The sequence below is a fragment of the Catellatospora paridis genome (genome assembly GCF_009720365.1).
In the GTDB taxonomy this organism is placed as follows: Bacteria; Actinomycetota; Actinomycetes; order Mycobacteriales; family Micromonosporaceae; genus Catellatospora; species Catellatospora paridis.
Map to the genome: position 1 here is coordinate 1 of NZ_ML769327.1, position 51,196 is coordinate 51,196.

46 protein-coding genes and 2 pseudogenes are annotated in these 51,196 nt (G+C 71.9%); 31 read left to right on the forward strand and 17 right to left on the reverse strand.

The window, feature by feature from the left end; all coding sequences use genetic code 11:
- The coding region (locus F9C41_RS41555; RefSeq protein ID WP_230690096.1) for a helix-turn-helix transcriptional regulator at positions 1-995 on the forward strand (995 nt) is incomplete at its 5' end.
- A 375-nt stretch (positions 996-1,370) separates the two neighbouring features.
- On the opposite strand, the gene F9C41_RS28735 is transcribed toward F9C41_RS41555, so the two are convergent.
- Positions 1,371-2,117 carry a phosphoglyceromutase gene (locus tag F9C41_RS28735; protein WP_191842436.1) on the reverse strand — a complete coding sequence of 249 codons (747 nt, stop codon included), beginning with the start codon at positions 2,115-2,117 and terminating at the stop codon, positions 1,371-1,373.
- Positions 2,118-2,315: 198 nt separating this feature from the next.
- On the opposite strand from F9C41_RS28735, the gene F9C41_RS28740 reads away from it, so the two are divergent.
- From F9C41_RS28740 to F9C41_RS28770, 7 genes are all read left to right on the forward strand, one after another.
- Positions 2,316-3,608 (forward strand): MFS transporter, encoded by a 1,293-nt coding sequence (locus F9C41_RS28740; RefSeq protein ID WP_407924745.1) that lies wholly within the window; start codon positions 2,316-2,318, stop codon positions 3,606-3,608.
- 106 nt (positions 3,609-3,714) lie between these two features.
- Entirely contained in the window at positions 3,715-4,929 is a 1,215-nt protein-coding gene (locus tag F9C41_RS28745; RefSeq protein ID WP_155390015.1) for an MDR family MFS transporter, read from the forward strand.
- A gap of 8 nt (positions 4,930-4,937) precedes the next feature.
- Positions 4,938-6,185 carry an MFS transporter gene (locus F9C41_RS28750; RefSeq protein WP_230690097.1) on the forward strand — a complete coding sequence of 416 codons (1,248 nt, stop codon included), beginning with the start codon at positions 4,938-4,940 and terminating at the stop codon, positions 6,183-6,185.
- Between the two features lie 220 nt (positions 6,186-6,405).
- A complete protein-coding gene (locus F9C41_RS28755; RefSeq protein ID WP_155389956.1) occupies positions 6,406-7,308 on the forward strand; it encodes a MurR/RpiR family transcriptional regulator in 903 nt (300 codons plus the stop codon).
- 236 nt (positions 7,309-7,544) lie between these two features.
- The gene (ngcE, locus tag F9C41_RS28760) at positions 7,545-8,966 is read left to right on the forward strand and encodes an N-acetylglucosamine/diacetylchitobiose ABC transporter substrate-binding protein (protein WP_196280002.1); all 1,422 of its coding nucleotides are present in this window, start codon (positions 7,545-7,547) and stop codon (positions 8,964-8,966) included.
- A gap of 71 nt (positions 8,967-9,037) precedes the next feature.
- Positions 9,038-10,027, forward strand: a complete 990-nt coding sequence (locus F9C41_RS28765; RefSeq protein ID WP_155389958.1) for a carbohydrate ABC transporter permease — start codon at positions 9,038-9,040, stop codon at positions 10,025-10,027.
- Between the two features lie 11 nt (positions 10,028-10,038).
- Positions 10,039-10,983 (forward strand): carbohydrate ABC transporter permease, encoded by a 945-nt coding sequence (locus tag F9C41_RS28770; protein WP_155389959.1) that lies wholly within the window; start codon positions 10,039-10,041, stop codon positions 10,981-10,983.
- Positions 10,984-11,145: 162 nt separating this feature from the next.
- On the opposite strand, the gene phoU is transcribed toward F9C41_RS28770, so the two are convergent.
- A complete protein-coding gene (gene phoU / locus F9C41_RS28775; protein WP_155389960.1) occupies positions 11,146-11,784 on the reverse strand; it encodes a phosphate signaling complex protein PhoU in 639 nt (212 codons plus the stop codon).
- 227 nt (positions 11,785-12,011) lie between these two features.
- On the opposite strand from phoU, the pseudogene F9C41_RS28780 reads away from it, so the two are divergent.
- From F9C41_RS28780 to F9C41_RS28795, 4 genes and pseudogenes are all read left to right on the forward strand, one after another.
- Positions 12,012-13,271 (forward strand): annotated as a pseudogene (locus F9C41_RS28780) (sensor histidine kinase); the annotation flags it as partial.
- A 184-nt stretch (positions 13,272-13,455) separates the two neighbouring features.
- Positions 13,456-14,139, forward strand: coding sequence for a response regulator transcription factor (locus F9C41_RS28785; RefSeq protein ID WP_120317276.1), 684 nt, complete (start codon positions 13,456-13,458; stop codon positions 14,137-14,139).
- Positions 14,140-14,256: 117 nt separating this feature from the next.
- Positions 14,257-14,781: a SigE family RNA polymerase sigma factor gene (locus F9C41_RS28790; RefSeq protein ID WP_230690098.1), complete on the forward strand. Its 525-nt coding sequence runs from the start codon at positions 14,257-14,259 to the stop codon at positions 14,779-14,781.
- Positions 14,778-15,635, forward strand: a complete 858-nt coding sequence (locus tag F9C41_RS28795) for a hypothetical protein (RefSeq protein WP_155389961.1) — start codon at positions 14,778-14,780, stop codon at positions 15,633-15,635. The genes F9C41_RS28790 and F9C41_RS28795 overlap by 4 nt, the downstream gene beginning before the upstream one ends.
- 3 nt (positions 15,636-15,638) lie before the next feature.
- Here the strand turns inward: F9C41_RS28795 and F9C41_RS41560 are convergent, their stop codons facing one another.
- From F9C41_RS41560 to F9C41_RS28810, 3 genes are all read right to left on the reverse strand, one after another.
- Positions 15,639-16,022 (reverse strand): type II toxin-antitoxin system death-on-curing family toxin, encoded by a 384-nt coding sequence (locus F9C41_RS41560; protein ID WP_155389962.1) that lies wholly within the window; start codon positions 16,020-16,022, stop codon positions 15,639-15,641.
- Positions 16,019-16,198: a hypothetical protein gene (locus F9C41_RS41565; protein ID WP_155389963.1), complete on the reverse strand. Its 180-nt coding sequence runs from the start codon at positions 16,196-16,198 to the stop codon at positions 16,019-16,021. The genes F9C41_RS41560 and F9C41_RS41565 overlap by 4 nt, the downstream gene beginning before the upstream one ends.
- 108 nt (positions 16,199-16,306) lie before the next feature.
- Entirely contained in the window at positions 16,307-17,137 is an 831-nt protein-coding gene (locus F9C41_RS28810; RefSeq protein WP_230690099.1) for a hypothetical protein, read from the reverse strand.
- A 43-nt stretch (positions 17,138-17,180) separates the two neighbouring features.
- On the opposite strand from F9C41_RS28810, the gene F9C41_RS28815 reads away from it, so the two are divergent.
- Both F9C41_RS28815 and F9C41_RS28820 read left to right on the forward strand, forming a co-directional pair.
- Complete coding sequence (locus F9C41_RS28815; RefSeq protein WP_155389965.1) at positions 17,181-18,107, forward strand: Ppx/GppA phosphatase family protein; 927 nt, start codon at positions 17,181-17,183, stop codon at positions 18,105-18,107.
- 20 nt (positions 18,108-18,127) lie between these two features.
- Positions 18,128-18,931, forward strand: coding sequence for a sugar phosphate isomerase/epimerase family protein (locus F9C41_RS28820; protein WP_230690100.1), 804 nt, complete (start codon positions 18,128-18,130; stop codon positions 18,929-18,931).
- A gap of 52 nt (positions 18,932-18,983) precedes the next feature.
- On the opposite strand, the gene F9C41_RS28825 is transcribed toward F9C41_RS28820, so the two are convergent.
- Genes F9C41_RS28825 through F9C41_RS28835 form a run of 3 tightly spaced genes read right to left on the reverse strand, consistent with a single transcriptional unit; the run spans position 18,984 to position 21,008 of the window.
- Positions 18,984-19,577 carry a CGNR zinc finger domain-containing protein gene (locus F9C41_RS28825; protein ID WP_155389967.1) on the reverse strand — a complete coding sequence of 198 codons (594 nt, stop codon included), beginning with the start codon at positions 19,575-19,577 and terminating at the stop codon, positions 18,984-18,986.
- A gap of 18 nt (positions 19,578-19,595) precedes the next feature.
- Entirely contained in the window at positions 19,596-20,762 is a 1,167-nt protein-coding gene (locus tag F9C41_RS28830; protein ID WP_155389968.1) for a glutathionylspermidine synthase family protein, read from the reverse strand.
- Between the two features lie 6 nt (positions 20,763-20,768).
- Positions 20,769-21,008: a hypothetical protein gene (locus F9C41_RS28835; RefSeq protein ID WP_230690101.1), complete on the reverse strand. Its 240-nt coding sequence runs from the start codon at positions 21,006-21,008 to the stop codon at positions 20,769-20,771.
- A 120-nt stretch (positions 21,009-21,128) separates the two neighbouring features.
- On the opposite strand from F9C41_RS28835, the gene F9C41_RS28840 reads away from it, so the two are divergent.
- From F9C41_RS28840 to F9C41_RS28870, 7 genes are all read left to right on the forward strand, one after another.
- Positions 21,129-22,085: a proline dehydrogenase family protein gene (locus F9C41_RS28840; protein WP_155389969.1), complete on the forward strand. Its 957-nt coding sequence runs from the start codon at positions 21,129-21,131 to the stop codon at positions 22,083-22,085.
- 48 nt (positions 22,086-22,133) lie between these two features.
- A complete protein-coding gene (locus F9C41_RS28845; RefSeq protein WP_155389970.1) occupies positions 22,134-23,594 on the forward strand; it encodes a hypothetical protein in 1,461 nt (486 codons plus the stop codon).
- 130 nt (positions 23,595-23,724) lie between these two features.
- Positions 23,725-25,566 (forward strand): hypothetical protein, encoded by a 1,842-nt coding sequence (locus tag F9C41_RS28850; protein WP_155389971.1) that lies wholly within the window; start codon positions 23,725-23,727, stop codon positions 25,564-25,566.
- Between the two features lie 156 nt (positions 25,567-25,722).
- Positions 25,723-25,932 (forward strand): helix-turn-helix domain-containing protein, encoded by a 210-nt coding sequence (locus tag F9C41_RS28855; protein WP_120321539.1) that lies wholly within the window; start codon positions 25,723-25,725, stop codon positions 25,930-25,932.
- A 100-nt stretch (positions 25,933-26,032) separates the two neighbouring features.
- Positions 26,033-26,134: a 30S ribosomal protein bS22 gene (locus tag F9C41_RS28860; protein ID WP_007465623.1), complete on the forward strand. Its 102-nt coding sequence runs from the start codon at positions 26,033-26,035 to the stop codon at positions 26,132-26,134.
- Between the two features lie 177 nt (positions 26,135-26,311).
- Positions 26,312-27,400: an NAD-dependent epimerase/dehydratase family protein gene (locus tag F9C41_RS28865; RefSeq protein ID WP_155389972.1), complete on the forward strand. Its 1,089-nt coding sequence runs from the start codon at positions 26,312-26,314 to the stop codon at positions 27,398-27,400.
- Positions 27,397-28,257, forward strand: a complete 861-nt coding sequence (locus tag F9C41_RS28870) for a lysophospholipid acyltransferase family protein (protein WP_155389973.1) — start codon at positions 27,397-27,399, stop codon at positions 28,255-28,257. The genes F9C41_RS28865 and F9C41_RS28870 overlap by 4 nt, the downstream gene beginning before the upstream one ends.
- Positions 28,258-28,266: 9 nt before the next feature.
- Here F9C41_RS28870 and F9C41_RS28875 read toward each other — a convergent pair whose 3' ends face one another.
- The 4 genes and pseudogenes from F9C41_RS28875 to F9C41_RS28890 all read right to left on the reverse strand — a co-directional run bounded on the left by F9C41_RS28875 (position 28,267) and on the right by F9C41_RS28890 (position 32,476).
- The gene (locus F9C41_RS28875) at positions 28,267-29,418 is read right to left on the reverse strand and encodes a TolB-like translocation protein (RefSeq protein WP_155389974.1); all 1,152 of its coding nucleotides are present in this window, start codon (positions 29,416-29,418) and stop codon (positions 28,267-28,269) included.
- Complete coding sequence (locus F9C41_RS28880) at positions 29,415-30,224, reverse strand: HAD family hydrolase (protein WP_230690105.1); 810 nt, start codon at positions 30,222-30,224, stop codon at positions 29,415-29,417. The genes F9C41_RS28875 and F9C41_RS28880 overlap by 4 nt, the downstream gene beginning before the upstream one ends.
- A 460-nt stretch (positions 30,225-30,684) precedes the next feature.
- A pseudogene (locus tag F9C41_RS28885) lies at positions 30,685-31,524 on the reverse strand (DUF5667 domain-containing protein); the annotation flags it as partial.
- 142 nt (positions 31,525-31,666) lie between these two features.
- Positions 31,667-32,476 (reverse strand): ECF subfamily RNA polymerase sigma factor, BldN family, encoded by an 810-nt coding sequence (locus F9C41_RS28890; RefSeq protein ID WP_407924746.1) that lies wholly within the window; start codon positions 32,474-32,476, stop codon positions 31,667-31,669.
- A gap of 556 nt (positions 32,477-33,032) precedes the next feature.
- On the opposite strand from F9C41_RS28890, the gene F9C41_RS28895 reads away from it, so the two are divergent.
- The 8 genes from F9C41_RS28895 to hemB all read left to right on the forward strand — a co-directional run bounded on the left by F9C41_RS28895 (position 33,033) and on the right by hemB (position 41,619).
- The gene (locus tag F9C41_RS28895; RefSeq protein WP_155389977.1) at positions 33,033-34,541 is read left to right on the forward strand and encodes a class I adenylate-forming enzyme family protein; all 1,509 of its coding nucleotides are present in this window, start codon (positions 33,033-33,035) and stop codon (positions 34,539-34,541) included.
- Positions 34,542-34,590: 49 nt separating this feature from the next.
- Positions 34,591-34,827, forward strand: a complete 237-nt coding sequence (locus F9C41_RS28900; protein WP_155389978.1) for a glutaredoxin family protein — start codon at positions 34,591-34,593, stop codon at positions 34,825-34,827.
- Between the two features lie 51 nt (positions 34,828-34,878).
- Positions 34,879-35,535 (forward strand): HAD family hydrolase, encoded by a 657-nt coding sequence (locus F9C41_RS28905; RefSeq protein WP_155389979.1) that lies wholly within the window; start codon positions 34,879-34,881, stop codon positions 35,533-35,535.
- Between the two features lie 395 nt (positions 35,536-35,930).
- Positions 35,931-36,728: a redox-sensing transcriptional repressor Rex gene (locus F9C41_RS28910; protein ID WP_155389980.1), complete on the forward strand. Its 798-nt coding sequence runs from the start codon at positions 35,931-35,933 to the stop codon at positions 36,726-36,728.
- Complete coding sequence (locus F9C41_RS28915; protein ID WP_155389981.1) at positions 36,725-38,059, forward strand: glutamyl-tRNA reductase; 1,335 nt, start codon at positions 36,725-36,727, stop codon at positions 38,057-38,059. The genes F9C41_RS28910 and F9C41_RS28915 overlap by 4 nt, the downstream gene beginning before the upstream one ends.
- Complete coding sequence (hemC, locus tag F9C41_RS28920; RefSeq protein WP_155389982.1) at positions 38,059-38,979, forward strand: hydroxymethylbilane synthase; 921 nt, start codon at positions 38,059-38,061, stop codon at positions 38,977-38,979. The genes F9C41_RS28915 and hemC overlap by 1 nt, the downstream gene beginning before the upstream one ends.
- A complete protein-coding gene (locus F9C41_RS28925) occupies positions 38,976-40,556 on the forward strand; it encodes a bifunctional uroporphyrinogen-III C-methyltransferase/uroporphyrinogen-III synthase (protein WP_155389983.1) in 1,581 nt (526 codons plus the stop codon). The genes hemC and F9C41_RS28925 overlap by 4 nt, the downstream gene beginning before the upstream one ends.
- A 79-nt stretch (positions 40,557-40,635) precedes the next feature.
- Positions 40,636-41,619, forward strand: a complete 984-nt coding sequence (hemB, locus tag F9C41_RS28930; RefSeq protein ID WP_155389984.1) for a porphobilinogen synthase — start codon at positions 40,636-40,638, stop codon at positions 41,617-41,619.
- Between the two features lie 15 nt (positions 41,620-41,634).
- Here the strand turns inward: hemB and F9C41_RS28935 are convergent, their stop codons facing one another.
- The 3 genes from F9C41_RS28935 to F9C41_RS28945 all read right to left on the reverse strand — a co-directional run bounded on the left by F9C41_RS28935 (position 41,635) and on the right by F9C41_RS28945 (position 44,103).
- Positions 41,635-41,850: an FmdB family zinc ribbon protein gene (locus tag F9C41_RS28935; protein ID WP_155389985.1), complete on the reverse strand. Its 216-nt coding sequence runs from the start codon at positions 41,848-41,850 to the stop codon at positions 41,635-41,637.
- Positions 41,851-41,854: 4 nt separating this feature from the next.
- Positions 41,855-42,931: a GNAT family N-acetyltransferase gene (locus F9C41_RS28940; protein WP_155389986.1), complete on the reverse strand. Its 1,077-nt coding sequence runs from the start codon at positions 42,929-42,931 to the stop codon at positions 41,855-41,857.
- Positions 42,932-43,032: 101 nt separating this feature from the next.
- Positions 43,033-44,103, reverse strand: coding sequence for a lytic murein transglycosylase (locus F9C41_RS28945; protein ID WP_155389987.1), 1,071 nt, complete (start codon positions 44,101-44,103; stop codon positions 43,033-43,035).
- Positions 44,104-44,375: 272 nt separating this feature from the next.
- On the opposite strand from F9C41_RS28945, the gene F9C41_RS28950 reads away from it, so the two are divergent.
- Complete coding sequence (locus F9C41_RS28950) at positions 44,376-47,069, forward strand: ATP-binding protein (RefSeq protein ID WP_155389988.1); 2,694 nt, start codon at positions 44,376-44,378, stop codon at positions 47,067-47,069.
- Between the two features lie 85 nt (positions 47,070-47,154).
- Here the strand turns inward: F9C41_RS28950 and F9C41_RS28955 are convergent, their stop codons facing one another.
- Positions 47,155-47,688: a phospholipase gene (locus tag F9C41_RS28955; RefSeq protein WP_155389989.1), complete on the reverse strand. Its 534-nt coding sequence runs from the start codon at positions 47,686-47,688 to the stop codon at positions 47,155-47,157.
- Positions 47,689-47,951: 263 nt separating this feature from the next.
- Positions 47,952-49,595: a glycoside hydrolase family 10-like protein gene (locus tag F9C41_RS28960; RefSeq protein ID WP_196280004.1), complete on the reverse strand. Its 1,644-nt coding sequence runs from the start codon at positions 49,593-49,595 to the stop codon at positions 47,952-47,954.
- 159 nt (positions 49,596-49,754) lie between these two features.
- Here F9C41_RS28960 and F9C41_RS28965 point away from each other — a divergent pair, with 159 nt between their 5' ends.
- Entirely contained in the window at positions 49,755-51,113 is a 1,359-nt protein-coding gene (locus F9C41_RS28965; protein ID WP_155389991.1) for a hypothetical protein, read from the forward strand.
- Positions 51,114-51,196 lie beyond the last annotated feature (83 nt).

The window sequence follows — 51,196 nt, forward strand, 5'->3', positions numbered from 1 at the left end:
CGGCCCGGCTGCGCGGCGCGGGCAGCGCGGCGGCCCGCGAGGCCGGCCGGGCGTCGCTGACCGGCGCGCTGCGGCTGGGCCTGCGTGCCGGGGACCTCGGCTTGATCGCCGCGGCAGCGCTGGGGCTGGGTCCGCGTCCGAGCGCGGGTTCGCTGGCGAACGCCGCAGCGCACGGACCGGGCCAGGGTTCGCGTTCAGGCGCGTCGGGAACAGGGCCGCACGCGAGTGCCGGCATGCACACCATGCTGGTGCCGGTCGATCCGGTGCGGGTGGCCGCGCTGCGGGACGCCTGCGCGGCGCTGCCCCCCGCCGGATTGCCGCCGGAGCAGCACTCGGTCGCGGCGCGGCTCATGGCGCGCCTGGCCGACGAGCTGGGGCAGGCGGAACTGGCCGAGCGGGCGCTGGACCTGGCCCGCGCCGGTGGCGACCCGCGGGCCGTGGCGGAGGCGCTGCTGGCTGCGGGCGGTCGGCTGGACCAGGTGGTACGCGAGGCCGCCGCGCTGGGCGACGCCGAGCTGCAGGCGCGGGCGTACGACCTGGCGGCGGCCGACGCGGTGTGGCGGGGCGAGAAGAGCCGTGCCATGGCGCTGCTCGCCCAGACGGCGGCGCTGGGGGAGGGGCGTCCCACGGCACTGGTGCGCTGGTACGCGCTGCGGGCCGCAGCCGAGCTGGCCGCCCTGCGCGGCCGCCCCGATCCGGCGGCGGCCGACCGGGCGCTGGCCGCCGGGCAGCTCGTCGATCCGGCCGCGGCGGAGGCCGCCGATCGGGCGCTGCGGGGCTGGTCGGGCCCGGACGCCGGGTCGGGCGGGCTGACCACGCGGGAGCGGGAGGTGCTGGCGTGGGCACTGCGCGGAGCGCCTGCGAAGGAGATCGCGAGCGCGTTGGTCCTCGGGGAGCGGACCGTGGAGACCCACCTGGCGAGCATCTACCGCAAGCTCGGCGTGCGGACCCGGCTGGAGCTGATCAGAAAGCTGGGAGACGGTAGCTCACCGTAGAGGTTGCCGTTACGAAGTGTTACGAATGAGATTCGCAAATGACTGGACGGCCACTTGACCAGCGGCGTAGCGTCTCTTTCAAGCGCATCGCTCGATGAAACCCGGGGGATGGCCCAGCCGATCATTTATCGGTTGTGGCGCCGAGCGGATGCGCCGGGGGATGGGTGGCACCACGCCGTTGGGGGACGGCCGCCACCTGAGACCGGTCGGCCGGCCGGCGACGCTAACGGGGGTGAGCGTCGCCGCCGGCCACCGGCATGTCCAGCCCACCACCGGCCCCCGCACCCACCTGGCGCAACTCTTAAAGACTCGCGCCTTCAGGTGTGTCCCGAAAGCGCGAGTCTTTAAGAGTTGCCGCAGGGTGGGTGGGGCAGGTCAGCGGCCCTGGTTGGCGACGGCGGCGGCGGCTTCGGCGGCCGCGGCGGGGTCGAGGTAGGTGCCGCCCTTGACGGTGGGGCGCAGGTTCTCGTCCAGGTCGTAGCGCAGGGGGATGCCGGTCGGGATGTTGAGGGCGGCGATCGCCTCGTCGGAGATGCCGTCCAGGTGCTTGACCAGGGCGCGCAGCGAGTTGCCGTGGGCGACCACGAGCACCGTGCGGCCCGCGCGCAGGTCCGGGATGATCGCGTCGTACCAGTACGGCAGCATCCGGCCCACGACGTCCTTGAGGCACTCCGTACGCGGCTTCAGCTCGTCCGGCAGCAGCGCGTAGCGGGCGTCGCCCACCTGCGAGAACTCGTCGTCGTCGGCGATCGGCGGGGGCGGGGTGTCGTACGAGCGGCGCCAGAGCATGAACTGCTCCTCGCCGTACGTGTCGAGGGTCTGCTTCTTGTCCTTGCCCTGCAGCGCGCCGTAGTGGCGCTCGTTGAGCCGCCAGCTGCGCGACACCGGGATCCAGGACCGGTCCGCCGTGTTGAGCGCGATCTCGCTGGTGCGGATGGCGCGCCGCAGCACGCTGGTGTGCACCACGTCGGGCAGCAGTCCGTGTTCCTTGAGCAGCTCGCCGCCGCGGCGCGCCTCGGCCTCGCCCTGGGCGTTCAGGTCCACGTCGACCCAGCCGGTGAAGAGGTTCTTGGCGTTCCATTCGCTGTAGCCGTGCCGCAGCAGCACCAGTGTTCCAACCATGACTGACATCCTCTCTGATCGCCGTCAAGGGCCTGTGAGCAGCCCCTGACGGCGAACGGCTGCGCAGCGAAGCGGAGCGGCCGCCGAGGCGTATGTGCAGCACAGTGACGACCACCACGTGAAATCCCGGGTGACTTTCGTCGTATCCGCGGCCTAGGTTGTAAGGCACCAGATGGATTGCGAGCATTACAGGGGTGCGTGTTGCGGGGCTGGTTGGCGCAGACGGCGGGCGGACTGCCGAAGATCTTCTGGTACCTGTGGACCGGCACCTTGATCAACCGGACCGGCGCGTTCGTGATGCTGTACCTCGAGATCCACATGGTGGTCGAGTACGGCTTCTCGCCGACCTTCGCCGGTCTCGTGCTCGGGTTGTTCGGCGGCGGCATGGCGCTGGGCTCGCTGGCCGGCGGGGTGCTGGCCGACCGCTGGGGCCGCCGGTCCTCGCTGCTGCTGTCCAACGTCGCGCTCGCGGCGACGGCCGTGGTGCTCGGCTTCGTGTTCCAGCCGGTCGCGGTCGCGCTGCTGGCCGCGGTGTACGGCTTCTGGAACGGACTGGGCCGCCCCGCCTTCTCCGCGACCATGGTCGACGTGCTCGGCCCGAGCATGCGCATGCGCGGCATGAACCTCAACTACTGGGCCATCAACCTGGGCTTCTCGTGCGCCGCGGTGCTGGCCGGCGTGCTGGCGCGCACCCCGCACCTGACCGTGTTCCTGCTCAACGCGGCAGCGCAGCTGACCATGGCGGCGATCGTGTTCTGGCGGGTTCCGGAGACCCAGCCGATCAGGGGCGTCCTACCCGGCACGGCGGGCTCCGCCGCTCCGGCGCGGTCCGCGACCGTCCGCGTGCCGGTCGAGGGCAGCATCGCCACGGTGCTGCGCGACCGGGTCTTCATGACCTTCGTGCTGCTCAACCTCGGTCTGTGGATCATCATCGAGTCCTGCAAGCTGATCCCGATCGCGATGCACCAGCGGGGCATGGACGCGGCCGACTACGGCACGGTCATCGCCGTCAACGGCATCATGATCGTCGCCTTCCAGCTGTTCGTGCCCAAGCTGCTGGCGGGCCGCAACCGCAGCCGGGTGCTGGCGCTGGCGGCGCTGCTCGTCGGCTTCGGCATGGGCGCGACCGCGATCGCCGGCACGGTGCCCATGCTGATGCTGACCGTCGTGGTGTGGACCGCGGGCGAGATGCTGAACGCGCCGGTCAACGGCACGCTGATCGCCGACCTGTCCCAGCCCGCGATGCGGGGGCGCTACCAGGGTGTCGCCTCGATGGGGTTCACCGCCGCCAACTTCGTCGCCCCGGTGGCCGGCGGCGCGATGCTCCAGTACGCCCCGCCCGCCACGTTGTGGCTGGTGCTGGCCGCGCTCGGCGTCGTCGTCGCGGTCGGCCAGCTGCTCAGCGGCCCGGTCCGCGAGCGCCGTGCCCGCGCCATGGCCGAGCCCAAGCCGGTCGTGGAAGGAGCGGACCTTGCCCCCGTCGCGGCTTGAGACATCCCGCCCGGCCACCGATTCGGCCGGCGCGGTCCTGGTGGCGGCCGGCTCAGCCGGGCCTGCGGCGGACGGCCCCGGCTCGGCCGGACCCGGGCCGGGCGGCGTGCGGCGCTGGTTCGCGGAGACGACCGGCGGGCTGCCCGCGACGTACTGGTACCTGTGGACCGGTTCGCTGATCAACCGGGCCGGCGGCTTCGTCATCGTCTACCTGACCATCTACCTGACCACGGTGCAGGGCTTCTCGCCGTCCCGGTCCGGGCTGGTGCTCGGCCTGTGGGCGGCGGGCGGCGCGATCGGCACCCTGGCCGGCGGCGTGGCCGCGGACCGGATCGGGCGCCGGATCACCCTGCTCGTCGCGCACCTGGGCGGCGTGCTGCTGCTGGTGGCGTTGGCCTTCGCCCAGGGCTTCTGGGTGATCGCGCCGCTGACCTTCCTATTCGGCCTGGTCGGCGAGGCGTCGCGCCCCGCGTTCCAGGCGCTGATGGTCGACGTGGTGCCCGCGAAGGACCGGCTGCGCGCGTTCACGCTCAACTACTGGGCCGTCAACGTGGGCTTCGCCGTGGCCGCCACGCTGGCCGGGCTGGCCGCCGCGGCCGACCCGAAGCTGATCTTCCTGGTGAACGCGGGGACGGCGCTCGCGCCGTTCCTGTTCATCCTGCTCAAGGTGCGCGAGCCGCACCGGGAGCGGCCCGCCGTCGCGCCGCATGCGCCGGTCGAGCGGGCGGGCATCGGCACGGTGCTGCGCGACCGGGTCTTCCTCGGCTTCGTCGCGGTGAACCTGCTGATCTCGTTCGTCTTCATGCAGCACCTGTCCACGCTGCCCATCGCGATGACCGGCGACGGCATCCCGGCGCAGCAGTACGGCCTGGTCATCGCGCTCAACGGGGTGCTCATCGTGGCCGGGCAGCTGTTCATCCCCAAACTGATCAAGTCGTACGACCGCTCGCGCGTGCTCGCGGTGGCGGCAGTGATCATCGGGCTCGGCTTCGGGTTGACCGCGTTCGCCGACTCGGTCGCGTTCTACGCGCTGACCGTGCTGGTCTGGACGGTCGGCGAGATGCTGAACTCGCCGTCCAACTCGACGCTGACCGCGGCGCTGTCCCCGGCCGCCCTGCGCGGTCGTTACCAGGGGGTGATGTCGCTGTCTTGGTCGGTGGCCGGGTTCGCCGCGCCGGTGCTGGGCGGATACGTGCAGCAGCACCTCGGGGACGAGGCGCTGTGGCTGGGCTGCGGCGTGATCGCTATCGTCGCCGCGGCCGGTCAGCTCTGGTCGGGCCCGGCCCGCGAGCGCCGGGCCGAAGCACTACAGGCGGTGTGAGGACAGGTATGCGGTTCGTTCGGGAGTCGGTGGCCGGGCTGCCGCGTACCTTCTGGATGCTCTTCTCGGCGATGCTGGTGAACCGGGTGGGCGCGTTCGGCATGCTGCTGCTGCCGATCTACCTGACCACGGCGCGCGGCGCTTCGGTCGCCGTCGCCGGCCTCGTGGTCGGCGCGTACGGGGCCGGTGGCGCGGGCGGCACGCTGCTCGGCGGGGTGCTGGCCGACCGCTGGGGGCGTAAGGCGACCTACCTCGCGGGCACCTCCACGGCGGCGGTGCTGATGGTCGGGCTCGGCCTGGCCCGGCCGATCTGGCTCATCGCGGTGCTGGCCGCCGCCGTCGGGCTGGCGCACTCGCTGCCCGGCCCGGCCACCGTCGCCGCGATCGTCGACGTGCTGCCCGAGGCCGACCGCTCCCGCGCCTTCAACCTGCAGTTCTGGGCGTTCAACATGGGCGGCGCGATCGCCGCCGCGCTGGCGGGCGTGATCGCCGAGTTCAGCTTCCTCGCCCTGTTCCTCATCGACGCGGGTATGACGGCGGTGACCGCGGTGCTGGTCTGGCGGCTCGTGCCGGAGACCCTGCAGCGCCGCCGACCCGCGGCGGCGGCGGTGCCCGGTGAGCGGGGCGGGCTGCCCGTCGTGCTGCGGGACCGGGTGTTCCTGACCTTCGTCGGGCTTACCTTCGTGCTGGCCCTGCTCACCGTGCAGGGGCAGTCGATCCTGCAGTTGGCGATGGAGGGAGACGGGCTGCGCCCGTCGGCGTACGGCCTGGTCGTCTCGCTGGGCGGGGCGATGATCGTGGTGGGGCAGCTGTTCGTGCCCCGGCTGATCGGCGCGCGCCGCCACGCGGTCGTGCTGGCGGCGGCGTTCACGCTGCTCGCGCTCGGCTACAGCACGGTGTTCCTGGCCGACCGGCTCTGGGTGTACGTGGCCGCCGCGTCGGTGTGGACGGTGGGCCAGATGCTGGCCGCGCCGCCGAACGCCTCGATCATCGCCGAGCTCGCCCCGACCGCGCTGCGCGGCCGCTACCAGGGTGTCTTCTTCCTGGTGTTCCCGGCGGCCGGTTTCGTCGCACCGTCGGTGGGCGGCTGGAGCCTGCAGCACCTCGGCCCGTGGCACTGGATCGCGTGCGGCGCGCTGGGCCTGCTGGGCGCGGCGGGTCACCTGTGGACGGCCCGCCGGCGCGAGGCGCGCGCGGCATCGATCCGCGACGCGGAAATCACCCCACAAGCGACGGTCGAGCCCGCTTTCGCCTGATCCGCAAGGGATCGCGGCGCATCACTGGAGTGAGCCGCTGCGCTGTGATAACCGGGTGACATCGACTCCACCGAATGGCCGATGAGTGGCTCATCCCATCGAAGGATGTCGCAAAGTAACGGTTTGAAAACGGCCGACGTGACTGTTGACACAGCGCCAAATTAAGTAAGAATTCTTTCCACATACAGTTAACACTCCTTCCTAAAAGAGGTTGACGAACGTGGAACGAGGCGCGTACTCGACGGCAGGCACGGACAGCGTGCTCGCCCGTTTGCGTGCCAAGCTCCCGGAGTTCACGGGCGCCCTGCGGCGCGTCGCGGAGCAGGTGCTGACCGACCCGGCCGGTGCCGCGCGGGCGACCATCGTGGAGCTCGCCGAGCGTTCGCACACCTCGCCCGCCACCATCACCCGGTTCTGCCGGGCGGTCGGCTTCGAGGGATACGCCGACCTCCGGCTCGCCATCGCCGGCGAGACCGGTCGCGCCGCCCGCTCCGCGGGCTGGCTAGTCGACATCGGCCGCGAGATCGAGCCCGGCGACCCGCTGGAGCGCGTGCTCGGCCAGATCATGGCCGCCGACACCCGGGCCATGCAGGACACCGCCGCGATGACCGACCTGGTCGAGGTCGAGCGAGCAGCCGAGGCCATCGCCGCGGCCGAGCGCGTCGACATCTACGGGGCCTCCGGCTCGGCGCTGGTCGGTGCGGAGATGCAGTTCTCGCTGCACCGCATCGGCATCGCCGCCTGGTCCTGGCCCGACGTGCACAACGGACTGGCCAGCGCCGCGCTGCTCAGCGCCGGCGACGTCGCGCTGGGCATCTCGCACTCCGGCCAGACCCGGGAGACCATCGAGATGGTCGCCGAGGCCGGCAGCCGCGGCGCGATCACGGTCGCGCTCACCAGCTTCCCGCGCTCGCCGCTGGCCGACGTCGCCGACGTCGTGCTGACCACGGCGACGCAGGCCACCACGTTCCGGCCGGACTCGCTCTCGGCCCGCCACCCGCAGCTGGTCGTGCTCGACCTGCTGTACATCGCCGTCGCGCAGCGCACCCACGAGCGTGCGCACGCGGCGTTCCAGCGCACCGCCCAGGCGGTCGCCGGTCACCGCCTCCGGGAGGTGGTGTGAGCGATGTCCACCCTCACGGCGGTTTTCACCCGCACGGCTTCGGGCCGTGCCACAGACTCCGGCGCATCTGTGCCGGTAGACGCGGCGACGTCAAGCGACGCACCGCTGCGGCATCTGGTCACGCCCCGCGGCGTGACGTTTCCCGGCACCCCCGGGGAAGCGCAACACCAGATCGAAGTGCAGCGACGCGCCGGATGGGCCCGACGCGCCGCGATATCTCGTACGAGGAGATTGTCATGACCGTAACCCCCGACAGCCCGTCGGAGCTGAACCGCCGCACCGTGTTGCGCCGGGCCGCTGCCGTCGGTCTGCTCGCCGCCCCCGCCATCAGCGCCCTGGCCGCGTGCGCCAGCGAGGACGGCGAGGGTGGCACCACCGGCGAGAAGACCGAGGCCAACCCGTTCGGCGTCGGTGACAAGCAGCCGCTGGAGGTCGCGTTCTTCAACGGCGGCTTCGGCGAGGACTACGCCAAGTTCGACGTGGCCGCCTACGAGGCCAAGTGGGCGGGCAGCAAGGTCGAGCTGAAGTTCTCGAAGACCATCCTGACCGACTACCAGCCGCGCTTCTACGGCGGCAACCCGCCGGACGTGCTGAACAACTCGTCGCCGGAGACCATCCCGGTGGGTCCGGTCGTGCAGGGCGGCCAGCTGGTCGACCTGACCGCGCTGCTGGACGCGCCGAGCTACGACGACCCGAAGGTCAAGGTGCGCGACACCCTGGTCGCCGGCGTCGTGGAGGAGGGCACGTTCAACGGCAAGATGTACACGCTGAACTACGCCTACTCGATCTACGGCCACTGGTACGACGAGGCGCTGTTCCAGAAGGAGGGGTGGACCGTCCCGAAGACCTGGGAGGAGTTCTCCACCCTGGCCGAGGCTGCCAAGAAGAAGGGCATCGCCGCCTACACCTTCCAGGGCATCCACCCCTGGTACATCCACAACGTGATCACGGAGTGGATCTACAAGGTCGGCGGCAAGGAGGCGATCCTCAAGATCGACAACCTCGAGCCCGACGCGTGGAAGCAGGACGCGGTCAAGGTCGCCGCCGAGCGCATCGCCGAGATGGCCAGCAAGGGCTGGATCCAGGCGGGCGCGTCCGGCCTGGACCACACCACCACCCAGCAGGCCGTCATCGACGGCAAGGCGCTGTTCATCTGGTGCGGTTCCTGGCTCGAGGGCGAGATGGCCAAGACCCTGCCGGCAACGGTCAAGCTGGCCGTCGCGCCGCCGTGGGACCTGTCGTCGGCGGACAAGGCCAAGTACGGCACCGTGCACGCGGCCCCCGGTGAGGGCTTCATCGTCCCCACCAAGGCCAAGAACCCGGCCGGTGGCCAGGAGTTCCTGCGCATGATGCTGGGCAAGGAGCAGGCTCGCAAGTTCGCCGAGCTCACCAAGTCGCTGCCCGTGGTGAAGGGTGCGGCCGACGGCCTCACCATCTCCAGCGCCCTGTCGTCGGCCTCCAAGGTCGCCGCCGCGGCGCCGGAGGTCATCAACTGGCGCTACGCCGGCTGGTACGTCCCGCTGCAGAACGCGGTCTTCGCGGCCGCGACCGAGCTGGCCGCCGGCAAGAGCACCCCGGCCGCGTTCCAGGCCGCCGTGCAGAAGGCCGCCGACGAGGTGGCGAAGGACGACAAGATCGTGAAGCAGAAGGCTTCCTGATCGCAACGGGCGGGGCCGGACCTCCGGCCCCGCCCCATCCCTCCGTTGTGGCCAGCAAAGGACTTCCGACCATGTCGTTCGGCAGAGCCCGTTTCATCACAGGGTTCCTCTTCGCCCCGATCCTGCTGTACGCGGTGTACGTCCTCTACCCGTACGCGCAGACGGCGTACTACTCCGTCACCGACTTCTCCGGCTTCAGCCCGGACTACGCGTACGTCGGATTCGGCAACTACGTGGAGCTGTTCGCCGATGACGTCTTCCTGCGGGCGCTCGGCCACAACGTCGTGGTGCTGACGGTCTACCCGGTCGTCACCATCCTGCTCGCGCTGTTCTTCGCGTTCATGCTCAACGTGGGCGGGCGCGGTGACAAGGCCGGCGTGCGCGGCGTGCGCGGCTCGTCGGTGTACAAATTCATCTTCTTCTTCCCGCAGGTGCTCTCCATCGCCATCGTCGCCGTCATCTGGCGCCGGGTGTTCCAGAGCAACGACGGCGGCATGATCAACTCGCTGCTGATGAAGCTCGGCCTCGTCGAAAAAGACAAGCCGCTGCTGTTCCTCGCCGAGTCCGACTCCGTCTTCCCGCCGATCCACCTCGGCGACTTCACCTTCGAGGCGCCCGTCGTCCTGGTCTGCCTGATCCTCATCGCGATCTGGGGCGGCGTCGGCTTCTACCTCATCCTCTTCTCGGCCGCGATGCAGTCCATCCCCAAGGACATCTTCGAGGCGGCGACGCTGGACGGCGCCACCCGCGTGCAGACGTTCTTCCGGGTCACCCTGCCGCTGCTGCGCGAGCACGTCTCCGTCGCCTGGGTCTACCTCGGCATCGCCGCGCTCGACTTCTACGCCCTGGTCGTCGGCATGACGCCCGGCCCCGGCGGCGGCGGACCGAACGACGCCAGCCAGGTGATGAGCTCCTACATGATGTCGAACGCGTTCCGGCCCTCCCGGTTCGACTCCTTCGCGTTCGCCTGCGCCATGGGCGTCTCCATCGCCATCCTGACGCTGCTCTTCGCCGCCGCGCAGATGCGGCTCACCCGCAGCCGCGACAAGCTCGAGTTCTGAGGGGCAACACCATGTCTCACCTCGCGACCACCGACGCGCCCGCGACGCCCGAGCCCGCACCGGCCCCGGCGCCTGCCAAGTCCGCACCGAAGATGACCGCCGACACCGGCCGCGTCTTCAACGTCTTCTCGCACGGCTTCCTGTTCATCTGGGGCGCCCTGGTCACCATCCCGCTGATCTGGGCCGTCATCCAGTCGTTCAAGACCGACACCGAGATCATCAACGACCCGCTGGGGCTGCCCGACCAGTGGCTCTGGGGAGCCTTCGGCCGCGCCTGGACCAAGGGGCACATCGGCGAGTTCTTCTTCAACACCGTGCTCGTGCTCATCGGCGGCGTCGGGCTGACCATGCTGCTCGGGTCGATGGCGGCGTACGTGCTCGCCCGGTATCCGTTCCGGGGCAACCGGGCCGTGTACTGGATGTTCGTCGCCGGGCTGACGATGCCGATCTACCTGGGCATCCTGCCGCTGTACCTGACCGTCGACAACGTGGCGAACGCGCTGGGCCTCGGCGAGGTCATCGGGTTGAGCACCCACCTGGGGCTGATCCTGGTGTACGTCGCGTACTCGCTGCCGTTCACGGTGTTCTTCCTGCACGCGTTCTTCCGTACGCTGCCGTCGAGCATCGCGGAGGCGGCGTCGGTGGACGGAGCGGGGCACGTGCGGTTGTTCTTCCAGGTGATGATGCCGATGGCGAAGCCCGGGTTGATCGGGATCGGGATCTTCAACGTGATCGGCCAGTGGAACCAGTTCATCCTGCCCACAGTGATCATGAAGGACGAGGACAAGCGGCTGCTCACGCAGGGGCTGCTGGAACTGGCCACGAACGCGAGGTACGAGACGGACTTCGCGCGGCTGTTCGCCGGCATGACGCTGGCCATGCTGCCCATCCTCGCCGTGTACCTCATCTTCCACCGCCAGGTCCAAAGCGGCCTGACCGGCGCCACCCTCAAGTAACCGCCTCGCCCCGCCCCGCCCCGCGGGGCGGCGCACGCCGTCCCACGCCCCGCCTTGCATAAACGTTGGCCTATCCAGATGACTTCGATCGCGAAAATGTCATCTAGATAGGCCACCGTCTATGAAAACGGGGTTCGGGTGGTCGCGTGGCACCCGGGTGGGTCAGGATTCGCCGGTTACCAGGTAGATGACGTGGCGGCCGGCGTTGACGGCGTGGTCGGCGTAGCGCTCGTAGAAGCGGGCCAGCAGCGCCGCGTCGACGGCGGCTTCGACGCCGTGGGTCCACTCGGTGTTGAGCAGCTTCTCGAACAGGGCCTTCTCCAGCTCGTCCATGGCGTCGTCGTCGCGCTCCAGCTCGGCGGCGCGTTCGATGTCGCGGGACGCGAGCACCAGCGTGATCTTGCCGGCGATGCGGTCCGCGACGTTGGCCATCTGGCCGAAGACCCCGGTGAGTTCGGCGGGCACGCAGACCGCCGGGTGGCGGCGCAGCGCCGACTTGGCGACGTGCTCGGCCAGGTCGCCCATGCGCTCCAGGTCGGTGCCGATGTGCAGCGACGTGATCACCATGCGCAGGTCGGAGGCGACGGGAGCCTGCTGCGCGAGCAACCGGAGCACCTTCTCCTCGACCGCGCGGAACAGGGCGTTGATCTCCTCGTCACGGGCGATGACGCGCTCGGCGCCCTCCTTGTCGGCGCTGAGCAGGGCGGTGGTTGCCGCGCTCATCGCGGTGCGGACCGCCTCGGCCATGGAGACCAGCAGGCGGCCGACCTCGAGCAGGTCGGCACGGAACTCCTCGCGCATTGATCACTTCCAGTAACGATGGGGGTCGGGTCTGCCTCACGGTAGGGGGCCTGCGAGGCCGGAAGGTGAACGCCGGTGAACGGGAATGGGCGCGACGGTGAACACTGTGCAACCAATGCCGTATTTAGCCAGTTTACAGATGATTTGTACAGGAACGTTGGTCGAATGATCTGACCTACGATCGCAACGTGAAGGTACTGGCAGCGCCCCTCGACGGCGGCACGCTCATGCTGGCCATCGCCGTCGGCATCGTGCTGGGCCTGACGGCGGGGCTGCTGCTGGCGCGCTACCTGGCGCACCGGCGCGCGGCGACCGCCGTGAACACGCTGGGTCCCTCGGGGCTGGGCGCGCCGCCGGTCGGCGACCCGCTGGCGGGCCTGGGCCGCAAGAGCCTGGATGCGCTGCGGGTGGGGGTGGTGCTGCTCGACGGCACCGACCAGGTCGTGCTGGCCAACCGGGCGGCCCGGGCCATGGGCATGCTGCGGGCCAGCGCCGTGCCGGGCACGATCGCGGCCCACCCGATCCTGCGTACGCTCGCCGGGCAGGTGCGCCACACCGGCGTGCCGCGCGAGGTCGAGCTGGACCTGCCGCGCGGCCGCGAGCTGGGTGAGTCGCAGCCGCTCGGCGTGCACCTGCGCGCGGTGGCCGTGGGCGGCGGCCTGGTGTGCGTGGAGGCGGCCGACGTCACCGACGCGCACCGGGTGGAGCGGGTGCGCCGCGACTTCGTGGCGAACGTGAGCCACGAGCTGAAGACCCCGATCGGCGCGCTGCAACTGCTGGCCGAGGCGCTGCTGGACGCCACCGAGCCGCCGGTCGAGCAACCGGCCGACCCGGAGGCCGCGGCGGCCCAGGCGGCCGAGGACGTGGCGGCGAGCCGCCGCTTCGCCGAGCGCATCCAGCGGGAGAGCACGCGGCTCGGCCGGCTGGTGTCGGAGCTGCTGGAGCTGTCCCGGCTGCAGGGCGCCGAGCGGCTGCCCGACCCGGAGCCGGTCATGGTGGACGGGGTGGTGGCCGAGGCGCTGGACCGCGCCCGCACCAACGCCGCCGCCAAGCACATCGAGCTGGTGGTCGTCGGCACCCGCGGGCTGACCGTGTACGGCAACGACAACCAGTTCGCCACGGCGCTGGGCAACCTGGTCGAGAACGCGGTGGCGTACTCGCACGAGCACTCGGCGGTCGTGGTCAGCGCGCTGGCCGAGGGCGACCGGGTCGACATCAGCGTGTCGGACCAGGGCATCGGCATCGGTCCGGGTGATCTGGACCGGGTGTTCGAGCGTTTCTACCGGGCCGACCAGGCGCGTTCGCGCGCGACCGGCGGCACGGGACTGGGCCTGGCCATCGTCAAGCACATCGCGACCAACCACGGGGGCCGGGTCGACGTGCGCAGCCGCCTGGGTGGAGGCTCGACGTTCACCCTCCGGTTACCTGCCCGACCCCCGGAGGCGATGCTTCCGCTACCCGCCTCCTTTGAGATCGATGCGGCACCGGTGCTCGGCGCCGAGACGCCCGCACCCCAGCGCCCTACCCCGGCCGACGGCTCCGCCCCGGCAGACTTGAACCACGCGGCCGACGCCGTGAACCTCGCAGCCGAGGACGCGACCCCCGCGGCGGCTGCGAACCCCGCACGACCGGCACAGACCGGCTGACTGGCAACTGCGAAAGGTGGGCGTGATGTCCCGCGTACTGGTCGTCGAGGACGAGGAGTCGTTCTCGGACGCGCTGTCGTACATGCTGCGCAAGGAAGGTTTCGAGGTGTCCGTCGCGGCCACCGGCACCGCCGCGCTCACCGAGTTCGACCGCACCGGCGCGGACATCGTGCTGCTGGACCTCATGCTGCCGGAGATGTCCGGCACCGAGGTGTGCCGCCAGCTGCGCCAGCGCTCGCACGTGCCGATCATCATGGTCACCGCACGGGACAGTGAGATCGACAAGGTGGTCGGCCTGGAGATCGGGGCCGACGATTACGTGACCAAGCCGTACTCCCCGCGCGAGCTGGTCGCCCGCATCCGGGCGGTGCTGCGCCGGCAGACCACCGACGTGGTCGAGGTGGCGGGCGGCACGCTGGCCGCCGGTCCGGTGCGCATGGACGTGGAGCGGCACGTGGTCACCGTCGACGGCGCGCCGGTGCAGCTGCCGCTCAAGGAGTTCGAGCTGCTGGAGCTGCTGCTGCGCAACGCGGGCCGGGTGCTGACCCGCGGCCAGCTGATCGACCGGGTATGGGGCGCCGACTACGTCGGCGACACGAAGACCCTGGACGTGCACGTGAAGCGGCTGCGCTCGAAGATCGAGCCGGAGCCGTCCACGCCCCGTTACCTCGTCACCGTCCGCGGCCTGGGTTACAAGTTCGAGCCGTGACCCGGCAACCGCCGATCTGAGCAGCTCCGCCCGGTGCCACGGGCGGAGCTTTTCTGTGTGGTGAGTCAACCTTCAGGCGTACCGGGTCGTCCTTGGTGGGCGACGAAAGGAGAGCCTGTGCGGTCACGAGACGCGTACGCCGGACTGGCGGACCTGGTCGCCTCGCGCGGCCCGGCCCTGCTGGCCACGGCGACCCTGCTCAGCGGCGGGCGCACCGCCGGCGAGGACCTGCTCCAGGCAGCCCTGGAACGGATGATGCGGGCCTGGCGCCGCATCGACGGCGACCCCGAGGGCTACCTGCGCCGGACCATGTACCACCTGGCCGTGGACAGCTGGCGGTTGCGGCTGCGCCGGCGGGAGGTCGTCGCGACGGTCGAGCCGCCCCCGCATGCCGACGGCACGGAACGGCTCGCCCTGCGCCACGCGCTGGTGCAGGCGCTGGCGCAGCTGCCGCCGAGGCAGCGGGCGGTGCTGGTGCTGCGCTACTGGGAGCAGTTGAGCGAGGCCGAGGCCGCGGCGGCACTCGGCTGCTCGGTCGGCACGGTCAAATCGAGCGCCTCGCGCGGCCTGGCCCGGCTGCGCGAGATCACGGCGGCCTGGGCTCTCGACGAATCCCCACTGCGGATCGGAGCACCTTCATGAACAGCCCACTGGAAGAGGAACTGGCGGCGGGGATGCGGGAGCACACCGCCGACCTGCGGCCGAGCCCGGACCTGCTGGACCGGGCGGCGCGCCGCAACCGCCGCCGTACCGCCGGCCGGGCGGTCGGCACCGGCGTGTTCGGCCTGGCGGCCGTGGTGGCGGTCGCGCTGACGGCGCTGGGCGGCACGCCCGCCGCCCCGACCGCGGACCCGGGTCCGCGGCCCGCGCCGGAGCTGCTGACCGTCGGCATGGTGTCGGAGCGGGCCGTGGCTGCGCTGGCCGGCGACGACGTGCAGCACGTCGTCCAGACCGTCACCTACCGCGGCACGACCGAGCACGGCGAGTGGTGGTTCGACCAGGAGACCGGCGACTCGTACATCACCGACCTGTCGGCACCCGGCGGCGCGGCGACGACGGACCTGTGGCAGGTGGTACGCGACGACACGCTCACCATGACGCAGGTCTTCCACCACGACCGGACCTTCGTGCGCCACGACCGGGCGCTGCAGGGCCAGCGCATTCCGGGCCCGGCGGGCGGCACCCCCGAGGAGCTGCGTGCGGCCCTGCAACGGGGCGACGGCTACACCCTGGTCGGCCCCGTCGACCTGGACGGCCAGGCGGTGCTGCACCTGCGCCTGGAGTTCGAGGACGGCGTGGACGAGCTGTGGGTGGATGCGCAGACCTACCGGGCGGTCCGCCGCGTGACGGTCAAGCACACGCCCGAAGGCGACTCCCGCAACCTGATGGACTTCGAGTGGCGGGCCCGCACCGCCGAGTCCCTGGCTCCACTGGCGGCCAAGATCCCGACCGGCTACACCGAGCGCAAGCTCCCCCCGATCGACGGCCCGGTGTAGGCGTCAGTAGAGGGCGCGCAGCGCCTGGGCGATCTCCTCGATGTCGCGGAGTTCGCCCGTGCAGACCGCGATGACCAGGTCGTACGCGGCGTCCTGGTCGAGGGCGGCGAGGCGGCGGCGGGTGACCGCGCCGTTGACGGTGAGGAAGGCGGTGGCCGTGATCCAGCCGATGCGCTTGTTGCCGTCCACGAACGGATGGTTGCGCGACAGCGACTGGAGCAGGGCCGCCGCCTTCGTCCACAGGTCGGGGTAGGCGTCCGCGCCGAACACGGTGCTGCGCGGGCGGGCCACGGCCGACTCGACGAGCCCCGGGTCGCGCACCGGCACGCCGAGCCGGTCGGCGATCGCCAGCACGTCGGCGTACGTCGGGACGTAGACCTCGCTCACTGGGCGAGCCGGGCGAGCAGCTCGGTGTGCGCGCCCATGATCTCGTCCACGGCGGCGGCGAATCCGTCCGGACCGGGCTCGATCTCGGCGACGTCGTCGAGCGCGGCCAGGCGCTCCTCGTCGTCGACCGCGGGCGGGGCGGGGGCCTGCCGCCCGCGGAGCTGCTCCTCGCTCATGCCTTCTCCTCGCTTCGCTCGTCGGCGGCATCGCGGATGCTCATGATTCGCTCACTGCGTTCGCTCATGCCTTCTCCTCGCTTCGCTCGTCGGCGGCATCGCGGATGCTCATGAATCGAGGTTAGCCGGGCGGGCAATGAGTTTGAGCGGTGTGCGGCGGCGCGCCTCGACCGTGGCGGGGTGCTCGGCGACCAGGCCGCGCTTGTCGCGCTCGGCGCACATCTCGGCCAGCCGGGCGTATGCCTGCTCGCCGACCAGCGCGGTGAGCTCGGGACCGTAGCTGACGTACATCGGTTCGGCGCCGACGTGCGCGTCCGGCGACGAGGTGCACCACCAGTGCAGCTCGTGCCCGCCCGCGCCCCAGCCGCGCCGGTCGAACTCGCCGATGACCGATACCAGGATCTTGGTGTCGTCGGGGCGCTTGACCCACTGCTGGTCCCGGCGGATCGGCAGCTGCCAGCACACGTCGGGCTTGTAGGTCAGCGGGTGCACCCCGTCGCGCAGCGCCTGGGCGTGCAGCGCGCAGCCGCCCCCGCCAGGGAAGTCCGCGTCGTTGAGGAAGACGCAGGGGCCCTCCTCGCCGTCGGGGCCGTGCTGGATCGCGGTGCGCCGGGCCGGCTTCTCGTCGTGCAGCTCGTCCAGCTCGGTCCACTTCTCGAAGCCGCGTACGTGGTGCTGCCAGGTGGTCTTGTCCAGGCGTTTGACCGCGGCCTTGACCCGTTTGACGTCGTCGGCGTCGGTGAAGAAGGCGCCGTGCGAACAGCAGCCCTCATCCTCCCGGCCCGCGATGATGCCCCGGCAGGCGCTGCCGAACACACAGGTCCAGCGCGACAGCAGCCAGGTCAGGTCGGCGCGGATCAGGTGGGCCGGGTCCGCCGGGTCGGCGAACTCGATCCACTCCCGCGGGAAGTCCAGCGAAGTCTCGCCCTCATGCTCCACGATCCCAGCCTACGGCGGCGGCGGGCACCGATAACGTAGGCGCATGCGGCTAGGTGTCCTCGATGTCGGATCCAATACAGTTCATCTGCTGGTGGTCGATGCGCACCGCGGTGCCCATCCGTGGCCCGCGCACTCCCAGAAGGAGCGGTTGCGCCTGGCCGAGCAGCTCGGCGAGGCCGGTGAGCTGACCATCGCCGGGGCGGACGCGCTGGTGAAGGCGTGCGAGCAGGCCAAGACCGCGGCCGAGCAGCAGGGCGCGGAGGAGCTGATGGCGTTCGCGACCTCGGCGGTCCGCGACGCGACCAACTCGGCCCAGGTCCTGCGCCGGGTGCACGAGGAGACCGGGGTCGAGCTGCGGGTGCTCTCCGGCGAGGACGAGGCCCGGATGACCTTCCTCGCGGTACGCCGCTGGTTCGGCTGGTCGGCGGGCCGGCTGCTGGTGCTCGACATCGGCGGCGGCTCCCTGGAGATCGCGGCGGGCATCGACGAGGAGCCCACGGTGGCGGTGTCGCTGCCGCTGGGCGCGGGCCGACTGAGCCGGCGCTGGCTCAAGGCCGACCCGCCGGGGGCGGCCGAGCTGATTCCGCTGCAGTCCTACGTGGACGAGCAGCTCATGCATCGGGAGCTGGACGGGCTGCGGGGCTGGGAGATCGCCGCGGCGACCTCGAAGACGTTCCGGTCGCTGGCCCGGCTGGCCGGTGCCGCGCCCAGCGGGGACGGGCTGTGGGCCCCCCGGGTGCTCACCCTGCAGGGCCTGCACCAGGTACGCAACTTCATCCAGCGGATCCCGTCGGCGGGTCTGGCCGAACTGGACGGAGTGAGCGCGAGCCGTGCCCACCAGCTGCTTGCCGGGGCGGTTGTGGCGGAGGCCGCAATGCGCCGGCTGGGCGTCGATGAGCTGCGCATCTGCCCGTGGGCGCTGCGCGAGGGCGTCATCCTGACGCGCCTGGATCAGCTCTCGGCGGGGTGACCGGGGCTACTCTGGACAACGTGTCCGTTCCCGTGCTCCTGTCCAGCTCGTCCGTCTTTCCCGAGCCCACCGCCGCCGCATTCGAGCTGGCGGCGTCCCTGGGCTACGACGGGGTCGAGGTCATGGTGTGGACCGACGCGGTGAGCCAGGACGCCGGCGCGCTGCGCGGGCTGTCCCAGCACTACGGCGTGCCGGTGCTGTCGATCCACGCGCCCTGCCTGCTGGTCACCCAGCGGGTCTGGAGCAGCGACCCGAAGGAGCGGCTGCGCCGCGCGGTGATCCTGGCCGACACCCTGAGCGCGCCCACGGTCGTGGTGCATCCGCCGTTCACCTGGCAGCGCGACTACGCGCGCGGGTTCGCCGACACGGTGGGCAAGCTGGCGCACCGGCACACCGGGGTGCGCATCGCGGTGGAGAACATGTACCCGGTGCGCATGGGCCGCCGCCAGGTCGTGCCGTACCACCCGGGCTGGGACCCGACGGAAGCCGGCTACGACTCCTACACGCTGGACCTGTCGCACTGCGCGGCGTCGCGGTCCGACGCCCTGGAGATGGCCGACACGATGGGTGCCGGGCTGGCCCACGTCCACCTGGGCGACGGCACCGGCGAGGGCCGGGACGAGCATCTGGTGCCCGGCCGCGGCACCCAGCCGTGTGCCCGCCTGCTGGCGGGGCTGGAGCAGCGCGGGTTCACCGGCTCGGTGGCGATGGAGGTGGCCACCCGCAAGGCCGGCAGCCGCGCCGCGCGGGAGGCCGACCTGGCCGAGGCGCTGGCGTTCGCGCGTACGCACCTGGGCGCGGGCGTCGCCCCGACCCGCTCCTGAGCAAGAGGGCCGCTCACCCGGAGGGGGAGCGGCCCTTGGCGGAGGAGGCCGGTCAGCCGACGGAGGTCAGGGTGGCCTGCTGGGGGACGGCGGGCTTGAGCTGGGCCTTGGTGTGGGCCAGTTCGGTGACCGCGGCCTTCTTGCGGGCGCGGTGGGCCGCCACGTGCGAGCGGGTGGCGCAGCGCTCGGAGCAGAAGCGGCGGCAGTTGTTGGACGAGGTGTCGAGGTAGACGTTGCCGCACCGGTCGTCGGCGCAGACACCGAAGCGGGCGCTGCCGTACTCGCAGAGCCACACGGACAGGCCCCAGACGGCGCCGGCGAGGTACTCGGCGCTGACCGCGGAGCCGCGGCTGGTGACGTGGATGTGCCAGTTCCCCGACTCGTGGCCGGAGATGCGGGGATGCACCGGATGGGCTTCGAGCAGCGAGTTGAGCTCTTCGACGGCCTCGCGTTCGCGGCCGTGGGCACCGTGCTCGAAGACCTCGCGCAGGCGGCGTTGTGCCTTGCGGAACGCCTGCAGGTCGCGTTCGGTGGCGTCCTCGCACATCCAGTCCGGCCCCGGCAGGACAGCGCGGAGCTGGCTCAGGTCGTCCAGCGGCGCGTTGACAAGATCAACAGCCGTTCGGGCGTACGCATCGAAGTTCACCCGACAAAGGTAGTGCACCTACGGCGTGCGTGGGGTGTCAACATAGTGGGGGATGAACCGGGCGTGACCGTCGGTGATCAGGCTAGTGCTCTCGCGTAGCCCCAGTCCCGCGGCCTCGCCGTCGATGATCCACGAACCCAGCACCACGTGGTTGCCCGCAAACGACGGCAGCGCACGGAACTCCTGGAAGCAGTGCCCGCCGGTGTCGTAGATACCGTCCGTGACCTGCTCACCTGCCGCAGTGACGATCCGCACATTGGCCCCCTCGCGGCCGAGCAGCGGCTTGGCCACGTACTCGGCCATGTCCCGTGGCCCGTCCAGGTATGCGGGCAGCAGCAGTTCGTGCTCGGGGTAGAGCTCCCAGAGGACGGCCAGCAGCGCCTTGTTCGACAGCAGCAGCTTCCAGGCCGGCTCGAGCCAGGTGGTCGGGGTGCCCGGGTCCAACGCGAGCCGACCGTACGGCTCGGCGACCATCCACTCCCACGGGTACAGCTTGAAGATCGTGCTGATCGGGTCGCCGCCGCTGTCGCGGAAGCGCCGCCCGTCCCAGGCGATGTCGAGCATCGGGGTCACCCGCACGTCCAGGCCCGCCTGGTGCGCGGTGTCGGCCAGGTAGCCGACGGTCATCAGGTCCTCGAACGTCTCCTCGAGGTTCGACCACGCGAAGTGCACCGGGCCCGGGGCGAAGTCGGGGCCGAGCCTGCGCCAGGCGGCGATGAGGCGTTCGTGCAGGCTGTTCCACTGGTCCAGGTCCGGCCGGGTGTCGGTGAGCCAGAACCACTGGATGATCGACGCCTCCAGCAGCGAGGTGGGCGTGTCCGCGTTGTACTCCAGCATCTTCGGCGGGCCGCTGCCGTCGTACCACAGGTCGAACCGGCCGTAGAGGGTCGGCGGCTGCTCCCGCCACACCCGGCGCACCTCGGGCACGGCCCAGGCCGGGATGCCGAAGTCGGCCCACCGCTCCTGCTCGACCACGTGCCTGGCGGCCACCAGCGACATCCGGTGCAGCTCCTCGGTCGCCTCCTCCAGCCGCAGCACCTCGTCCAGGGTGAACGAGTAGCAGGCCGACTCGTCCCAGTACGGGGTGGTCGCGCCGTCGTCGAGCTTGGTGTCGGCGTAGAGCATGCCCTGCGCCCGGACCGTCTCGCGCCAGTCCGGGCGGGGTTCGACCTGATGCCGCTGCACGTGCGATCAGCCGCCGCAGGAGGCGAGGTGGGTGCCGAAGCCGCCCGAATCGGGCAGGGCCTCGACCGGGGCCGGGGGTTCGGCCAGCCGGATGCCGGAGCTGCCGGCGGCGAAGACGGTCTGCTGGGGTGAGGGCATACCCGAGCAGTCGTCGTCATCGTCGTCCAGCGCACAGGCCAGGCCGGCGACGAGCAGTACGACCCCACCGATGATCACGGCGGGGGAGCGGAGCGGGTTGGAGTTCACAGCTGAAGTTTGTAGCCGACGCATACAACCCCTCCTTCACCGAGATATCGAGGCGTGTTCTTGTATACATGGGGCAGGAGTCCCGTGAGTCGCCCGGCACAGGCGGGTTACGCTGCCCTCATGCTTCGCTCCGTGATCCTCGCCGCCGCCCGATCCCAGAAGGTGGAACGGCTCGTAGAGACCGCCCCGATCAGCCGCGACGTCGTCAGGCGCTTCGTCGCCGGCTCCGGAACCGGCGAGGCGCTCGCCACCACCAGGCAGCTCGCGGACGCCGGACTCTGCATCACCCTGGACAACCTGGGCGAGGACACCCTCACCGCCGACCAGGCCAACGCCACCAAGGAGGCGTACCTGGAGCTGCTGGCCGGGCTCGGCCAGGCCGGGCTGACCGCGCCGAAGGTCGGCGGGGGCGAGGCCGTCACGGTGGCCACCGCCGAGGTCAGCCTGAAGCTGTCCGCCCTCGGCCAGGCCTTCGACGAGCAGCTCGCGGAGAAGAACGCCCGCGAGATCTGCGAGGCCGCCGCGGCGCTGGGCACCACGGTCACCCTGGACATGGAGGACCACACCACCACCGACTCGACTTTGGACATCCTGTCCCGGCTGCGCCGCGACCACCCGGGCACGGGCGCGGTGCTGCAGGCGTACCTGCGCCGGACCGAGGGCGACTGCCGGGAGCTGGCCACCGCCGGGTCGCGGGTGCGGCTGTGCAAGGGCGCGTACAAGGAGCCCGAGCACGTGGCCTACCAGGCCCCGCTGGAGGTGGACAAGTCGTACGTGCGGTGCATGAACATCCTGATGGCGGGCGAGGGCTACCCGATGCTGGCCACCCACGACCCGCGCCTGATCGCCATCGCGCAGGACCGGGCCCGCTGGTTCGACCGCTCGCCGGACGAGTTCGAGTTCCAGATGCTCTACGGCATCCGCCCCGAGGAGCAGACCCGTCTGGCCCGGGCCGGGCACACGGTGCGGGTCTATGTGCCCTACGGCACCGAGTGGTACGGCTACCTGATGCGCCGCCTCGCCGAGCGCCCCGCCAACCTGGCCTTCTTCGGCCGGGCCCTGATCTCGAAGAAGTGACCGTCCGGCTGATCAACAGGACCGCGCAGGTGGGTAGCGTCCTCGTCCGTGAACGCCGAGGACCCCGCCCCCAGCGCTGACGGGTCCCCGCTCCCGCCCGCTCCCGCCCCAGCCGTGCCCGTCGCGCAGCCCCAGGCTGTCCCGGGGCCGCCGCCCGTACCTGCGGGCTGGGGCGGGCAGCCGGTTCCGGGCGTGCCCTACCCGTACCCCACGCTGTGGCCGGACCCGGCGCTGCTGCACCGGCCGCGCCGCCGCTGGGGACGGGTGATCGCGCTGGTCGCCACCGGCCTGACGCTGGCCTGCGCCGCCGCGGGCGGGCTCGCGGTGGTGCTGGTCCCGCCGGTGCTGGAGCAGCTCGCCGCGGCAGGCGGCGGCACGTCCGGCACGGGTGCCCCCAGCCCGCGGCCCGGTGACCCGCTGAGCGTGCGCCAGGCCTGGGCCAAGGAGCGCATCGACGCGGCGCTCGCCGTGCAGCACAAGGCCCTGCTCGGCGGTGACGAGCGCGGCTACCTGTCGGTGGTCGAGCCGACCGCGACCGGCGCCCTGGACGGGTTGCGGATCCAGTTCCGCTCGCTGCGCGCGATGCAGGTCGCGGCGTGGAGCGACCGCGGATACCAGCCGAGCCCCACCGGCGACGAGTGGACGGTCCGGTTGAGCAGCACCCCGTGCTTCGTCGTCCCCACGTGCCCCGAGTCGCGGACGCCCGCGGTCATGCGCTGGCGCATCGAGGACGACCGGGCGGTGATGGTCCACTGGGAACCGGGCGAGAAGGACGGCGGCCCGCCCTGGCAGACCGACGAACTCGTCGCGCTGGCCGGCGCGCGCACCGTGGTCGCGACCACCCCCGTCTACGCCCGGCAACTGCCCACCCTGCTCCGGGAGGCGGAGAACGCCGCGAAGGTCGCCGACCGGTACGCCGTCGGCACCGCACCCGTCCGCTACCCGGTGTACTACGCCGACAGCCGCGAGTGGGAGCGCTGGTACGGCGGCAAGCTGCCGGACTGGGTCGGCGGTTACGCCCTACAGGTGACCGCGGACCGCTACGAACTCGTCCTCAACGGCGACTACCTCCTGCAGGCGGGCCTGGGCGAGCTGATGCGGCACGAGCTGACGCACGCCTCGTCGCTGGCCGGTTCGTCCGGTGGCTACGGCGCCTGGTGGCTGGTGGAGGGCTTGGCCGAGGAGGCCGCGATGAACGGGGCGCAGCCGGCGAGGTACCCGGCGCTGGACGAGGTGCGCAAGTTCGTGAAGACGTGGCAACGCGACCTCGCGCTCATCGCGCCGGAAGACGACACCCCGGACGGGGAGGTCGCCGCGCGCTACGGCGTCGCCTACCTCGCGGTGCACCGGCTGGTCGCCCGGTTCGGGTTCGCCAAGGCGATGGCGTTCTTCAAGAACGTGCTGCACCAGCGCCGGGAGCCGGCGCTGGCCGCGCCGGAGTCGCTCGGCGTGAGCTGGGCGGTGGCGCAGAAGGACCTGGCCGACTACGTGCGCCGTACCGCCCGCTGACCGGCGGCACGAGGGCGGGCTGAAGACGGGCGAATCGGGCGTACGGTCTGGATCGCCCATGCCGCTCATACCGGATTCGACGGCCGTGAGCCCTACCCGTGGCAGCAACCCGTTGGTAGCCTCCACGTCCGTGCCCCCCGAGGACGAGACCCACTCCGCCGGTTGGCCCCCGCCCGCCGATCGACGCTCGCCCGACGAGACCGGCACGGGGGCCGTGGACCCCTGGGCGCGCAGCGCCCCCGAACTCCTGCCGCTCGACGAGGAGGATCCCACTCCTGCCGCGGTGATCGCGGCGGCCCACTCCGCCGCGCCACCCGACGACGAGCAGCCCACCGCGCCGCTGGCCGGGTACGCGCCGTCCCAGGTCGAGCCGCCGACCCTCCCGCTGGCCGGGTACCTCCCGCAGGCGGAGGCCACCTTCGTGCCGCCGCCCACGCCGATGCCGCCGGTCTCCGCGGCACCCGCCGGTTACCCGTCACCGCCGGTTTCGTCGGCACCTGCCGGTTACCCGGCATCGCCGGTATCGGTTTACCCGGCATCGCCGGTATCGGCGGTCCCGGGCGGGTACCCGGCCTCGGCGACGCCGGGCGGTTATCCGGTGTCCGGGACGCCCGCGGGGTATCCGCAGTTTCCCGCGTCCGGTGCGCCGGGCGGCCATCCGGCGAGCTGGCCGCAGGTCGGACCGCCGGCGCGGCCGCGGCGGCGCTGGGGTCGGCTGCTCGCGATCGTCGCCTTCGTGCTGGTGGTGGTCTGCCTCATCGCGGGCGGGCTCGCCGTGCTGGCGTTCCCGTGGCTGAAGAACCGGGTCGGCGGCGCCGGACCGACCGGCGCGCCGAGCCCCGGCGCGAACGCCCCGTTCGCCACCCGGCAGGCGTGGATCAAGGACCGGATCGGGACGGCCCTGACCGTGCAGGGCCGGGCGCTGCTGGCCGGTGACGAGGCGGGTTACCTGTCCGTGGTCGACACGGCCGCGCCGCAGGTGCTGGACGGGATGCGCACGCAGTTCCGGTCGCTGCGCGCGATGCGGGTGGCGGGGTGGACGGAGGAGCCGAGCAATCCGACCCCCGTGTCGGCCGACGGCGGCGAGCAGTGGTCGACCGAGCTGCGCGGCACGCCCTGTTTCGTGACACCGACCTGCGCGAAGGCCGGTGCGCGGGCGCAGGCCCGGTGGCGCATCCGCGACGGGCGGGCCTGGCTGACCGAGTGGAAGCCGGTCGCCGAACAGCCGTCGCCGCACCCGTGGCAGATCGCGGAACTGGTCGCCGACGCCGGTGAGCGCACCGTGGTGGCGACCACGCCCGAGTACGCGGGCGAGCTGCCGACACTGGTGGCCGAGGCGGAGAAGGCGGCCAAGGTCGCCGACCGGTTCGCCCGCGCGGACGCGGTCCCGTCGCGGTACGTCGTCTACTACGCCGGCTCGGGCGAGTGGCGGCGCTGGTTCACCTGGAACCCCGGGGACACCGTCTCCGGCGTCGCGCTGCGGGTGAGCGTGGAGCGCTGGGAGCTGATGCTCTACGACGACAACATCACGCCGGAGGTGCTGGGCGGGGTGCTGCGCCACGAGCTGACCCACGCGGCCTCGCTGGCCGGGCCGTTCAAGGACGGCGACACCATGTGGTGGCTACACGAGGGCCTGGCCGAGTACGCCCTGATGGACGGCGCCCGGGTGCGCGACTACCTGCGGTTGCCCGCCATCCGGCAGCTGGTCGAGGACGGCTGGAACGGCGACGTGGAGTTCGCGAACCCGCCCAAGGGCACGAAGGGCTGGATCGTCTCGGCCCGGTACGGCATGAGCGCGCTGGCCGTACGGCACCTGGCGGACCGGTTCGGCGAGGCGAGCCTGGTCGAGTTCTTCCACAAGGTGGTCCACGACGGCCTGACGGTGCCGGTGGCGGCCCGGGAGACGCTGGGCGTGGAGTGGCCCGAGCTGGAGCGCGAATGCGCCGACTTCATCCGTCACAGCGTCGCCTGAACATGCCGTACTCGGCCCGATCTTGACGAAAGGCTCGCATCGGTCACAACCGTCCCGGTACCGTACTCATTACACAGGAATCCGTGCTCGCGACACCGGCCGCGATCACGGCGCGCCCCCGCGGCGCGGCCTGTACCGGAGGAGGTGGGCCTGCTCATGATCGGATCGACGCGACAGGACGCACGACTGGCGGAGGTCAGATTCCTCACCGTCGCCGAGGTGGCGACCCTGATGCGGGTGTCGAAGATGACCGTCTACCGCCTGGTTCACTCGGGAGAGCTGTCCGCCGTCCGGGTCGGCCGCTCTTTCCGGGTCCCTGAGCAGGCGGTTCAGGAGTACCTGCGGGGCGCGTTCTCGGAGCAATAGGTATCCCGGCTCACCCTGACGGTGACCCCTGGCAGTGCGCTCGCGGCTGCTCGGCTACCCTGAACGGGTTCCACCACCGTCAACTTCGAGGGGATGCCGTATGGGCTCCGTGGTCAAGAAGCGCCGCAAGCGTATGGCGAAGAAGAAGCACCGCAAGCTGCTGCGCAAGACCCGCGTCCAGCGTCGCCGTCTCGGCAAGTGAGGTCCGCGCCCCGGCGCTGAGCCACCGGGCCGGTTCGCGGCGCCCTCGTGCGCTCCTCCGGCGAACCGGCGGTGTCGGCAGCTCGGGCGCAGTCCCGCGTCGACCTGCTGCGGGCCGTATGGCCCGCGGGAGACGCGGTGCTCCTCTTCATTCTTCGCCGCCCCGGGGAGGCGCGTCATGACCGCGGTCGCCAACGGCTCCGCCGCCGATCGCGCACGCGCTCCCCGGGTCGTCATCGTCACCGGCGTCAGCCGGTTCCTCGGTGCGACCATCGCCGCCCGGATCGCCGCGGACCCCCGGGTCCACAAGGTGGTCGGGGTGGACCGGGTCGATCCGCCCGACGAGCTCGCGCCACTGCTGCGCGACGTCGCGGTGCGCCGGGTCGACCTGACCGGGGGTGCGTCCTCCCTGGTCAAGCTGGGCGCTGAGGCGCTCGTGCACCTCGCCGTGGTCTCCTCGCCCGATCCGGACGCCGGCGGGCGGGCCGCGATGAAGGACCAGAACGTCATCGGCACGCTCCAACTGCTGGCCGCCTGCCAGCAGATGCCGTCGCTGCGCCGGCTCGTGGTGCGCTCGTCGACCGCGGCGTACGGCGTCTCGTTCCGCGACCCGGCCGTGTTCACCGAGGACACCGAACCTCGCGACGCCCCGCGCGGCGGCTACGGGCGCGACATCCTCGACATCGAGTCGTACGTGCGCGGCTTCCGCCGCCGGCGGCCCGAGGTCACCACCACGGTGCTGCGCTTCGCCCCGTTCATCGGCCCGCAGGCCGACACCGCGCTGCTGAAGTTCCTGGCCCGCCCGGCGGTGCCGACGGTGCTCGGGCGGGACCCGCGACTGCAGTTCATCCACGTCGACGACGCGCTGGAGATCCTGCGCCGCTCGGTGCTGGAGGACCACCAGGGCACCTTCAACGTGGCCGGGCCCGGCACGCTGACCCTGTCCCAGGCGGTGCGCCGGTCGGGCCGCATCGCGCTGCCGGTGCTGGAGCCGGCCATGCACGCCGCCGCCTCGTTCGGCCGCGGGGTGGCCGGGCTGAGCCTGGACCAGGTCGACCTGTTCGTGCACGGCCGCGTGGTCGACACCGCCAAGCTGGTCCGGCAGTATGGCTTCACGCCCCGCACGACGGCCGACGCCTTCGACGACTTCGTCCGCGCCCAGAAGGGCGGCGCGGTCGTCACGCCCGCGCTGGTGGCCGCGACCGAGCAGCGGCTGCTCGACATGATCAGGTCGGTGCGCGACAAGCAGGGGAGGGCAGGCAGGTGACCGTCCCCGAGGTCGACGACGAGTTCGACGAGCGGGTCGCCGCGGGCCTGGCGTTCCTGCGCCGCAGGCTGTCCGGGCAGTACCAGGTCGACGAGTTCGGGTTCGACCCCGAGCTGACCGAGCAGGTCTTCCAGCCGGTGCTGCGCCAGCTCTACCGCCGCTGGTTCCGCACCGAGGTGATCGACGTCAAGAACCTGCCCGCCGAGGGCGGCGCGCTGGTCGTCGGCAACCACTCCGGCACCGTCGCGCTGGACGCGCTGATGCTGTCGGTCGCCTGCCACGACGAGCACCCGGCCCACCGGCACCTGCGGCTGCTCGGCGCGGACTTCGTGTTCCGCATGCCGTTCGTGTCGGAACTGGCCCGCAAGTCGGGCGCCACGCTGGCCTGCAACCCGGACGTGGAGCGGCTGCTGCACGCCGAGGAGCTCGTGGGCGTCTTCCCGGAAGGGTTCAAGGGCGTCGGCAAGCGCTTCGTCGACCGGTACAAGCTGCAGCGCTTCGGCCGCGGGGGCTTCGTGTCGGCGGCGCTGCGCACCGGCAAGCCCATCGTGCCGGTGGCCATCGTCGGCGCGGAGGAGATCTACCCGCTGCTCGGCAACATCAAGCCGCTGGCCCGGCTGATCGGCGTGCCGTACTTCCCGGTCACCCCGACGTTCCCGTGGCTGGGCCCGCTGGGCCTGGTGCCGTTGCCGAGCAAGTGGCTGATCCGCTTCGGCGAGCCCATCGACACCACGCCGTACGCCGACGGCGCCGACGACCCCGCGGTCGTCTTCAACCTCGCCGACCAGGTCCGCGAGACCATCCAGACCATGCTCCACGAGACCCTCGAACTGCGTCCGGACCCGTTCGCCGCGTGATCCGCCGCGCTACAACATGCGCAGATCCAGGGCGTGCCAGAGCAGCGTCTCGTTGTCGCCGGTGGACCACCAGAGCACGCCGCCGCGGCAGGCGACCCGGCCCGCGTTCGCGGTGACCAGGGCGGGGCTGCGGGTCTTCAGGTCGTAGAGCATGACGCGGGTGGTGGTCAGGCCCTGCGTGGTCCGGGTGTACACCTCGAACCGGTCCAGCACCGCGACGTCCGTGGTGGCCGACGAGACCGCGCCGGTCGCCGTGCGCAGGCGCTCGGAGCCGTCGGGACGCATCAGCTCGATGACCGTGGACGCCTCGGTGCTGCCGATGATCAGTGACCGGCACCAGGTGGCCGAGCAGGTCATCAGCTCACCGGCCTGCACCCCGACCAGGATCCGTTCCGCCGTCTGGGGATTGTTCAGCTCGATCGCGCCCGCGTCCGCCACCGCCTCGCTGACCAGCCACGGCCAGGCGCTGATGGCATACCCGCCGGCCAGCTCCCGCACGACGGGTCTGCCGCCCGCCAGCGGCACCGTGTAGATCGCGGAGTAGCCGGGCTTGCCGGCGTCGGCCATCCAGCTCAGCTGCCCGTCGTGCAGGGCCAGGTCGCCCTGCTTGTCGAAGAGCATAACGGCGCCGGTGTCGGCGGTGACCAGCTGTGGCGCGCCGCCGTCCAGCCGGGCGGTCCAGATGCCGGTGCGGCCCGCGCCGCCGGCGTCGCCGCTCAGCTCCACCCAGGCCAGGATGGTGCCGTCGCTGGTGAACCCGGCGAACTCGGCGGCGCTGTCCTTGGGCGTCCGGCGCAGCTCGCGCTCCCGGCCCCCGTCGCGCAGCAGCAGGCGCACGTCGTCGCCGCCGGCGGACGGCGCGGTGCCGACGGACGCGGTCGCGCTGACGAAGTAGAGCGGGCTGTACACGGACCCGTCGGCCAGCATGCCGGGGGTGTCCCGCACGGTGGCGGTCGGGTACGCCTCGGTGAGCGCGGGCTCGGCCGAACGCGGCGGGGCGGGCTGCTGCGGGCTCAGCGCGAGCATGACGGCCGCCGCGGTCAGCGCGGCGCCCAGTGCCACGGCACGGGTCACCGGCAGGGTGGCCGGATGCCGGTGCCGTCCGGGCGGCACCGGGTCCTCGGGTGGCGGTGCGGAGCCGCGCGGTGCGGACCGGGTCACGTCTTCTTCCGGCGGCGGCTCAGCGCCATGCCACCCGCGACCGCGCCGGCCAGCACGCCCGCGCCGAGCGCGACCGGGACGGCGACCTTGGCGGCCTTGCGCCCGGAGCGGAAGTCGCGGATGTCCCAGCCCTGGGCACGGGCCATCCGGCGCAGCGCGCTGTCGGGGTTGACGGCGACCGCGCGGCCGACGCTGGTCAGCATCGGCACGTCGTTGATGGAGTCGCTGTACGCGGTGCACCGGGTCAGGTCCAGGCCCTCCGCGGCGGCCAGCGCCTCGATGGCGTGCGCCTTGGCCGGTCCGTGCATCATCTCGCCGACCAGGCGGCCCGTGTACGCCCCGTCGCGGATCTCGGCGACCGTGCCCAGCGCGCCGGTGAGGCCGAGCCGCGCGGCGATGACCCGGCCCAGCTCCACGGGCGCGGCGGTGACCAGCCACACCCGTTGGCCCGCGGCGAGGTGCTGGTCGGCGAGCGCGCGGGTGCCGGACCAGATCCGGTCGGCCATCAGCTCGTCGAAGATCTCCTCGCTGAGCCGCTGCACGTCGTCGACCTTCCAGCCTTCGATGAAGGCGAGCGCCGCCTCGCGGGCCTGCGCGATGTCGCCGGAGTGCTCGGCGGCCAGCAGCCGGAACCGGGCCTGGCTGATGGCGAACTTGGCCAGGTCGATGGTGGTGAAGTAGCGCCGTGAGGCGAGACCGCGGGCGAAGTAGTAGAGCGAGGCGCCCTGCATCATCGTGTTGTCGACGTCGAAGAACGCGGCCCCGGTACGGTCGGCGACCAGGGCGGCCGGCTCGGCCAGGGGCATCGGCACGACGGACGGGGGCATCGGCGGCAACGCCGCGCCGACGGCGGCGATCGGCTGCGCCGGACTGCGACGACGTGCCATCGGGCCCTCCTTCTGCGGGGAACACGGTGCGCCGGGGTGCCGGTGAGTCCGCGTTCCGGACGGCTAGAGCGTATGCGTCGCAGGCCGCCGCACACAGTAGGGGCGCGACGCCGTTGCCGGCAGCCGCGCCCCTGTGATCCGTCTGTGCGAGCTAGCCGAGCAGGCCGCCGAGGATCCGGCCCAGCTCGTCGAGCAGGCCCTCGTCCTGCGTCTGCTCCGGCTCGCCCTCGGTGGCCGCGGGCGAGGCCGAGGCGCTCGGCGCGACCGACGCCTGCGGGGCGGCGGGGCTTCCCTCGGTGCCCGGCTTGGCGTTCTCCTTGGTCTGCGCCGGTTGCGTCTGCTGCTGCTCCGGCCGCGACGGCTGGCTGATCGCGTTGGCGCAGGCACCGGGCACGGAGCCGAACCGGTCGCTGCCGGTCGAACCCGCGCCGCAGGCCAGCGCCGTACGGGCCGCCGCGGAGCGCTTCTCGATCCGGTCCAGCAGCGACAGCGAGCCGGTGACCTTCTCCCGGTCGGTGCTGCCGTCGAGCAGCTGCCCGACGAGCATGCGCTGGTCGGCGACGAAGCGGTCCACCGCGTCCAGGGCGGACGTGTCGCGCCGCGCCATCGCGGACGTGATCAGCATCCGGATGCCCTGCGTGGTGTCGCTGTCCATGTCCGTGAGCGCGGCCCCGAACCCGGTGGCGTCGGTGCGCACGGCGTGCGCCTCCGACAGGCGGGTGCGGGCGAACTCGAGGTAGAGCCGGCCGCGGGACAGGTCCGAGCCGGCCAGCGCGAGCTGGGCCTTCTCGGTCTGCCGCTTGACGCCGTAGAGGGCGTCGCCGGGGATCGCCTCACCGCTGGCCACCGACACGCCGGACAGCGCCAGCGTGCCCGCGGCGATGCCGATGACGATCGCCCCACGGGCGCGGACCCGGCCCGGCCTGCGGGCCGACCACGGAGCGCTCGCGCGCTGGTCCTCGACCTCGGGCCGAGCGGTGACGCCGATGCCGTCGCGTTCCGCGGTGGCGATCAGCTGAGCGCGCAGGTCTCGTTTGAACGTCGCCTCGGGTACGCCGGGCAGAGCCACGGTGCGCAGCTGCTGACCGACGGTGACCAGCTCGGTGAGCTGGCCGTCGAGGCGGGACCGGGTGTGGTGACGGCGGCCGCCGTTGGCCTCGTCGAGCAACTGGGCGAAGCGCTCGGCACGCCCACGATCGAACAGGGAAATGTTGTTCACCGCGGGCACCCCCCTTCGCTGATCGCGGTGATGGTTACGGCGAACGCAGAGAATGCCGCTCGCACCCGGTCAAACTGGATCAGGGCACGATCAGTTACGGCCGTCAGGGGTGACGGGGCACCCATGGTGATGTGAGTCACATTCACGGCTGGAACCCCTCGGGCAACAGGCGGGCGAGCGCGCGGACGGCGCGGTACTGGAGGGCCTTGATGGCGCCCTCGTTCTTGCCCATCGACTGCGCGGTCTCCGCCACCGAGAAGCCCTGGAGGAAGCGCAGCACGATGCACTCCTGCTGCTCGGGGTTGAGCTGCTTGACCGCGGTCAGCAGCGCCACGTTCGTGATGTGGTCCACCACCGCCGTCTCGGGGCTGCCCTCGGGGCCCCGGTCCTCCCGGTCGGCGTCCAGGACGTCGCCCGTGGTGACCTCCAGCCGGTACCGGCCGGACTTGAAGTGGTCGGCGACCAGGTTGCGGGCGATGGTGACCAGCCACGCGCCCAGGTCGCGGCCCTGCCAGGTGAAGCTGCTGATGCGCTTGAGCGCGCGCAGGAAGGTGTCCGAGGTCAGGTCCTCGGCCAGCGGCCGGTTGCCGACCCGGAAGTAGATGAACCGGAACACGGTGTCGACGTACCGGTCGTAGATGAGCCCGAACGCCTCGGAGTCGCCCTGCTGGGCCCGCTCGACCAGGGTCCACACCTCGTGTGCGGCGTCGCTGGGATCGGGCCGGTCGGGGTAGCCGGTGCCGCCGGTGCCGCCCTCCTCGACGGCGGGCAGCACCTGGGTCTCACCGGCCTCCACGGCGGAGCCGCTGGCCTGGGTCGGGGCGCTGCGCCCGTTGACCCGCCCGCCCACCGGCTTGGTGCCGGGGGGCTGGTGCCGGGCCGTGGCGTCGTTGGTCTGACGGGTGCGGATCCGCTGCGTCCCGCCATCGCCTCGTACCGCCGTGGCCAGCATTTCGTTGAGCGAAGTACGGAGCAACGTCAGGCCGTCGACCAGGGCCCGGCGAGCCGCCGCCACTTCGCTGGTGACCAGCTCATCGCCGAACAACAGAGAACTCATCCCGCCACCTCCGCGTGCCCCCAGACCGATCCGCCCCGGTACTGCGGAGGACGCACGCGTCCCCCGGCATACCGGGCAATCTCCACCATAAGCCGCTGAACACCCATGAGGTACTCGTTCAGTGCGATAAACGGCACAAAGGCCTCCTCAGGCTGAGGGGTGTCGACTCATGGCAAAAAGGGTGAGCCGACCCTGAGGACTATAAAGGCCCCAACTCACCCAGCGGTGTGGAGTCAGTTACACGCCGGACCGAAATGTTGCACCGCTACCCGTAGGTGTCGTCGCACACGTTGTGCGCTGGTCCGCGTGCCTGACCGAAAGTTTCGAGTCGCTCACCCGGCCGGGTGATGCCCGTGTAGTGCCGTGACAGCCGACTCCCGTGTCGGCGTCGTGTCAGGACGGTGAACGCGGGGGTGGGCTCGCGGGCCGGGCTGTGGAAAACTCAGCCACCGTGAACCTCGCCACACTGCTGCGCCAGCACGCCGCCGTGACCCCGGACCGCATCGCGCTGCGCGCGGATGAGGACACCCTGACCTGGGCGGAGTGGGACGCCCGGGTCGACGCCGCGGCGCGCGGCCTGCTCGCGCTGGCACTGCCCGCCTCGGCCGGTTTTCCCGCGCGTGTCGCGATCGCCCTGCGCAACGACCTCGACTTCACCGTCGCCCTGCTGGCCGTGCTGCGGGCGGGCCTGGTCGCGGTGCCCTGCAACCCCGGGTTCACCCCGCGCGAGCTGCGCCACGTGCTGGCCGACAGCGGAGCGCAGGCGCTGGTCGCCCCCCAGGAGCTGCTGGCCGGGATCGCCGACGCGGTGGCGCACCCGCTGACCGCGCTGCCGGTGGCCGCGGGCGCCGCACCCGCCGAGGACGCCGGTGACGGCCTGGCGCTGCTGCTCTACACCTCAGGCACCGAGGGCGTGCCCAAGGGCGCGATGCTGCCGCACACGGCGCTGCTGGCCAACCACCGGCAGCTGGCCGCCGTCGAGCCGCCGCTGGTCGGCCCGGACGACACGGTGCTGCTGGCGCTGCCGCTGTTCCACGCGTACGGCCTCAACACCGGCCTCGGCTCGGTGCTGTTCCACGGCGCGGCGGGCGTGCTGATCGCCGACTTCGACCCCGCCGGCTCCGCCGCGCTGATCGCCGAGCACCGGGTGAGCGTGCTGGTCGGCGTGCCGCCGATGTTCCTGGCCTGGAGCGCGGTGCCGGACATCGGCGAGCTGCTGCGCTCGGTGCGGCTCGCGGTGTGCGGCGCGGCGGCCCTGGAGCCGGCCGCGGCGGCCCGCTTCACCGCGCTGACCGGGCACACCGTGCAGGTCGGCTACGGGCTCACCGAGACCGCGCCGGTGCTGGCCTCCACCGTCGCCGCCCCGTCGGCCAAGCCGGGCGCCATCGGCCGGCCGCTGCCGGGCGTCGAGCTGCGCCTGGTGAACCGGGCCGGCGAGGACGTGTGGCGGGGCGGGGAGCCGCTGGGCGCGGACGACGAGGACGAGCTGGACCTCGACGTGCCGGACTCGCCGGGCACCGACCCGGGCGAGATCGTGGTCCGCGGGGAGAACCTGTTCGCCGGATACTGGCCCGACGGCCGGGGCGGCCCGGACGCCGAGGGCTGGTGGCCCACCCGCGACGTGGCGTACGCCGACGGTGACGGCGACCTGTTCCTGGTCGACCGGCTCGGCGAGCTGATCCTGGTGAGCGGCTTCAACGTGTATCCGGCCGAGGTGGAGCAGGTGCTGCTGGCGCACCCGGGCGTGGCCCAGGCGGCCGTGCTCGGCGCGCCGCACCCGATGACCGGCCAGCAGGTGCGGGCCGTGGTGGTGCCCGCCCCGCGCGCCGAGGTCACCGCAGCGGAGCTGGCCGCGCACTGCGCCCGCAACCTGGCCCGGTTCAAGTGCCCGAGCGAGATCGAGTTCGCCGAGACGCTGCCCTACTCGGTCATCGGCAAGGTGCGCAAGGGGCTGCTGTGACACGCGGAGCCCGCGCCGCATGTCACGGGCTCCTTGAGAGGATGGCGGCGTGACCCGACTGACTCTCTACACCCGGCCCGGCTGCCACCTGTGCGAGGACGCGGTGGCGGTGCTGGAGCGCATCGGCGAGCCGTTCGAGGAGATCGACATCTCCGGGGACCGGGAGCTGGAGGCCGAGTACGGCGACCGCATCCCGGTGATCATGCTGGACGGCCGGGAGCACGGCTACTGGCGGGTGGAGGAGCAGCGGCTGCGCCGCGACCTGGCCGGGCGGCAGTCCGCCTGACCCCCGCGGGCCGGGCACCCTGAGCAGGGGCGGCGTGGGTAATCTGGCGGGATGAAGCGCGGCGCGAAGCACCTTGTCTGGGACTGGAACGGCACCCTCGTCGACGACCTGCACCTGGTCGTGAACGCGACCAACATCGCGTTCGAGGTGGCCGCGCCCGGCCTGTCGATCAAGGTGACCGCCGACGAGCACCGCCGCGACTTCCGCCGCCCGATCAGCGAGTACTACGGCTCCGTGCTGGGCCGCCCGCTCACCGAGGCGGAGTTCGTCGAGCTGGACCGGGTCTTCCACGACGCGTACCGGACCGGCCTGGCCGAACTGGCGCTGGCCGCGGGCGCGCTGGACGCGCTGCGCGGCTGGACCGGGACGCAGTCGCTGCTGTCCATGTGGTTCCACGAGGAACTGGTGCCGACCGTCACCCGCTACCAGTTGACGTCGCACTTCATCCGGGTGGACGGGCTGCGTGAGCCGCTGGGCGGGGAGCAGGCGCACAAGTCCGGCCACCTGAAGCGGCACCTGGCCGAGCTGTGCCTGGAGGGCGCCGACGTGGTGCTGATCGGCGACTCCATCGACGACGCCGACGCGGCCGCCTCCGTGGGCGCGCGCTGCGTGCTCTACACCGGCGGCTTCACCGACCCGGCCAAGCTGCGCGCGTACGGCGTGCCGGTCGCGGACACACTGCTGGAGGCCGTCGCGCTCGCAGCGTGACGTTCGTCTCTGGAAGCCAGGGGTCGCCGGCATCCGTGAGCGATTTGGGTGTTTGGTGGCTTTTGCTCTTGTTTGCGCCGAATCAAGTGGGCGTGTTTTGGGAGCGGTTGTCATGGTTGCGACATAATCGCGTAGCAGCGCCCATCCGGACGCCCGTCGCGAACCGCCTTTCCGGCGACTCTCCGTGACGGGTGGCGTGGGGTTCGGCCAGAGTGGGGGCACACATGCCGCGGGGGCATTCTGGCCGATTCGCGATCCCGGATGGGCGCGCTTTCAAGATCGCGATTTGTGCACCTGTTCACAAGCGCTTAGTCTGTTACCTCGACGTTCCCCGCTAGCACAGAGCCGTTCGGCCATGTGATCTGGGGTCTAAGCCTTGTTCGGCACGGAGTCTCATGAGTCAGCAGCGCACCGGTCACGAAGCCGGGATCACCGGCCGTGTCGGCGCGGTCACGCCCTCTGCAGTTCTAGGTAGCCAGCCGGATTTCCCGGATCTGCCCGAGGCGACGGTGGCCCGCCTGCCCGAGTATCTGCGTGCCCTGCATCACCTCGCAGAGACGGGCCACGACACGGTCTCCAGCGAGGGCCTGGCCCTCGCCGCGGGCGTCAACTCCGCCAAGCTCCGCAAGGACCTGTCCCACCTCGGCTCGTACGGCACCCGCGGCGTCGGCTACGACATCGAGCCCCTGGTCGGCCAGATCGAGTACATCCTCGGCCTGAACAAGCGCCGCGCGGTCGCCCTGGTCGGCGTCGGTAACCTCGGCCACGCGCTGGCCGGCTACGCCGGGTTCGCCAGCCGCGGCTTCCGCATCGCCGCGCTGTTCGACGCGGACCTCACCCGGGTCGGCGAGCTGATCAACGGCATCGCGGTGCGGCACATCGGCGACATCCCCGAGGTGGTCAAGTCCGAGGCGATCTCCATCGCCGTGCTGGCCACCCCCGCCGGAGCCGCCCAGGCCGTCGCCGACCAGCTGGTCGCGGCCGGCGTCACCAGCATCCTGAACTTCGCCCCGGTGGTGCTCAACCTCCCGGAGCAGGTCGACGTCCGCAAGGTGGATCTCGCTGTCGAGCTGCAGATCCTCTCGTTCCACGAGCATCGCAAGTCGGCCCGCGGGGCCGAACTGGCCAAGGCGATGGCCCGCGGGGCCGTGAACGGCAGCCCCGTCGCCACGCTGGGAGAGGTGGCCGCGTGAACCTCATCGTGGTGGGCGCGTCGTACCGGACCGCGCCGGTGGAGCTGCTGGAGAAGCTGTCCCTGGTCGAAGGCCCGCAGGCGCTGCCCCGGCTGCTGTCCGGCGGTGAGCTGACCGAGGCCGTCGTCGTCTCCACCTGCAACCGGGTCGAGGTCTACGCGGCCGTGCCCGCGTTCCACGCCGGTCTGAGCCATCTCGGCGAGGTGCTGTCCGACCTGTCGGGCGTGCCCGCCGAGCAGCTCGCGAGCACCCTCTACGTGCACCACGGGCAGGACGCGGTGCGCCACGTCTTCCGCGTCGCCGCCGGGCTGGACTCGATGGTCGCCGGTGAGGCGCAGATCCTCGGCCAGCTCCGCGAGGCGTACCAGCAGGCCACCGAGGCCGACGCGGCCGGCAAGGTGCTGCACGAGCTGCTGCAGCAGGCGCTGCGGGTCGGCAAGCGCGCGCACGCCGAGACCGGCATCGACCACGCGCCGCGCAGCATGGTCAGCGCCGCGCTGGACCACGCCGTGGCCAACTCCGCGGACTGCCACCGCTGGCTGGTGGTGGGCGCCGGGGCGATGGGCGCGCTGGCCGTCGCCGAGCTGACCCGCCGCGGCGCGGGCACGGTCACCGTGGTCAACCGCGGGATCGAGCGGGCGCAGCGGCTGGCCGACGCGTACGGCGCCACCGCCGCCCCGATCGAGCGCCTGCCCGAGCTGCTGGCCGAGGCCGACGTCGTGATCACCGCGACAGCGTCGACCGGCCACGTGCTCACTTCCGAGAACGTCGGTGCGGCGCGCACCGGGTCCGACAAGATCCTGACTATCATCGATCTGGCGATGCCGCGCGACGTCGAACCGGCCGTCGCCGAGCTTTCCGGAGTGCGGCTCGTCGACGTCGCGCGCCTGGGCACCGTGCTGGACCCCACCACGGCCGGCGCCCCGGTCTGCCCCCGCTCGTCCGCCGACCGCGAGGTCGCGGCCGTGGAGGAGATCGTCGCGGGCGAGGTCGACACGTACGCGAGCTGGCTGCGTGGCGCCGAGGTGGCGCCGACGGTCGCCGCGCTGCGGGCGCGTGCCGAGGACGTGGTCAGCGCCGAGCTGCGCCGCCTCGCCCAGCGCCGCGCCGACCTGACCGACGACCAGCGCGCCGACGTGGCGCACACCGTGCACCGGATCGTGCAGCGGCTGCTGCACCAGCCCACCGTGCGGGTGCGCCAGCTCGCCGCCGAGCCCGGCGGCGAGGCGTACGCCAGCCTGCTGCGCGACCTGTTCGACCTGTCGGTGATCCCCGGATCACCGGACCACACCACGGTGGCAGATGTGCCAGATTTGAAGGGGGGTGCCTGATGACCAGCACAGGCGTGCTCCGCCTCGGTACGAGAGGCAGCGCCCTCGCGATGGCGCAGTCGCAGACCGTGGCGGACATGGTGACCGCGGCGACCGGCCTGCGGGTCGAGCTCGTGGAGATCGCGACGGCGGGCGACCGCTCGTCCGCGCCCGTCCAGCAGCTCGGCGTCGGCGTGTTCGTGTCCGCGCTGCGGGACGCCCTCACCGCCAAGGAGATCGACTTCGCGGTGCACTCGTACAAGGACCTGCCCACCGCGCCCGCCGACGGCCTGTCCATCGCGGCCATCCCCGAGCGGGCCGACCCGCGCGACGCCCTGATCGCCCGCGACGGGCTGACCCTGGCCGAGCTGCCCTCCGGCGCCGTCATCGGCACCGGCGCGCTGCGCCGCATCGCGCAGATCAACGCGCTGGGCCTGCCCGTGACCACCGTGCCGATCCGCGGCAACGTGGACACCCGGCTGCGCAAGGTCGCCGACGGCGAGCTGGACGCGGTCGTGCTGGCCCGCGCGGGCCTGGCCCGGCTGGGCCGCGCCGCCGAGGTCACCGAGATCCTGGACCCGATGCTCATGCTGCCCGCGCCCGCCCAGGGCGCGCTGGCCATCGAGTGCCGGTCCGCAGATACCGATCTGGTCGAGGCCCTCGCGGCTCTCGACCACCGGGCGACCCGCGCGGCGGTCACCGCCGAACGGGCGCTGCTGGCCGCGCTGGAGGCAGGGTGCAGCGCACCCGTCGCCGCGCTGGCCGAGACAACCGAAGACGACGAGATCTACCTGCGCGGTGCGGTGATCAGCGTGGACGGGCGGTTCGCCCTCCGACTGTCGCGCACCGGAACGCTCGCCGACGCTGAGAAGGTCGGTCGCCTGCTGGCAGCCGACCTGCTCGAAGACGGTGCCGAGAATGTACTTGGGAGTGCAGAATGACCCGCACCCGTAAGCCCGCCGGGCACGTCGCGTTCGTCGGGGCTGGACCCGGCGACCCGGGACTGCTCACCCGCCGCGCGTACGACACGCTGCTCGAAGCCGACCACATCGTGTACGACCGCAGCGTGCCCGACGCGCTGCTGGACACGCTGAAGGCCGAGACCGGCGACCTGACCGAATACAGCCCCGCCGAGGGCGTGCCCGGGGACGTGGCCAAGGTGCTGCTGTCCGAGGCGCGCTCCGGCCGCAACGCGGTGCACCTGGTGACCGGTGACCCGTTCGGCCACGACGCGGTGGTCAAGGAGGTCCAGGCGGTCGCCCGGACCAACGTGCGCTTCGCGGTCGTGCCCGGCGTGCCCCAGGCCGCCGGTGTGGCGACCTACGCGGGCGTGCCGCTGACCGGCGTGCGCACCGCCGCCGACGTCGACGACGTGACCACGCTCGACTTCGACGGGCTGGCCGCCGCGGTGCGGCACGGCTCGGTCGCGCTGGCCGTGGACGCCGGCGACCTCGCCTCGGTGCGCGACGGCCTGCTGGCCGCGGGCGTCGACGGGACCCAGCCGGTGGCGATCACCGGTGACGGCACCGGGGACACGCAGTACACGACGACCTCGTCGGTGGACAGCTTCGTCGCCGCGGCGCTGGGCTTCTCCGGCCGCGTCGTGGTGACCGTCGGCGGCGGCGTGCAGAACCTGGACAAGCTCGGCTGGTGGGAGCGGCGGCCGCTGTACGGCTGGCGCGTGCTGGTGCCGCGTACCAAGGAGCAGGCGGGCGTGATGAGCGCGCGGCTGCGGGCGTACGGCGCCATTCCGTGCGAGGTGCCGACGATCGCGGTCGAGCCGCCCCGGACCCCGGCCCAGATGGAGCGGGCGATCAAGGGCCTGGTCGACGGCCGGTACGCGTGGGTCATCTTCACCAGCGCCAACGCGGTCCGCGCGGTGTGGGAGAAGTTCGCCGAGCACGGCCTCGACGCCCGCCACTTCGGCGGCGTCAAGATCGCCTGCATCGGCGAGTCGACCGCCGAGGCCGTTCGCGCGTTCGGCATCCAGCCCGAGATGGTGCCCGCGGGCGACCAGTCCAGCGAGGGCCTGCTCGCCGAGTTCGCGCCGTACGACGAGATCTTCGACCCGGTGGGCCGGGTGCTGCTGCCCCGCGCCGACATCGCGACCGAGACGCTGGCCGCCGGGCTCACCGAGCGCGGCTGGGAGGTCGACGACGTCACCGCCTACCGGACCGTGCGTGCCGCGCCGCCGCCGGAGGAGATCCGCAACGCCATCAAGTCGGGTGGTTTCGACGCGGTCCTGTTCACGTCAAGCTCCACAGTGCGCAATCTGGTGGGTATCGCCGGCAAGCCGCACCAGCGTACGGTCGTGTCGGTGATCGGCCCGAAGACCGCCGAGACCGCGCTGGAGTTCGGTCTGCGCGTCGACGTGCAGCCCGAGCACGCGTCCGTCCCCGACCTGGTCGAGGCGCTCGCGATGTACGCCGTCGAGCTGCGCGAGCGGCTCGCCGCGATGCCCGCCAAGCAGCGCCGCGGCTCGAAGGTCCAGGGCCCGACCGCGCTGCGGTTCCGCTAGGACAGCTGATCCGGCACGTCCTCGCGGATGCCTCGTTGATCTGCGAGGACGTGTCGATTCAAGAACCAGGGAGTGCGTGATGTCCTTCCCGAACGTGCGGCCGCGACGGCTGCGCACCACCGCGGCGATGCGGCGGATGGTCAGCGAGACCCGGCTGCACCCGGCCGAGCTGATCCTGCCGCTGTTCGTGAAGGAGGGCATCGCCGAGCCCCGCCCCGTGGAGTCGATGCCCGGCGTGCTCCAGCACTCGCGCGAGTCGCTGCGCAAGGCCGTCGCCGAGGCGGCCCAGGCCGGCATCGGCGGGGTCATGCTGTTCGGCATCCCGGCCGAGAAGGACGCCGTCGGCTCCGGCGGCATCGACCCGTCCGGCATCCTCAACGTCGCGATCCGCGACGTGGTCGCCGAGGTCGGCGACAGCGTCGTGGTGATGAGCGACCTGTGCCTGGACGAGTTCACCTCGCACGGCCACTGCGGCCTGGTGCGCCCCAACGGCTCGGTGGACAACGACGCGACCCTGGCGGCGTACGCCCGCATGGCGGTGGCCCAGGCCGCGGCCGGCGTGCACGTGGTCGGTCCCTCCGGGATGATGGACGGCCAGGTCGCCGTGGTCCGCCGGGCGCTCGACGAGGCCGGCTTCCGCGACACCACGATCCTGGCGTACGCGGCCAAGTACGCCTCCGCCTTCTACGGCCCGTTCCGCGACGCCGTCGAGTCGTCGCTGGACGGCGACCGGCGCACCTACCAGCAGGACCCGGCGAACCTGCGGGAGTCGCTGCGCGAGGTGGCCCTCGACGTCGCCGAGGGCGCCGACATCGTCATGGTCAAGCCGGCCCTGGCGTACCTCGACGTGATCGCCGCGGTCCGCGACATGGTCGACGTGCCCGTCGCGGCCTACCAGGTCAGCGGCGAGTACGCGATGGTCGAGGCGGCCGCCGCCAACGGCTGGATCGACCGCGACCGGATCATGATGGAGACGCTGCACTCGATCCGCCGCGCCGGAGCCCAGATGATCCTGACCTACTGGGCCGTCGACGCCGCCCGCCACCTCCGCGCCGACTACTAGCCCTCCGGGGCCGGGTCAGCTGCAGCAGCCGCCGCCGCAGCATCCGCCGCCACCGCCGCCGGACGGGGCGGGGATGGCGTTGCCGCGGCCGGACAGGCCCACGGTGGTCAGCAGCTTCACGGTGTCGTCGTGGCCGGCCGGGCAGGGCGCGGGGTCGCCCGCGGCCGCCATCGGCCGGTTCACCTCGAACGTGTCGCCGCAGGCGCGGCAGCGGAAGTCGTAGCGTGGCATCGGATCAGCTTATGCCGAGATTCGCGGCCAGTTCCACGACGTCGCCCTCGTATTCCAGCCACTGGCGGTCGGCGACGAAGCCGAGCTCCTGGTTGACCTTGATGAGGGGTTCGTTGACCGCGGCGTTCCAGGTCTGCACCTCGGTCAGGTTCGGCTCTGCCGAGCGCAGCTCGAACAGCATCCGGGCCTTGATCGCGCGGCCGACGCCGTACCCGCGGTGGCGGGGCACGACCACGGTGTCGTACTGGTCCGCACGGCCGGGGCGCTGTGCCGGCACGACCACCTCGGTGAGGCCGGCGACCTCGCCCGTCTTCTCCTGGACGGCGACCACGACGTAGAGCTGCAGTCCCCGGGCGGCCAGGGTGTGCAGGCTGGCAAGCAGCCGCTCCGGCTCGTAGGAGCTCGGGCGCAGGTCCAGGTCGCCCAGGTCGTAGTCGTCGCGCACCTCGGCCTTGGCGGCCGCGTACGGCGTGATCAGGTGCTCCGGAGGACCGTCGGCGTAGAACTCGATCTGGTATCCGGCGCCGATGCCCGCGGCCAGGTCGCCGAGGGAGAACCAGTCGACCGTGTCCAGCCGCAGCACGCTGCGGATCTCGGTGAACGCCAGGGTGAAGCCGTACGCCTGGTAGAAGTCGACGGCGGTGGTGTCGCCGGCCACCTCGACGCCCAGCGTGCTGAAGCCCTTGCGCAGGGCCACCCGCACCTGCTCGGCTAGCAGCGCCCGGCCGATGTTCTGCCGGCGCGCCTTGGGGTGGACCAGGATCTCGACGACGCCGATGTCGCCGAGCAGGATGATGCTGCCGGCGCCCAGCGGTGCCACACCCCGCGCGGCGTCCCCCTCGTTCTCCTCGACCAGCCACATCATCTTGCGTTCACCGGGCATGGTGACCGCCAGGTAGTCGCGCATCCTGCCGTCTTGCCACAGCGGATCATCAGGTAGGTCGACCGCGGAAACCTCGTTGAGGAGAGCGACCAGAGAGGTGATCTCAGTGGCGGCGGCGGTACGGGGATCCCATTCGCGCACCTTCACTTGTCCAGCTTGCACACTGCGCCCCCGAAACGGAAGGGTCCCACCTGTCATCGTATGCAAACCATTACTCTGAGTGGCGATCAACGATGAAGGCAGTGGCGGACGGTAGTGTTGGGGGCCGTTTCGCTGATGTGGGCGAGACGTCCGGTTGATCAGGTCTGACTGCTACGACCGTACGCCTGCGCGGTGTCGTACACCTTCTGCAGGTACACCCCTACGTTGTTGTACGACAGCACCACTGCTTTCCAGTTGGCCACGACGGTCAGATCCTTGCCCGGCGCACACAGGTAGTACGCCGCCGTCAGGGCCGAGTCGTCGAGGTCGTGCGGGTCGGTGAGCTGGTCGTTGTCGGCGTCCACCGCGTAGGTCACCCACGTCGCCGGGATGAACTGCATGGGGCCGACCGCGTGGTCCCACTTCTTGTCGAAATCGAGCGTGCCGGCGTCGGTGTCGTCGATCTTCTTGGTGTTCTTGGTGCCGTCCAGGGCGGGCCCGAGGATCGGCGGCAGCGCCTTGGCGTCGTCGCCGAGCTTCGCGCCCTTGGCGCGGCCGTGATCAGACTCGATCTTGCCGATCGCGGCGAGGGTGGTCCACCGCAGCTTGCACGACGGGCGCGTCGACGTCACCACCCATTCGGCGTACGCATACGCCTCCAGGGCCGTCACCGGCACGCTCACCTTGGGTGAGGTGGCCTCCGCCCAGCGGTGGAACGCCGCGGCGGGACGTGCCACGGGGGTGGGGGCGGCGGTGGGCGAGGAGGTCGGCGGGGCGAAGGTGGGGCTCGGCGTCGCACTGGCGGGAGCCTCGCTCGACACCGACGGCGTCGGCACGGGCGCGGCCTTCGCGCCGGCCAGCGCCGGGATCAGCAGCGCGCCGGACGCGCCGGCCGCGGCGACCAGCATGACGATGGTGACGCCGGTGGTGGTGAGCCGCCCGACCGGTCGGCGGGACTGCCGCCAGACCACGCGGCCGGCGTCCATGGCCGCCGACCGCAGCCGCACCATCGCCGCCCCGACCGAGATCGCCGCCGCGGCCTCGCCCGGCGCGACCGCGGTTTTCGGCAGGGCACCGTATCCCGAGGTCGTCGCTGCGTCGCCGTCGGCGTCGGCCGCTGTCGCGGCAACGGTTTCCGCGTCCTGCGCGACCGGCGCACCGGCAGCGTCGTCGGCGGCCGGCTTCGTCGCCCGCGCCGCCGCTTCCGTGATGTCGTCCCCGTCCCGCACGGGTCGAGTATGCCTCGCCCGCGCCGCATTGTCGTGCGCACGTGCTGTCCGTCGAGGCGGCTCGGGTGATCCGGTTGTGACCTGACGGCCCACATCCGCCCTGCGGTGTCTTCGTTACGACGGTTGGCAGCTCCACACGGCACTGATCGTCTTCATCGCCGCGGGTGGTGACACCTCGGCTGGCTCGATCAACCCGTTCTTACGATGTCCTGTGCAAGTGGGGGTACGGCAGCATGAACCGCGACTTCCAGGGGGGCGGAGGTTATCCGCGCGTGCCGCAGCGTATACACCTGCCGCGTGGGCAGGTGACGTTCCTGTTCACCGACATCGAGGGCTCGACCCGACTGGCCCAGATGCTCGGCGACGGCTACCGGCCGGTGCTCCACGAGCACCGGCGGGTGCTCCGTGCCGTGCTGGCGGCGGCCGGTGGCGTGGAACTGTTCACCGAGGGTGACTCCTACTTCTTCGCCTTCGCCGACGCCTCGACCGCGGTCGAGGCATGCGCCTGCGCGCAGCGCGCCCTCGATGCGCACACGTGGTCGGATCCGCAGGCACAGCCCAAGGTGCGGATGGGCCTCCACACTGGAATCGCGCAGCCGCACGGCGGTGAGTACGCCAGCCCCGAGGTGCACCGCGCCGCCCGGGTCGCCGCGGCCGCGCACGGCGGGCAGATCCTGCTCTCCGCGTCGACCGCCGAAGCAGCCTCGCAGCTTCCGGACCAGGCCTGGCTGCTGGACCTCGGGCTGCACCGGCTGCGCGGTTTCGACGGCCGCGAGCGCCTGTTCCAGCTGGTGGCGCCCGAACTGGAGCAGCACTTCCCGCGGCCGCGCACCGATCGCACCGCGCCGCACAACCTGCCCAGCCCGCTGACCTCGTTCGTGGGCCGCCACCCGGAACGGGCCGAGCTGGCCGAACTGGTGTCGGCGCACCGGTTGACGACCGTGGTGGGCGCGGGCGGCGCGGGAAAGTCGCGGCTGGCGGTGGCCGTCGCGCACGACCTCGTCGAGTCCTATCCGGACGGCATCTGGAACGTCGACATCGCCGGCGTCACCGATCCGGGCCTGCTGGCCTTCAACCTCGCCACGGTGCTCGGGCTGCGTCCCGAGCCGGGCCGCCCGGTCGTCGAGACGCTGGTCGAGCACGCCTCGACCCGCCGCCTGATGCTGCTGCTCGACACCTGCGAGGCGCAGGTGGGAACCGTCGCGCCGCTGGTCGCCCGGTTGCTGGCGGGGGCGCGCGACGTGACCGTGCTGGCGACCAGCCGGGAACCGCTGGGCATCGCGGGTGAGCTGGTCTGGCGCATCCCGTCGCTGTCCCTGGCGCCCACCGCGAGCGGCGGCGTCAGCGACGCGGTGACGCTGCTGGCCGAACGCACCGCGGCGGCGCGCGGCGGCCGCCCGGTCGAGCCGGCCGAACTCGCCGACCTGGCCCGCGTGGCGGCCCGGCTGGACGGGTTGCCGCTGGCCATCGAGCTGGCCGCGGCCCGGCTGCGGGTGCTGTCCGGTGGCGAGCTGGCGGCCCGGCTGCACGCCGAGCTGACCGCGGAGGAGAGCGACCCGCTGCGGGCCCTGGACGCCGGTGGGCCGCATTCGGGCGCGCACGCCCGGCACGCCACCATGCAGGCCACGGTGACCTGGTCCTACCGCACCCTGCCGGACGACGCGGCGCGGCTGCTGCGCTGGCTGTCGGTCTTCGCCGGGCCGGTCAGCCTGGCCGGGGTGGAATGGCTGATGGACGGCGACCCGCTGGGCCCGCTCACCGTGCTGGTGGACAAGTCGCTGGTGCAGGCCGAACCGGGCGCGCACGGCACGACCTACCGCATGCTCGATCCGATCCGGGGATATGCCGCCCGGCAGCTGGCCGCGCACGACGAGGAGGCGGCCGCCCGGGACCGGCACGTGGCCTGGGCGCTGCGGGCACTGCAGACGGTCGGGCGCGGGCCGGACGGGCAGCCGGTGACCCTGTCGCTGTACTCGATCGACCCGCTCGCCGCCGAGCTGCGCGCCGCGCTGCGCTGGTGCGGCACGGGCGGCAGCGCCCGCTCCGGGCTGCAGATCTCCTGCGGCCTGGACCAGTGGTGGCGCGAGCGGGGACTGGCCCGGGAGGGCCGGCTGTGGCTGTTCCGGCTGTACGCGCGCCTGTCCGAGACCGGTGAGCGGGTGCCCGACGCCGAGCTGGCCCGCGCCTACCACGCGCATTCGGGTCACGCCGCCGTCGACGGCGAGTTCGTCGAGGAGCTGCGGTTCAGCCGACGGGCCGAGTCCGCGGGCCGCCGGGCCGGCGATCCGGGCCTGCTGGCGCGGGTGCTGGCCGGTCGTTCGGGCGCGCTGCGCGACGCGGGCAAGCCCGACGACGCCGAGCAGGCCTGCCGGGAGGTGCTCGCCTGGGCGACCCGCTACGAGGTCGCGCCGGACGCGCTGTTCGCGGTGTGCAATCTGGCCGAGCTGCTGTGGCTGCGCGGCGCGCTGGACGAGGCCGCCACGCTGCTGGCCGCCTCCCGCCAGCTGGAGCAGCTGCGCCCCGCCGAGCGCGGGCGGCGCACCCTGGACCTGCTGCTGGGCATGGTGGCGCTGCGCCGCGGCGACCTGGTGGCCGCGCACGAGCACCTGACCGTGGCGCTGCGCTCGCGCATGGCGTACGGCTTCCACGGGCGGGCCTGCGTGGCCGTCAAGGCGATGGCGGCACGGTGCGTGCAGGGCGGGGACGCGATGACGGCGGCGACGCTGTTCGGGGCGGCCGAGTCGACGACCGTGCGGCTGCACTGCGGGCCCGGCATCTTCGCCTCGTTCTGGACGGCGCAGCAGGAGGCCGCCCGGGCGGCGCTGGGCGACGCGGTCTTCGACGAGGCGTACGCCCGCGGGGCCGCGCTGTCGCTGGGCGAGACGGCGTCGCTGGCGCTGGCGGTCGAGCACCCGGATCTCGCGCTGGACTCCAGCCGCTTCGCCGAGCTGCCCAGCGGCTCCTGAACCCGCGGCAGGCCCCGGACGCAGTCCTGCGCAGCCTTCCCGGAGACGGATCGGGAAGCCTGCGCAGGAACCGCGGGAGCGAGCGTCAGTTGTGCTGGGCTGCGGCGCGCAGCGCGTCGTCCTTCAGCTTCTGCGCCTTGGCGATGTCGGCCTGGCTTACGGCACCGACGCTGCCGAAGGCCTTGACGGCCTGGTAGTAGGTCCAGGCGAGGCTCGTGCAGGCGGGCCGCACGATCGCGTTGTACGTCGCGCACTTGCGCTTGAGGTCCTCGTAGAACGCGCTGTCCAGGCGGGACTTGTTCGCGGAGAACTGGCCCATCGCCTTGTAGTTGCGGTAGTTGAAGTCGTGCCGGTAGCAGGACAGCTTGAAGTCGAAGCCGAGGGGGTTGTCCGGGCTCGTGGAGCAGTAGTCGGTGCTCCAGTCGAACGCGTACGCCGACCATGCGCCCTGGTTCTGCCGCGCGCTGTTCCACGCGTTGTAGCTGGCGACACTGGTCTGCGACCAGCTCGACATGACGGACAGCTTCTCGGCGGGGGTGACCGCGGCGGCCGGCGATGCGATCGCGAGAACGGCGACCATCGCGGCTGCGGGGGCGAGCAGCAGGCGCAGGCGGGACATGGCTTCACCTCGGCGAATAGGGTTCGTCTGGGGTTCAACGAGCCGGTGGCCCGATGCCGGGGTGTGCATCGGTGGAGCTGAATGTAGTCGTTGCGCGGATGTTTCGGAAGTGTTGATTTTTCCGGCGCTGCAAGGAAAATGCATCCCCGGTGCGCGTGGCTTGCAGCGCGGGCTCGAAGACGGCAAAGAGCAGGGGCGCCCACCGGATCAGCGGTGGACGCCCCTGCCTGCTGGAGCACGCGCTGCGCGTGCTCACCCCTCGGTCAGGGGACGAACCGGGCCGGGCTGGGCAGGCTCTCGTTGTAGAGCCGGTCCAGCGAGGTGACGAAGTAGGTGTAGCGCTTGCCGGGCACCGCGGTGGTGTCCGTGAACGACGTGCCCCGGGTCGTGGCGACCAGGTGCGACGCGTCGGCCAGGTCGCAGGCGCTGGGCAGCAGCCGCAGGCCGTCGAGCCGGTAGACCGCGTACGACGCCGCGGTGCCGAAGGGGCCGGCCCCGTCGGCCAGCGGCTGCCACTTCAGCGCCACTCCGGCGTCACTCCGGTCGGCCTTGGTGACGACCGGGAACAGCAGCGGCTTGCTGGGCAGGTGGGACATCGTCGGCACCAGGGCCGGCTTGCTGTAGTGGTCGGCCGCGTACAGATCGGTGGCGCCGATCCGGTTGGCCCGCACCTGCACCGCGCTGAAGTGCACGTTGCCGGACACGTTGTAGTCGCGGTTGAAGGTGAGGTGCTTGCTCATCTCGGCCGGGTCGAACCAGGCCGCGGGCTGGCCCGCGGTAGCGATCTTGTAGTCGGCCTGGCCGATGTAGAGCTGCGTGTTCGTGCCGGCGACCACGTCGGACCACCACGGGACGAGCTTGGCGTAGTCGGCCACGGCCAGCCCGATGTTCCAGTAGATCTGCGGCACGATGTAGTCCAGCCAGCCCTCCTTGACCCACTTGCGGGTGTCGGCGAAGTTGGCGTCGTAGGACTGGGTGCCGTTGGTCTCCGAGCCCAGCGGGTCGGCGGCCTGGTTGCGCCAGATGCCGAACGGGCTGACCCCGAACTTGACCCACGGCTTGGCGGCCTTGATGCGGCCGCTCATCTCGTGCACCAGCAGGTCGATGTTGTTGCGCCGCCAATCGGCCTTGCTGGCGAAGCCGGCACCGTACTGCTCGAAGGTGGCCTGGTCACCGAAGTCCTGGCCGGCCGCGGGGTACGGGTAGAAGTAGTCGTCGAAGTGGACGCCGTCGATGTCGTAGTTCTCGACCGCGTGCATCATCGCGTCCTGCACGTACTGCCGTACCGCCGGGATGCCCGGGTTGTAGTAGAGCCGGCTGCCGGCCGCGTTGACCGGGTAGGCGAGCGCCCACTCCGGGTGCTCGCGGGCCGGGTGGCCGGGGGCGAGGTTGTTGACGTCGGTGCCCGCGCCCAGGCCGCTGGCGCTGGTCGGCATGGAGACGCGGTAGGGGTTGAACCAGGCGTGGAACTCCAGGTTGCGGGCGTGTGACTCGGCGACCAGGAAGGCCAGCGGGTCCCAGCCCGGCCCGACGTTGTCGCGCTTGCCGGTCAGCCACTCCGACCAGGGCTCGTAGGGTGAGGGCCAGAACGCGTCCGCGGTGGGCCGGACCTGCACCACGACGGCGTTGTGGTTGAGCCGCTGGGCGAGGTCGAGCCAGCCGCGGTACTCGGCCTTGAGCTCCTCCTCGGCCTTGCCCGGGGCGCTCGGCCAGTCGATGTTCACCACGCTGGCGATCCACATGGCCCGGAGCTCGCGCTTGGGCTGTGCGGGGTTGAGCGTGCACTCCGTCGCGCCCGGTGCGGCCGCTTGCACTGCGGAGAGCGGTTCGGCCTGCGCGCCGCCGGGCACCAGCAGCGCGCCGAGCAGCGCTGTCGCGGCCGCGGCCGCGATCAGTCTCATGCGCATGAGAATTCCTCCAGTAGCAATGTGCAGTCCGAAGAAAACTTTCATTATCGAGCCAAGAACGCAAGAGTCTCGATAGGTACGTTCCCGAGGACTTCTCAACTGCCGCTACCATCTGCCGGACGGTGACAGCGTGTCGCCCGCCACATGTGGGGAGCTGAGATGTCCTACTCCGACTACGGTTCGCGCCGCGACGAGCCGGAGGGCCAGCCGACGGATCCGTGGCGGCGGCCGGGTGAGGACGACGGCCGCGGCCAGCCACCGCCGTCGGCCCCGACCTCCGGCACCAATGGCACATATCCCCAGCAATACGGCTATCCCCAGCAGAACAGTGGTTATCCACAGCAGCCGGGTTATCCACCGGCCGGAGGTTATCCACAGGACGGCGGCTACGCCGGACCCGGCGGGCATGCCGGGGGACACCCCCAGCAGGGGCGCGCCGGCTATCCCTCGCAGGGTGGATATCCGCAGGCAGGGGGCTATCCGCAGCAGGACGCACAGGGTGCCGGCGGCGGTTATCCACAGCAGGGCTACGGTCGCCAGGACAACGGTTACCCACAGCATGGTGATGGTTACCCACAGCAGGGTGGATACGGCCAGAGCGGATATCCACAGCAGGGTGGGTACGGCCAGGGTGGATATCCACAGCAGGGTGGCTACGGTGCACAGGCTGGTCAGGGCGGTTACGGGAACCAGGGCGAGCACGGCCAGGGCGGTTACGGCGCCCCGGGCGGCTACCCGGCGCAGGGCGGTCAGCCCCAGCAGCCCTACGGCCAGCCCGCGGGTTACGGCCGTCCCGCCGGCCAGGACGGCTACCCGCAGCAGGGCGGCTTCCTGGGCGATGTGAGCGTCGACGACGACCCGTTCGCCGGCCACGAGCCCCGCAGCAAGCGCCGCCACGACCCGGACCCGCCGTACCGGAAGTCCCGCAAGGGCCTGTGGATCACGCTGGTCGTGCTGGTGGTGCTCTGCGGCGGCGGTGGCGGCAGCGCGTACTTCTTCCTCAGCGACTTCCTCGGCGACGTCAAGGCGACGACCGACGAGGCCGCGAAGATCACGGTGAAGGAGCCGACCCAGCTCGGCGGGCGAGAGAAGATCACCGAGCCCGATCTGGTGAAGGCGGCGGCCGAACTGAAGACCCAGATCTCCGAGGAGATGCCCGGAGCCACCGCCTCCGTCGCGGCCTTCTACGGTGACGTGAAGACCAAGAACATGGCGATGGCCTTCGCCATGGCGATGCTCAACCCGAAGCCGGAAGCGGCGCTGGACGAGTTCACCAAGTCGATGACCGAGGGCTCGACCGTCACCGAGCAGTGGGTGGACGTCGAAGCGGGCCCGCTGGGCGGCATCGCCAAGTGCGCCGCGCTGAAGATGGACAGCGGGCCCGTCGCCATCTGCGTGTGGTCCGACAGCGGCAGCCTGGGCTCGATCATGTACTTCGACAAGAAGGTCGCCGACGTGCAGGCGAAGTTCGCCGGCGAGCGCGGCCAGTTGGAGACCAGGACCGAGCCGAAGGCCTGAACCGCGGCAGACGAGAGCGCCGCCCCCCCCCCTGACGGGGCGGGCGGGGCGCGGGGGGGTGAGGCGGGGGGAGCGGGGGGCCG

What these genes read in the sequence shown, in the direction of transcription:
- F9C41_RS28735 (WP_191842436.1), bottom strand. Translation starts at nt 2,117, where the DNA reads ATGGTTGGAACACTGGTGCTGCTGCGGCACGGCTACAGCGAATGGAAC.
- F9C41_RS28750 (WP_230690097.1), top strand. Translation starts at nt 4,938, where the DNA reads ATGCGGTTCGTTCGGGAGTCGGTGGCCGGGCTGCCGCGTACCTTCTGG.
- ngcE (WP_196280002.1), top strand. Translation starts at nt 7,545, where the DNA reads ATGACCGTAACCCCCGACAGCCCGTCGGAGCTGAACCGCCGCACCGTG.
- F9C41_RS28765 (WP_155389958.1), top strand. Translation starts at nt 9,038, where the DNA reads ATGTCGTTCGGCAGAGCCCGTTTCATCACAGGGTTCCTCTTCGCCCCG.
- F9C41_RS28770 (WP_155389959.1), top strand. Translation starts at nt 10,039, where the DNA reads ATGTCTCACCTCGCGACCACCGACGCGCCCGCGACGCCCGAGCCCGCA.
- phoU (WP_155389960.1), bottom strand. Translation starts at nt 11,784, where the DNA reads ATGCGCGAGGAGTTCCGTGCCGACCTGCTCGAGGTCGGCCGCCTGCTG.
- F9C41_RS28785 (WP_120317276.1), top strand. Translation starts at nt 13,456, where the DNA reads ATGTCCCGCGTACTGGTCGTCGAGGACGAGGAGTCGTTCTCGGACGCG.
- F9C41_RS28795 (WP_155389961.1), top strand. Translation starts at nt 14,778, where the DNA reads ATGAACAGCCCACTGGAAGAGGAACTGGCGGCGGGGATGCGGGAGCAC.
- F9C41_RS41565 (WP_155389963.1), bottom strand. Translation starts at nt 16,198, where the DNA reads ATGAGCGAGGAGCAGCTCCGCGGGCGGCAGGCCCCCGCCCCGCCCGCG.
- F9C41_RS28815 (WP_155389965.1), top strand. Translation starts at nt 17,181, where the DNA reads ATGCGGCTAGGTGTCCTCGATGTCGGATCCAATACAGTTCATCTGCTG.
- F9C41_RS28840 (WP_155389969.1), top strand. Translation starts at nt 21,129, where the DNA reads ATGCTTCGCTCCGTGATCCTCGCCGCCGCCCGATCCCAGAAGGTGGAA.
- F9C41_RS28855 (WP_120321539.1), top strand. Translation starts at nt 25,723, where the DNA reads ATGATCGGATCGACGCGACAGGACGCACGACTGGCGGAGGTCAGATTC.
- F9C41_RS28860 (WP_007465623.1), top strand. Translation starts at nt 26,033, where the DNA reads ATGGGCTCCGTGGTCAAGAAGCGCCGCAAGCGTATGGCGAAGAAGAAG.
- F9C41_RS28865 (WP_155389972.1), top strand. Translation starts at nt 26,312, where the DNA reads ATGACCGCGGTCGCCAACGGCTCCGCCGCCGATCGCGCACGCGCTCCC.
- F9C41_RS28880 (WP_230690105.1), bottom strand. Translation starts at nt 30,224, where the DNA reads ATGCCCCTGGCCGAGCCGGCCGCCCTGGTCGCCGACCGTACCGGGGCC.
- F9C41_RS28890 (WP_407924746.1), bottom strand. Translation starts at nt 32,476, where the DNA reads ATGCTGGCCACGGCGGTACGAGGCGATGGCGGGACGCAGCGGATCCGC.
- F9C41_RS28905 (WP_155389979.1), top strand. Translation starts at nt 34,879, where the DNA reads ATGAAGCGCGGCGCGAAGCACCTTGTCTGGGACTGGAACGGCACCCTC.
- F9C41_RS28910 (WP_155389980.1), top strand. Translation starts at nt 35,931, where the DNA reads ATGAGTCAGCAGCGCACCGGTCACGAAGCCGGGATCACCGGCCGTGTC.
- hemC (WP_155389982.1), top strand. Translation starts at nt 38,059, where the DNA reads ATGACCAGCACAGGCGTGCTCCGCCTCGGTACGAGAGGCAGCGCCCTC.
- F9C41_RS28925 (WP_155389983.1), top strand. Translation starts at nt 38,976, where the DNA reads ATGACCCGCACCCGTAAGCCCGCCGGGCACGTCGCGTTCGTCGGGGCT.
- hemB (WP_155389984.1), top strand. Translation starts at nt 40,636, where the DNA reads ATGTCCTTCCCGAACGTGCGGCCGCGACGGCTGCGCACCACCGCGGCG.
- F9C41_RS28935 (WP_155389985.1), bottom strand. Translation starts at nt 41,850, where the DNA reads ATGCCACGCTACGACTTCCGCTGCCGCGCCTGCGGCGACACGTTCGAG.
- F9C41_RS28940 (WP_155389986.1), bottom strand. Translation starts at nt 42,931, where the DNA reads ATGACAGGTGGGACCCTTCCGTTTCGGGGGCGCAGTGTGCAAGCTGGA.
- F9C41_RS28955 (WP_155389989.1), bottom strand. Translation starts at nt 47,688, where the DNA reads ATGTCCCGCCTGCGCCTGCTGCTCGCCCCCGCAGCCGCGATGGTCGCC.
- F9C41_RS28960 (WP_196280004.1), bottom strand. Translation starts at nt 49,595, where the DNA reads ATGCGCATGAGACTGATCGCGGCCGCGGCCGCGACAGCGCTGCTCGGC.
- F9C41_RS28965 (WP_155389991.1), top strand. Translation starts at nt 49,755, where the DNA reads ATGTCCTACTCCGACTACGGTTCGCGCCGCGACGAGCCGGAGGGCCAG.